Genomic DNA, 57,671 nt, shown 5'->3' with positions numbered 1-57,671 from the left:
GTTCACATTATCTGAAAACAAAATATAAGGCAAACCTTTTTGTTGGCGGCTTTCCAAAACGCGCGCCCAGATTTTCCGTTTGTCTATATCGCCGTTGATCATGTCGTTCATCCAATAATCTGGCACACAAATTCCAGTGAACAAATTCTGAATCGGGCTTCCAATATCTTTGATCGACAAAAATTCTTCAATATCGCCGTGGTCAATATCCAGATATGCCGCAAAAGCGCCTCTACGAACGCCACCTTGCGAAACCACGTCCATCGCCGTGTCGTATAATTTCATAAAAGAAACCGCGCCGGAAGATTTTCCGTTGTCCGTCACCGCCGTTCCTCTATTTCTTAATTCGCCAAAATAGCCCGAAGTGCCGCCACCAATTTTTGTCTGCATAATTACTTCGCCCAATTTGTGCGTAATTCCTTCAATATTATCGGGAATATGAACGTTAAAACACGAAATCGGCAAACCGCGCTCAGTTCCCATATTTGCCCAAACTGGCGAGGAAAAACTGATCCAGCCTTTTCTGATCATCTCTTCAAAAGCAGGTTGCAATTCAGGTTTGTAAAGTCTTTTTGCCGCTGCACCTGTAATTCTTAAAATCGCGCCGTCAACGGTTTCGCCTTTCAGCAAATAGCCGCGGTTCAGCATTTGCTCCGACTCTTCGTTCAGCCACCAAATTTCCTTTTTTTCTTCCATAATATATTTTTTGTCATTGCTATCATTGCGAGGAACGAAGCAATACGTTGTTCTTATAATTGTCTTTATTTGTAGCAGAAAGTTTCCGCTTCTTTTCACTTGTCTTCCCGCTTTCCACTATATCTTTTTGTTTTTTTAAAAAAACTAAAAAGGATGCCGTTCCAATCGGGGCTAGAAAGTCTAGTTTTTTTTTAGAAGATTTACTCTTTTGAAATCATAGACTAAGACTAAATTTCAGCAATCTTTATGAATATTTTTTATTTTGCACTATTTTTTATTCCTCTATTAATTTCATCAATAAGTTCCTTTTCACTTTTATTTTTAAATGTTTTTGGATCAAATTGTGAAATGTATTTTTCATCATATTTGTATTTTTGCCACATCAATCTATTTTTGATACTCATAAAATTTGATACTGAAAAAATTACTGAAAAAATCATTAGGAAATACCCAAGATATTTCAACCAATTGTCATGATTTTCCTTTAAATAAAAACCCAAATAAAATATTGCAATCCATACAATAAACCACAATGTAAAATTTAACCAATATTTTGCTGAAGACCAATCGTACATTGGAGAATAACGCATTTTCATTTTTTAATTATTTTCTATTTCTTTTCAAACTTCATGGTTTTTAAAAACATATGAGGTTTAATACTGCCATTTATTTCTTCTTTTTTAACCTTCTTTTATCATTCCGTAGGAATCTCAGCACTGAGATTCCTACGGAATGATAAAAGAAAATTTTAAAACTTTATTTTTATTTTCAAACTTGCTATTATCAAAAACTTGCGCCCCGACTTGAGTGGAAATCCTTTTTTTTGCATTTGAAAAAAAAGATTGAATCAATTCTTATTTATTTTTTAATTTGAATCATCGAAACTCATTCTTCGTTTTGGGAACGGAAGGCGGAAAAAGGCGCCCAAAATATTTTGAAAAATTTTATTTTCTTGATTCTTGGCTCTTTAATCTTACTTAAAACAAATCGTTCGCCGTAATACTTTTATCGTGTTTTGTATAATCTGTCGGTCTTTTAGCAAAGAAATCATCCATAGAATTGGCGAAAACTTCTTCTTCAAACCACATCATTGGACGGTATTGTGCAGGTGAAATATTGTAAAGTGGTTTCATTCCAATTTTTTTCAAACTGTCGTCTACGCGGTATTTCATGAAATTGTAAAGATCTTCTTTTGAGATATTATCAATTTCGCCCATTTCAAAAATCCAGTCCAATAATTTTGCTTCCAATTCTACCGACTGATCTACCAACGTATAAATATCTTCAATATCAGAATCCGTCAATAGATCTGGCTGTTCCTGGCGGATTTTATTAATTAAATAAATTCCTGCATTCGCATGGATTTGCTCATCAACTGACGTCCAACCAATTACGTTTGAGACGTTTTTCAGATAACCTTTGAATCGTGTAAATGATAAAATAATCGCAAACTGACTGAAAAGCGAGACGTTTTCAATTAAAATACTGAAAAGTAAAAGCGAAGACACATATTCTTTTGGCGTGGTAGAATTAGAATGTTTTAAAACATTTCCCAAGAAAGCGATGCGTTCTTTTACAGCGGGAACTTCTACTACAGATGTAAAATCTTCATTATAACCCAATACTTCCAAAAGTCTGGAATAGGCTTCACTGTGGCGAAATTCACATTCTGCAAAGGTAGAACCCAAACCATTAAATTCCGGTTTTGGCAAATGGCTGTAAAGATTTCCCCAAAAAGTTTTTACGGAAACTTCAATTTGAGCGATCGCCAAAAGTGAATTTTTGATCGCATTTCTTTCTTTTGGTTCCAGTTGAGAATGGAAATCCTGGATATCGGCTGTAAAATCTACTTCGGAATGTACCCAAAAAGATTTATTGATCGCGTCTGTAAATTGAGTAACTTCTGGATACTCGAATGGCTTGTAACTAACTCTTTTATCGAAAATGCCCATAGTAAAAGTTTTTTTTTAATAGAATAATATTTAAATATTTTCAAAAAAACCTAGGAATCTGAGCATCAATATATTAAATAAATAAAAATAGAGAATTTGCAAATTATTGTTTTTTTGAAGTCGTGCTTACAAAAGTAGAAATTGAAACCCGAAATTAAAAATGAAAAAGGCGCGAAAATGTTAAAATTTTGATTTTTAAGTCGAAAAGTTTTCCACAATCACACAGACTTCTTACTATCAGAAGGTTATAACCCAAAGTGCTGGTGAAAAGGACTTTGATGAATAAATAAACTAAACAATTTACGATATACCAAATATTTAAAGGCTTTTAAAACTAAACAAGATCATCTTAAATTGTGCTTTCAGAAAGTGTAACAATTTTCTAGAATCACCTACCAATTAAAAAACAAAAATTCCACTTAATGTTAGTAATTAAAGACCTCAACAAATCTTACGACACGGGCAAAAGTAAACTGCACGTTTTGAAGGGGATTAATCTCAGTATTGACGAAGGAGAATTTGTTTCAATTATGGGGTCGTCCGGAAGTGGAAAATCAACACTTCTTAATATTATTGGGATATTGGATGAGAAAGATTCCGGCACTTATGAGCTTGACGGTTTTCCCATCGAAGATTTAACAGAAATAAAAGCCGCAGAATATAGGAGTAAATTTTTAGGATTTATTTTTCAATCTTTTAATTTAATTGGTTACAAAAATGCTTTAGAAAATGTGGCACTTCCACTTTACTATCAAAATATTCCAAGAAAAGAGCGAAATATTCGTGCAATGGAATATCTGGAAAAAGTAGGTCTGGCGCAATGGGCAACGCATTTACCTAATGAACTTTCTGGTGGACAAAAGCAAAGAGTTGCGATTGCAAGAGCATTAATTTCAGATCCAAAGGTAATCCTTGCAGATGAGCCAACAGGTGCATTAGACTCGCAAACTACCTATGACATCATGAAACTTTTACAGGAAATTAACAATGGTGGAAAAACAATTATTGTGGTAACGCACGAACCAGATGTTGCAGCACAAACGAAAAGAAATGTGATTTTGAAAGATGGCGTTATAGAAAGTGATAAATTTATCAACCAAAAAGTTTTAGTTTAAATGTTTGATATTGACCGCTGGAGAGAAATTTTTGAATCTATTCGCAGCAATGTTTTGCGGACGATTCTTTCGGGCTTTACCGTGGCGCTAGGACTGTTTATTTTCATCGTACTTTTTGGTATTGGAAATGGTTTAAAAAATGCTTTTACAGAAGGTTTCGCACGTAACGCCACGAATCTTATTTCAATTTTTACCGGAAAAACAACGATCGCTTTTGATGGTCTGCAATCTAACAGACAGGTGCCACTTCAAAATAAGGATTATGAAAATATTATAAAATCCAATCCTGAAAATATAGAATATTCTTCACCAAATTATAACTCAAATATGGTTGTAAAATATGGAAAAGAAAGTGGATCCTATCAAATAATGGGCGCAGATCAGGAAGCGAAATTCATCTCACAGCAGCAAATAATAGATGGGCGCTACATCAATAACCGTGATCTGGATCTAAAACAAAATGTCGCGGTAATTGGCCGAATGGTCCAGCGTGATATGATAAAAAATGGAAGTCCTGTGGGGAAAGACCTGAGTTTAAATGGCACTGTGTTTAAGGTTATTGGTGTGTTTTCTGATGATGGTGGGGATTTTGATGAGAGAAAAATCGTTGTTCCGCTTTCCACTTTGCAGCAATTGAAAAAAGGTTCTGATACAATAAGCCAGATTTCCTTAACCTACAATCTAAAATTATCTCCCGACCAAGCGATTGCTTACAGTGATAAACTCGAAAAAGATTTGAAAAAAAGTCTGAAAGTTTCACCTGATGATCAAAATGCAGTACGGGTCAATAATAATGCAAAAAACCTCCAAAACACCTTTCAGTTTTTATTGATCATTACGATTATTGTTGGCTTTATTGGTCTTGGAACTTTATTAGCAGGGATTATCGGCATTAGTAATATTATGGTTTATATTGTGAAAGAACGCACGAAAGAAATAGGTGTAAGAAAAGCAATCGGTGCAAAACCAAGTGCAATTGTCGGCCTAATTATTCAGGAAAGTGTTGTTATTACTGTTATTTCCGGAATAATTGGCGTCGGTTTAGGAGTTTTGACTTTATTTTTGATCGGTGATAGTTTAGAAAAATATTTTATAAAAGATCCATCGGTTGGTTGGGGATTGATTATTGTAGCTTTCGTTTGCCTGGTGATTGCAGGACTGATCGCAGGGTTTGTACCAGCATTTAGAGCGAGCAGAATAAAACCGATTGAAGCATTGAGAAGCGAGTAAATTGAGATAAATAGAGTCAAGAACCAAGAATCAAGATTAAAAAACACGAATTAAATCTTGATTCTTGGCTCTCAAATCTTGACTCTAAAATTAAAAGAAATGAACATCATATTTAAAATAGACACGTGGCAAGAAATTTATCATTCTTTAAGGAATAATAAACTTCGAACTTTTCTCACCATGATTGGTGTTGGATGGGGTATGTTTCTATTTGTGGCACTTTTAGGCGCAGCAAAAGGTATGGAAAATGGTTTCGATAAGGCTTTTGCGGGAACTGCTACCAATTCTATATTTCTCTGGGCGCAAAACACAACAATTCCTTTTAACGGCTTTCCTAAAGGCAGAAAGATAGATCTGCACCTACCAGACATTCAGGTTTTAGAAAAAAAGATCCCTGAAATCGCGTTTATCTCTCCACAGACTTCACGTGGTAACTTTGGCAGCCCAGGCGTGCTATTTTCGAAAGATGGCAAAAATGAAACCTACACTTTAAATGGAGATTATCCCATCGGCAATAAAATTTCTCAAAAAACATTAATTTTTGGTCGCTATTTAAATAACGCAGATATCAACGGCAACAAAAATGTAATTGTCATAGGTGAAGAAATTTATAAAAACTTCTTCAATGCTAAAAAAAATGAAAATCCTCTAGGCAAATCTGTTACAGTAAAAGGAATTTTCTTTAATGTTATTGGCGTTTTTCGCGTGCAGAGACAAGGCGGGATCAGCAGTGACAATTCTGCTTACATTCCATTTACGACATTTACCAAAATGTATAATGACGGGGACAAAGTAGGCTATTTTGCTATTGTTGGTAAAGATAATGCTGATATTGGAGTTTTAGAAAACACAGTGAAAGACGAACTTAAGAAAAAATATAACATTTCGCCCGACGATACGAATGCGTTTGGAAGTTTTAATTTCGCAAAGTTATTCGGAAAATTAACGGGTTTTCTTACCGGCATGCAGTTATTAACGATTGTTGTAGGAACCCTAACGATTTTAGCAGGCGTTATCGCTATCTCCAATATTTTACTAATTACTGTAAAAGAAAGAACAAAGGAAATCGGAATTCGGCGCGCTTTGGGTGCAAAACCTGCGGAGGTTCGAAACCAGATTTTATTGGAAAGCGTCGTCATTACAATAACGTCGGGACTTTTGGGATTTATTTTCGGCATTTTACTTTTAATGCTGCTTAACACATTGACGGAAGGACAAGACAAATTTCCATTTTATAATCCAACAGTTAATTATGGAGAAGTTTTCGCCGCGATGGGCGTGATGGTTTTCCTAGGTCTTATCATAGGGATGATTCCTGCACAAAGAGCCGTTAAGATCCGACCAATTGAAGCTTTAAGAACAGAATAAAAAATTAAAAAACTATAGAATTAGAGATATGGAAAAGAAAAAATTCACCGCAAAAAAAATTATTTACATCATATTGGGTGTGTTCTTTTTACTGCTTTTAATATTGGGAATTCGTTATTTAATAAATTCTAACGCCTCAAAAAAGGACCAGTTTCTAACCAAGACCGCTTTCGTTCAAAATATGGATGATAAAGTTTTAGCAACAGGAACGATTGTCCCACGGGAAGAAATTGAAATCAAACCAAACGTTGCAGGGATTATTGATAAAATTCTGGTAAAAGAAGGTGACAAAGTAACTGAAGGTCAACTTATTGCTATTATTAAAATTATTCCAAATCTTTCTCAGGTAAATGATGCGCAGCAACAGATACAAAATTCCCAGTTGCAGATCAGCAATTCAAAAATGAATATAGAAAATCAGCAGAAACAGTTTGCAATGCAGCAAAAACTTTTTTCTCAAGGCGTGATTTCTAAACAGGAATATATTACATCACAACAGCAGTTGACTTCCACGCAACAGGCTTATAAAAACGCAGTTCAACAGCTTAATACGGCGCAAAAACAATTGCAGATCGTAAAAACTGGTGCAACGCCAGAGTTGAAAGGTTTGGCAAGCACGCAGGTTCGCTCAAAAGTAGCGGGAACAGTTTTAGAAGTTCCTGTAAAAGTCGGAAGCCAGGTAATTGAAGCGAATTCATTTAATGCAGGAACCACAATCTGTTCCATTGCAGATCTTAATTCTTTACAGTTTAAAGGTACAATCGATGAAGCACAAGCCGGAAAATTAAAAGAGGGAATGCCGATGAACATTGTTATTGGAGCATTACAAAGTAAAACTTTTCCCGGAAAAGTGACCATGATTGCACCAAAGGGAAATACAGATAACGGGACAATCAAATTCCCGATTGAAGGTGATGTTTACAATGAAACTGACGAATATATCCGTGCTGGATTTTCCGCAAACGGTGAAATTATTTTAAGTTCTCAAAAAAATGCACTGCTTTTAGATGAAGCGTTAATACAATATGAAAAGGTAAAAGGAAAGGATAAACCCTTTGTAGAAGCTAAGCAGGCAGATGGAAGTTTTAAAAAGGTCCACGTGAAATTGGGCGCTTCAGACGGAATCAATGTTCAGATTCTTTCGGGAATTACAAAAAAAAATCAGATAAAAGTCTGGAATCCTTCAGATAAAGATAAAGATGCTTTAAAAGAGCAGCAAAATAAATAATTAAAATCATTTATAAATACAAAAGACGAACTTAGGTTCGTCTTTTGTATTTATAGCATGCAGAATCATAAATTAAAATATAAATATGAAATTTAATATAAAAATAAATTCAGCCTCAACCATTGAAGAGATTGAAAATTATTGGAAAAATGAAGATTATGTAAATCTTTTGGAACTTTTCAGTTTCCCGGAAGCCAATAGTGTTATACCGGAAAATTTAAAAGAAATGCTTTTTATGGCAATCACGGATTTTGAACCAAATGAAGCTGCAAAAATAGTTCTTACTTACAAATTATCTGAGCAATTGAACGAAGGACAAATTCACCAGATATCAAATGATATGTTGCTCGATAAAATCTGTGAAGAATATCCTGAAATTGATTTACATTATGATTTATTTAATATCAACCAACTTTTATTTAAAGCATTTAACGGAAAATTCCCAAATGCTAAAGCCACAAAAGTTAATTTCTTTATGAGATCGATGGATGATTTTGCAGATGATATCACAAAAGAAATTATTTTAAAATCTTTAAATATGGGACTGTCTGACAGTAATCTTATCAAAAGACTATTTACAGAAAAAATGGTAAATGACGAAGAATTTCTGGAAGCAAAGGATATTTTGTGGAAATTAGAAAAAAAAGAAGATCATAACTTCATCTTAATAACTTCAGAATATTGGTTAAATAAAGATGAAATAATAATTTCAGAATTTGAAGGTGAGTGCCTATTGGCAGAAAACGACAATGAAAACTAAAATTTAAATTAGAAGATATCTCATCTTGTAAACGTTAAAATTTAAAATAAAAAAAACGGCTTCAATCAAGAAGCCGTTTTTTTTATTTTACAAGAAATCTATGTTGATTGTTTGGTTGCTAAAGCATAAACTACTAAACCGAAACCGATTTTGTTAACTGCATCAGCAAGGTTATAAGCGACATCTACGCTTCCTGAACCTAAGATACTTGTGTACCATCCCTGAGTTCCAAGCATATATCCTAATGGATAGATTGCCCAACCTACAAGCACGAACCAGCATAAAATTTTATGTGATGCTAAAACGTCTCCTCCCGCTGCTTTGGCTAATTTAGCTGCGCCCCCAAACCAAATCTCATACACAATGATGAAATAAAATGCTCCGGAAATTGCGCCCCAAAGTGCTGCCTGACCGCTGAAAATAGTTTCTCCTAAATAACCAGTTACTAACATTCCTAAAGAAAGTAAAACCAGCTTAACAAGCAAACCTGTTTTTGCACCGGCTACCTTTAAGATTAAATAGAATTCAACGCACATTAATGGAACAGTTAATACCCAATCCACATAACGGAAAAAAGTTGGCGACTCATGTACATCAACCCAATATTGCTTCATGTAGAAATAATGGACTGCGGCGATGAAAGTAATCAGACCAGAAATTAGAACTGACGTACGCCATTTCTTATCAAACTGGTTAAGAGATAAAAAGAAAAATGCAGATGCAGCCATCATAGCCATGCAGCCTACGAAAAATGTAAACCCAACGTAGTCGTCAGAGGCCATTTTCACCATTGTTGTTGATAATAAAGTTAAAGTTTGCATAAAATTTTATAGTTTTAATTAATTAATTGAATCAAATTTAGATAAATTTTTTATTAAAAGTAAGAATTAAGTAAAGTATTTTACTATTATTTTAAATGTTTTTTCATTTAATGTTTTTATCTTTACTAAATCATGGATAAAAACTTTAAAATAGTGATCAGTTTTTTTTGTATTTGGCTCACTCATTACTTTTCGAACGAAGTTCAGTTTATAAGTGCATTTATTTTAATTTTAAGTTTTGGAATTTTACATGGTGCCAACGATCTTTTATTACTAAATAAAATTAAAAACAAAGAAAAAAATTTGATAACGGTACCATCCTTATTTCGGTATGTTTTAGTTGTTTTACTAACTGTAACTGTTTTTTATTTCCTTCCCCAAATTGCACTATTTTTATTTATTATAATCAGTGCCTTTCACTTTGGTGAACAACACTGGATGAAAAAACTAAGTCTCGACAATAGTTTTGTTAAAAAAACTTTTGTATTTTTTTTCGGATTTTTTATTCTCTTTTTACTTTTCCTCTTTCATCAGATGGAAGTCTCAGATATCGTCTTTAGGATAACAAATTTTAAAATTTTGAAACAATTTATAGAAATTCCATTTTATGTTTCAAGTTTATTTTTACTCGCACTTGCGGTTTACTTATATTTCAATGACTTTAGATTCAAAGCAAAAGTGATCTTAGAGATCTTTTATATCATTGTTTTAGCTATAATCTTTAAAACTGCTACTCTACTTTGGGGATTTGCTATTTACTTCATATTCTGGCATAGTATTCCTTCTATCATTGATCAAGTGACTTATTTATATGGCAGTTGGAATCGTTTTAATTTTATAAAATACTGCAAATCGGCATTTTGGTTTTGGATGATCTCTATATTTGGCATTGCCATATTATATTTTATTTTTAAAGATGAAAAGCTTTTTGAAGCCATGTTCTTTGCCTTTTTAGCGGCTATTACTGTTCCCCACGTTTGGGTAATTATCTTAATGTTTGACAAGAAAAAGGAAAATAAAATTTTAAAAAGGTGATGTTATAATTTAAAAAATTCAATATTTAGATTAAGAGCTTGAGTCTTAAAGATGTAAAACGCAACTAGCTGCGGAAATAATCTCTATCATCAAAATTACTTTAAGTGGAGCAAGGCAAAGAAGTTAGCGTGAATATCATCTTAGATTTGGATGATTCTAAAAATGCAATCATAAAAAAAATAAGTTCACTCATTATAATTTTCTTTTATTAATTAAGTAAATTTAATAAAAATAATTAAACGAATAGATAAAATTATTAATTATTTATTAATGTTAGTGATTATCATTTCAAAAGTTAATTTTTTTTTAAAAAAATCAATAATCTGGAAAGCTACAAAACCGCAGTAGGTTCAATTGATAAGAGCGTTCTATTTTTTAAAATCTATTTCTAAAAATATTTTGCGCCCCGACTTCAGTGGAAATCCTTTTTGCGAGGAGGAACGACGAACAAAAAGATTGGGAACGGAAGACGGATAAAGGCGCCCAAAAAATTAAAATAAAATAATAATCCTAAAACTAAATTCTTATTTTTACCAAATGATCTCAAAAAGCACCATCGATAAAATATTTTCTACTATTAGAGTTGAAGAAATTATTGGTGAGTATGTGCAACTGAAACGTGCAGGTTCTAATTTTAAAGGTTTAAGTCCTTTTCATGATGAGAAAACTGCGAGTTTCGTCGTTTCGCCAAGCAAGCAAATTTGGAAAGATTTCTCTTCCGGAAAAGGCGGCACTGCCATTTCTTTTTTAATGGAAATTGAGCAATTTACTTATCCCGAAGCACTTCGGCACGCCGCAAAAAAATACGGAATCGAAGTAGAAGAAGATATAAAAGAATACACCGAAGAAGAAAAACAATCGCAAACTGACCGCGAACTGCTTTATAAAATTCATGAAGTTGCTAATAATTTCTACCAAGAGCAAATGCGGGAAACGGAAGAAGGGCAGATTATTGGTTTGGCTTACTTTAAAGAAAGGGAATTGCGGGATGATATTATTAAAAAATTTCAACTTGGTTATTCGCCGGAGCAACGTGATGCTTTTACAGAATATGCTTTAGATAAAGGCTATAACTCCGAAATTTTAGAAAAATCCGGCCTTTCGATTTTTCCGGAATATGCGGAAAAAGGCGTCGACAGATTTCGGGAACGTGTGATGTTTCCGATTCTTAGTTTTTCGGGACGGGTTTTGGGTTTCGGCGCCAGAATTTTAAAAAATAATGTGAAAGCAGCGAAATATCTCAATTCGCCGGAGACAGAAATTTACCATAAATCTAAAGTTCTCTACGGTTTAAGTCAAAGTAAACAGGCGATTTCCAAAGAAAATCTCTGCCTTTTGACGGAAGGTTATATGGACGTAATCGCGCTGCATCAAGTTGGAATTGAAAACGTGGTTGCAAGTTCTGGAACGGCGTTAACGACAGACCAAATTAAATTAATTAAAAGACTCACCGAAAATGTTACCATTTTATTTGATGGCGACGCAGCGGGAATAAAAGCGAGTTTCAGAAGCATCGATTTGCTTTTGGCGGAAGGAATGAACATTCGTGTTTTGCTTTTCCCAGATGGCGATGATCCGGATTCTTTTTCCAGAAAACACCCGAAGGAATTTGTTGAGAATTTCATTAAAACCGAGGCCAAAGATTTCATTAATTTTAAAGCAGAGGTTCTTTTAAAAGAAGCCGATAATGATCCTGTAAAAAAAGCGGAAGCAATTCGTGACATTGTAAAGTCGGTTGCTTTTGTCCAAAATACACTTAATCAGGAAATTTATATTAAAGAAGTTTCCACAAAATTTCATATTACAGAGCAAAGTTTATTTAATGAACTGAGTTTACAAAAGCAACTTAAAAGTAAAGAATTTTCGCCGCAAAGAGAACCTTCAAAACCTGAACTTCAGAAATTAGAAAAAGTTACCGATTATGTTGCAATTAATCCGCTCTTTATTTTAGAGGAAAAATTGATTGAGTTGATGCTAAAATACGGCGATCAAATTTTAGAAAAAGAAAGAGATTTAGAGGAAAATGAAGTCAAAGATAAAGCAGAAGTTACAGCGGAAATTAAAAAAGAAAAATATCAGGTAACGGTTATTGAAGAGATTATCAATCATTTAGAAGAAGATAATTATGAAATTCAAATTGCTTTAAACCAGAAAATTGTAGATGATATTAAACTTGGTTTGGCAAATGAGGAAATTAGAAATGGTAATTTTTTCCTAACTTTAATGGACGAAGAAATCACATCAAAAGTGGCTTCTTCTCTAATGACAGTGCATGAACTAAGCAACTGGGAAAAACATAATATTTATTTTAAAAGAGAGGATGAATTGGTGCAAAATATAGTTCAAGACGTTATTTTTCGGCATAAAAGAGAATTTGTTTTAACTTTAATTAATGACACAAGAAAAAAATTAGAAAATTCAGAAGAAAATCTTGATGTGGAAGATTATAAAAAAATAATGCTTTTAACAAAATTAAAAAATCAAATAGACAGCGAACTCAACCGAATCCTCTGACAAAATGGCTAAATTTATTCAATAAAAAATTCTAAATTTAATTTATGATAAAACGAACGCTATTTCTATTTTTTTTCATTTTCAGTTTATTCGTTTTTGCACAAAATCAATTAAAACCTATTGAAGAATTATTAAATTCAAAAGATAATTATTGGGAAACAATTGTTTCTTGGTCGAAAAATTCTAAAAATAAAGTTGCAATTCTTCCAGCAAAATTAGATTCTGCAAAAGTTGCTTTATTCAAAACTCAAGTTTCAAATAATTCGACAATGGGAAGTGTTATTTTTAATTCGGGTGGAATTTTAATTGAAAATGGTTTAATAAGAATCCTTGGTTCAGGAAGTGCGAAATTGAAAAGAAATCTTCCTGAATGGAATAAAAATAAAAGTTTTGTAAATTATGGTGAAAAGCCAGATTTTATTTTGATTGCAGATGATGCAATTGGTGGTTTTTTTCTAATTAATGGCGGGAAATTTGGCGATGATTTAGGTAAAGTTTACTATTTTTCGCCAGATAGTTTGGAATTTGAACCTTTAAATTTAACTTACACAGATTTTGTTCAATTTTGTTTTAATGGGAATTTAGAAAAATTTTATAAAGATTTACTTTGGAAAAATTGGGAAAAAGAGGTTTCAAATTTATCCACTGATTCGGTTTTTAATTTTTATCCTTTCCTTTGGACAAAAGAAGGAAAAAATGTTAATAAAGATTTAAGAAAAATAGTTCCTATCGAAGAACAATATATTTTTAATATTGATAAAAGAAAAGAACTTGGTTTATAGAGTTTGAATGACAAAATGGCTAAATTTACAATTGGAATAAACTTTGAGAATTAGAATATACTAAAAAATAAAAATGAATATTAATAAAGAATTTAGAGATTTTTCTGTGAAACATATGGGAAACAGCGGAACAGCAACGGATAAATATATGGGAATGTACGGCGGTTACGGACCGACGAATCTGACGCCTTACATCATGGAAGAACGTCGGTTAAATGTCACTCAAATGGACGTTTTTTCCCGTTTAATGATGGATAGAATTATCTTTCTTGGAACCGGGATTGATGACCAAGTGGCGAATATTGTAACGGCACAATTGCTATTTTTAGAAAGTTCTGACGCTTCAAAAGATATTCAAATTTACATTAATTCACCTGGTGGAAGCGTTTACGCAGGATTAGGAATTTATGACACAATGCAAATCATTAAACCAGATGTTGCTACAATTTGTACCGGAATGGCGGCATCAATGGGCGCGGTTCTTTTGGTAGCTGGTGAAAAAGGAAAAAGATCTGCTTTGAAACATTCGCGTGTGATGATTCACCAGCCAAGTGGCGGCTCACAAGGTGTTGCGACGGATATGGAAATTAATTTACGCGAAATGCTGAAATTGAAAAAAGAGTTATACGATATTATCGCGCATCATTCTGGACAATCTTATGAATGGGTTGAAAAAAATTCTGAAAGAGATTATTGGATGAATTCGCCTGAAGCAAAGGAATTCGGTATGATTGATGAGGTTTTGGAACGTAAAGTTGACAAAAAAGGTTCAAAAGATAAAAAGTAGATTACTGCTTTTGTTTAAAAATTAAAGACGCTTATTGAAGCGTCTTTTTTTTATTTCTCGTTTAAAAATTCTGAAATTAATTGACTGATTTCTATTTTCGCCACATCTAAATTATCATTCACCACAATTTTATCAAACTGATTTTGAAAACCTAATTCTTCTGTTGCTTTTGCTACGCGAATTTTTACCGTTTTTGCATCATCAATTCCGCGCTTTGTCAAACGATTTTCCAATTCCTGAACTGAAGGCGGCATGATGAAAATTGAAAGTGCTCTTTCACCGAAATATTTTTTTAAAGTGACGCCACCTTTCACATCGACATCAAAAATAACAATTTTGTTATTTTTCCAATTATTTTCAACTTCAGATTTTAAAGTACCATAAAATTTATCTTTGTAAACTTCCTCAAATTCTACAAATTCACGAGCAAAAATTCTAGTTTTAAACTCATCCGGCGAAATAAAATAATAATCTGTTTCGTGTACTTCTTCACCTCGTGGCGCTCTTGTCGTGCAAGATATAGAAAATGCCAAATTAGAAAACTGGCTGATCGCATATTTTACCAAAGTGGTTTTTCCACTTCCTGACGGCGCTGAAAATATGATAACTTTTTCCATTTATTAATTTAGATTTTAAATAAAAATTTAAAGCACATTTAACGTTTGTTCTTTAATCTTTTCTAAATCATCTTTCATTTCTACCACCAATCTTTGTATTTCACTATGGTTGGCTTTTGAACCTAAAGTATTAATTTCCCGGCCAATTTCTTGTCCGATAAAGCCAAGTTTTTTTCCGTTTGCATCTTCATTCATCACTTCAAGATAATATTTCAGATGTTGAGCCAGTCTCACTTTTTCCTCAGTAATATCCAATTTTTCCGAGTAATAGGCCATTTCCTGATAAAATCTTGTTTCGTCAATATTTTCAAATTCCGACAAAGTTTTTTTGTAACGTTCTTTCACCGCGTCTAAACGTTCTTCTTCGTAAGGAACCACTTTTATCAAATTTTCTTCAATACTGAGAATGTTTTTCGTTAATTCTTGCTCTAAAATTTTACCTTCAGTTGTTCGGAATTCCTGGAAATTAAATACCGCTTTCGAAATTAATTCAAACAAAAATTTTAGCTCAACTTCACTAAAGTCGTCTTGTTTTGCCGAGATTGCTTCGGGCATTCTTACTGCCATTTTTAAATATTCAAAATACGGTGCATTTGGTGACGCTTCTTCTAACTGAGACATATAATTTTTTACCAGATCCTGATTAATTTTTACAGCAGAATTTTCGGCTTGGGATTCACAATTAATGTAGCAATCTACTTTGCCACGTATTAATTTGTCATTTAGAATTTTTCGGATCTCAAATTCTTTTTCTTTGTAGCGTAATGGAACTCTGATATTTAAATCAAAGGTTTTACTGTTTAAAGATTTAATTTCAACGGTCAATTTCTTACCTTCAAAATTCTCTTCTGCTCTGCCAAAGCCCGTCATGGATAAAATCATACATATATTTAAGTGACAAATATAATTATTTTGAATGATACAAATCGGTTCACTATTCACTGAATAATTTTAAATTTACGAAATGGAAAATCAACTTTTAATAAATACCATTAATTTCGTAAAATTAAAACTAAAAGACGCAGAAGCCGGCCACGATTGGTTTCACATAGAACGCGTCTGGAAATTGAGTAAAAAAATTTGCGAAAATGAAGGCGGCGATTTAGAAATCATACAGTTAAGCGCACTTTTGCACGATATTGCAGATCCAAAATTTCACAACGGCGACGAAGAATTGGCTTTACATATTTCCAGAGAATTTCTTGAAAGTCAAAATTTAGAAGAAGATAAAATACAAAAAGTTTTGTTTATCATTAAAAATATTTCCTTTAAAAACAGAAATGAGAAAGCTGAAATCTCGGCAGAAAATCCTGTTAAAGAATTACAAATTGTGCAAGATGCCGATCGTTTAGATGCTATCGGTGCTATTGGGATTGCACGCACTTTTAACTTTGGTGGTTTTAAAAATAATTTAATGTACGACCCAGCGATTTTACCAAAATTAAACATGAGCAAAGAAGAATACAAAAAATCTAACGGCACCACTTTCAATCACTTTTATGAAAAATTATTACTTTTAAAAGATTTAATGAATACGGAAACAGCAAAAACAATAGCCCATAAAAGACACGATTTTATGCAAAATTTCTTAGACGAATTTCTTGAAGAATGGGAAGTGAAAATTTAAACTTCGATATATTTGTATTATAATTATTTAAAAAATGACATTTAACATAGATAAATTAGAAGACTGGGAAACAGTTGTTGCGGATATTTTACCACAATTAAATCATTCAGTTTTAACATTAAAAGGAAATCTCGGTGCCGGAAAAACAACTTTTACCCAATATTTATTGAAAAGTTTGGGAAGCACTGATGAAGTGAATTCACCAACCTATTCTATTGTAAATGAATACGATACACCAAAGGGAAAAGTTTTTCATTTTGATCTTTACCGATTAAAAAATTTAGAAGAAGTTTATGACATTGGTATTGAAGAATATCTGGAAAGCGCTTATCTATCAATTATTGAATGGCCAGAGATTTACGCCGAGGATTTGGCTGATTTTCCACACCACGAAATGAGAATAGAAACTAATGGTTTAACCCGAGAAATACTTTTTAAATAATCTATCTTTGCACTCTACTAAAAACACCAAAATAGTATGAGTAATCCTGTTAATATATTTACACCTTTCACAGAAGAAGATTTAATGCCGCAAGAAGAAAAACTTGAAGTGGTGAAAAAAAGTAAAAAATTCAGTATTGGAATTCCTAAAGAAACCTGTCTGAATGAACGTAGAACATGTATAACACCAGATGCCGTGCAAGTTTTAGTAAATAACGGCCATCACATTATTATAGAAGCCGGCGCGGGACAAGGTTCTTTTTTTACAGATTTGCAATATTCCGATTCTGGTGCAAAAATCACCGAGAGTTCTGAAGAAGCCTTTGCGCAAGATTTAGTTTTAAAAATAAATCCACCCACTACTGAGGAAATTGAGTTTTTAAAATGCGGAAGTTATCTAATTTCTGCACTTCAAATTAACCTTAGAGATCAGGACTATTTTAAAAAACTGGGTGAAAAAAAAATAAATGCAATTGCTTTTGAATTTATTTCTGATGAATATAAGCAACTTTCTTTAGTTCGTTTGATTGGAGAAATTGCCGGAAACATCGCTATACTCTATTCTTCAGAACTTTTAGCCCTGTCAAATGGTTTAATGTTGGGTGGGATCACGGGAGTTCGTCCCACAGAAGTTGTCATTATCGGTGCTGGAATTGTAGGGGAATTTGCGACAAAAGCCGCGGTTGGCCTGGGAGCAAGTGTTAAAATTTTTGATAATTCTCTATCTAAACTTCGCCGAATTCACTCATTAGTCGATAGCCGTGTTCCAACTTCAATCATTGATCCGAAAGAATTGGCAAAATGTCTTCGTCGTGCAGATGTCGTAATTGGTGCTTTTTCTAAATGGAGCAACGTTCCAATTGTGACGGAAGAAATGGTGCAAAACATGAAAAAAGGCAGCGTCATCATTGATGTGACGATTGATAATGGTAAAGTAATTGAAACGTCAGAATTGACTGATATGGAAGATCCATACATTATAAAACACGGCGTTATTCATTGTGGTTTACCAAATTTAACTTCAAAAATGCCGCGCACAACGAGTAAAGCAATCAGTAATTTTTTCTTAAGTTATCTTTTAAACTATGATGACGAGGGCGGTTTTGAAAACATGCTTGTCCGTAGAAATGAAATGAAAGACAGCCTTTATATGTACAAAGGGCGGCACACAAAAAAAATGATTTGTGAGCGATTTAATCTCACTTACCACGATATTAATCTTTTAATTTTCTAAATGAAGAAATTTAAATTTTATATGATCGGTTTTGTTCCGGGGATTTTATTTGTCATTTTTATTTTTGGTAAAAAAGACGCGAGTTGCTCTTACTTCCCTAGTGCGCGCGTAAAAGCGGAAACTTTAACTAAAACTTTTCAGTTCACGCCAGATTTTAAACAAGAATTGGGAGCACAAAAATTAAATGAAAAATTTTTACGTGACAGTATTTTTGAAAAAGGAAAAATAGATTTTGATCGTAGTAATGCACAAGAAAAACCTTGTCCGCACTATTTAATTTTATATCCTACAAAAAATCCGAAATACGAAATTGAGTTTGATAAATGTTTGGAAACATCTTCTTTTACAAGTTTGAAGACGCTTAGATAAAACTACAATTTACGAAGTCTTTAAGTTGTCAAACTCTCGATTTTCATTAATATTTAAAATGAATTTTATTATTCCTAAGGAATCTTAAAATAGTGAAAATTACAATAAAGATTTCTACGAAATAAAATGATTTTGGCTTAATTCTTTTACGTTTAAATGTTTACACATTTCAAAATTGGTAAACTGGTAAATTGATACTTAGGTAAAATAAAAAATTAAAATATGAATTTAACGGTAATTGGTGTCGGATTAATTGGTGGTTCAATGGCTTTGAAATTGAAGCAAAAACAATTTGTAACTAAAGTTTTTGGCGTAGACTTTAATGACTCCCATTTAGCAGAAGCGAAAGAATTAAATATCATTGATGAAATTTCTACTTTAGAAAACGCTGTAATAAATTCGGACATCATCATCCTTGCGATTCCTGTTGATGCGACAGGGAAAATTTTACCAAAAATATTAGATTTAATAACCGATAAACAAACTGTTTTAGATGTGGGTTCAACAAAATCTAGTATTGTAAAATCTATTGGAAACCATCCAAAAAGAAAGCGATTTGTACCTACACATCCAATGTGGGGAACTGAAAATTCCGGTCCACAAGCTGCGACCTCAGATGCTTTTGCTGAAAGAGCTGCCGTAATCTGCGATGAAGAAAATTGTGATGATGACGCTTTAGATTTAGTAAAAAAATTATATGAAAATCTGGGAATGAATTTATTGTTTATGAATTCCGAAGACCACGATGTTCATACCGCTTACATTTCTCATATTTCTCACATTACTTCTTATGCTTTGGCAAATACGGTTTTGGAAAAAGAACGGGAAGAAGACACTATTTTTCAATTGGCAAGTTCAGGTTTTAGTAGCACAGTTCGTTTGGCAAAATCTCATCCAGAAATGTGGGTACCGATTTTTAAACAAAATAAAGAAAATGTGTTGGATGTTCTAAACGAACACATCACACAACTTCGTAAGTTTAAATCCGCACTGGAAAAAGATAATTACGAGTATCTAGCCGAACTAATCGCGAACGCTAATAAAATTCGGGAGATTTTGAAATAGTTTTTTTAGTGTCGTGAAACTTTGTGATTCTTAACTTTTTCGATTAATAATTAGATATTACAATGTACAAACCGATTCTATTAATTGCAATACCACTATCGTGTTTATAACAAAATAATAACACTTTTGATTCTACATAAAATAATAGTTGGATGGCTCCATCTGACAATCCACAAAATCAGTCTAACAGAGATTTTAAACCTACAGTTTTTATTTCAACCAAAAAAGAAAATGATGAAATAATTATTTCAGTTTCGAATAATGGAAATGGAATTTCGCAGGAAATAAAGACAAAATCTTCCAGCCGTTTTTTACCATAAAACTCACGGGTGAAGGAACTGGTTTAGGATTATCTATGAGTTATGATATTATTACAAAAAGTCATAATGATGAGTTAGAAGTGATTCAAACGCATTTGTTTTTGCCAATACTATAAAATAAGCATCTGGGGGGATTATTAAAAGTCGCGTAAAGCATTAATTTATTTTGATTAAAATGTAATTGCGATTAAGCAAAAGTAGAGGTACAATTTTTATTTTAAATTTCAAAAAACAACGCATGGGAAATGGTTTTAATCTATTTTTCTTTGTTTGTAATTTTAGAAATAAATCATACTTTAAACTTCCCTTAGCATTCCGCCACATTTACCGCAATCGCCAAACCACCTTCAGAAGTTTCCTTGAAACGTTCATTCATTCCTTGTGCTGTTTCCCACATACTTTGTATCACTTGATCAAGAGAAACTTTGGCTTTTTCTGGATCACTTTCTAAAGCAATATTCGCGGCTGTAATGGCTTTTATGGCGCCCATAGAATTTCGTTCAATACAAGGAATTTGCACCAAACCGCCAATTGGGTCGCAGGTTAAACCAAGATGATGTTCCATCGCAATTTCAGCTGCCATCAAAACTTGACCGGGAGTTCCGCCCATAATTTCAGTTAAACCCGCTGCAGCCATCGCAGATGAAACCCCGATTTCTGCCTGACATCCGCCCATTGCGGCGGATATGGTTGCATTTTTTTTGAATAATGTTCCAATTTCACCGGCAACTAAAATAAATCTAACAATATCCTCCTCACTGGTAAATTCTGTAAAAGCCTGTGCAAACATTAAAACTGCAGGAATCACTCCGCTTGCTCCGTTAGTTGGAGCCGTAATTATGCGTCCAAAACTGGCATTTTCTTCATTAACAGCCAAGGCAAAACAAGAAACCCACTTATTAATAGTTGTGAAAGTCTCTTCAGCATCAACAACAAGCTGAAACCATTCATCGATATTTTTATAAATTTTATCGCCAAGAAGTTTTCGGTTTAAATTTGCAGCACGACGAGTTACATTCAGCCCGCCAGGTAAAATGCCCTCAGCATTAACGCCTTTATAAATACACTCTTTTATTTGTTTCCAAATATAAATGGCTTCAGCGCGAGTTTCCTCTCTTGAACGCCAAGATTCTTCATTAAGATATATAAGATCTGAAATTTTTTTAAGATCTAGTTTCTCACAATAAATGTTTAAATCTTCTGCTTTATGACAGGGATATAAGGTTCTGACACAAGTTTCCTCTAAAGAATTTTCCTCTTTTGTCGCCACAAAACCACCACCCACAGAATAATAATCCTGAGTTAAAACCTTTGCATCATTAAATTTTGCAGTGAATACCATTCCGTTTGGGTGAAAGTCTAAAGATTTTTCTTTATTTAAAATTAAATTTTCGTTGTAAACAAAAGGAATCAATTTTTCGCCACCAAGGTTTAAAGTATTGGTGGTCCTAATAATTGCAATTTTTTCATTGATTTTTTTGGTGTCAATCGTTTTAAAATTTTCACCGCTTAAACCAAGCATTCCAGCAATATCAGTTCCGTGTCCTACTCCGGTTTTTGCGAGCGAACCGAAAAATTCTACAGAAATTTCCTTCACATTTTGCAAATCATTTTCTCTTCGGATTTTATCTAAAAAAAACTCAGCCGCATTCCAAGGACCCATTGTATGGGAACTCGACGGACCGATGCCGACTTTTATGATTTCAAAAATACTGATTGACTGCATATCTCTTTTAGCAAAAATTTTGAAAACAAAGGTAAAAAATTGAAGTTAACTTTTGAGTAAAAGAAAAAGTTTAACTGGATTTTGTTTGAAAAATTTTAAACAAAGAGATCCCAAGATTTTTTTGCAAAGGACATGGAGATAAATACTGAAAGTAAAATTGGTATACTGGTGGCAGATTGCCGAGTCTTCGATTTCGCTCTGGCAACATTTCAAAAAAAGTGTCCTAATCATCCGGGACACTTTTTTGCTCACAATTTTTAGTCACGGATTAGAAATCCGCGTCATCGGGAATAATTAATTTTGATTTTAGCCACGCAAAACACAAATATGGAAACGCTAAAGATTATTTTGTAGAACTTCTTTTTTATAAATTTTATTTTGACTAAAAAAAATAGCCAAACCGATTAATATTTAGGGATTTCCTCCTACATATACATCCTTAACTATTAAATTTCCAAAAAATGCTTTTTCTTCATCAGTCCAAAGAAGTTTATTTCTTTTGAGCATATCATCAATTGTCTGCATATTTTTCTCTTCCGTAAAATAAACTATTAAAGTTATTGGTGATGTAGTTCGTTGCTTTAACTCAAAGTTTGTAATAAAATATAATGCTATATTATCCGTTTTTCCTGTGTATGAACTTCCCATGTAACTTTTTACCGGGTAGGATATGTTTGCCAATAGGTTGTTAATTGATTTACCATTATAATCATTTTTTTTAAATTCTATATTGTTTTTCAAATTATCTTTAAACGATTGGGTTTGTTGCGCTTTACACGAAATAGCGGTTATAAGCAAAAATGTAGTTATTAGTATATGTTTATTTTTCATTGTCAATCTTTTTTTAATTACAATTTGATGTAGTGTACGTTGTTTGTGAGCCTTCGGATGTTGGTAGATTAAAATTCGAAGTTTTAAAAGTAGTAAAACCTGATGGATTTGTTTGCTTAGAAAGCGACACACCTACATCTAATTTTTCTAAAAATGCTACCATCGCCACATCACCTGCATTATTGTTTCCGTTTACCGTCCAGTCTGCTGCTGACCGGAAATTATAATATTCAGCTAACAGTTCACCTTTAAATTCAGGACCATTAGCAAAGTTTTCCTTAGGATATTTTGCTAGAAATGCCATTGCTTTTTCTCTGTCATAAATGTTAAGGGCAAAAAGTTCACCGTTATTATTCATTGCAAAATTTGTTATGTAGTTTGCATTATCAGAATTTGTGGATAATAATTCATATAAATCGCCGGGCGAATTTGAATTATCAGAAGTATGATTATGAAATACAGCAATTTGCACAATACCGGACCTTGGTGAAAATCCATTATAACCCACTTTATATGGATCTGAATCTAATGCTGTTGAAATGGTAGATACATGGTACACACCATTTGAATCCATACCTATGGCAAAGGAATTTTCTTTAACCTTACCATTAGTTGCTTGTTGGTTTATTAAGGTTGCGATTTGTATTAAAGCTGATTTAATATCTGTACTATTAAGTATTTCGACCATTTTAGCGGATAGTTGTCGAGCTGCCGCACACGGATCTTTAGGCTCATTCGGGTTTTCGGTGCCGCCACCGCCGTCACCGCTGCCACCTTGGTCCTCGCACATTTCGTAGGGCGGGCATTGGCCACCTGTAGAATCACCACCCCGCGGTCCCGTATAACCGCCCGATCCTTTTGGAGGTGCAGTTATAACTACATTCTGGATATTGCAGTTGCCGTTGGCGTACGTCGTACCCTGTGCACAGTTGCCATCTTTAGAGGTGGTTTTATTATTATTAGTAAAAATTTTACTATAAGCCAACTGAAATGCCAAAATATTATCTAAGTAGAGGCTGCTGTCTTTATTAATAGGAGTAAAATAAAGTTCTGTCTCATCCGCTGTCAGAGAAGCAACAACCAAATCCATTACTTTGCCTTTGTCAACTTTTGGATACACAACTATCAAATCTTTATTGTCATAAGTTATAACCTGGGAATGTAGTCGAAATTCAATATAAGGTGCATTATTATCAGAAATAAAATACTGCTTCTTGTCTTTGTCAAACTCTACCTCATTTTCAGTATTTACAAGTCCAGTGATATTGGTTTTATTTATAGAGTCAAAGCGCTGCGCCATTTAGCCAAAGGTGCTTCTATAATCAAAATCTTCCCCTTTTTTGCTGAAAAGATTTGCGTTGTTTTTATTTTGAAAGATAGAGAATTTTCGGACAGCGTTTTCTTTGTTGGCATTATTTTCAAACAAATCACTTTCTGACCTACAAGCTGTAAAAAGAAGTGCCGTGAATAGAATGAAGCTAAAAATTTTATGTAGAGTTTTCTGCATATATTTTTTATTTGGTTGAAAGATACTAATATTCGCGAATAAAAAAATTTAAATTTTTCATATTAATTTATCTTGAACGCAATACTTAGCAGCCCGGCCTGAATGAAGCTCTTTTTATCTGTAGCAAAGCGGAAGAAAAAAAAGTGGGAATGGAGGACGGATAAAGCTGCCCAAAAAAATAAAAAAAGTTAAAATCCTTTAAAGTTTTCTGAAATTACATTTATGCTTATTGCGTTTTGTAGATTTGATAATCAAAAAATAAAAATGCAATTACATTACGATTATATTATCATTGGAACAGGCGCTGGTGGCGGAACAATCGCTTACACTTTGGCTGAAAGTGGGAAATCAATTTTAATTTTAGAACGTGGTGGATTTCTCCCTCAAGAAAAAGAGAATTGGGATACTGTAGAAGTTTTTGAAAAGGAAAGATACCATACAAAGGAAGTCTGGAAAGATAAAGATGGTGAAGATCTGCATCCTGGAACTGGATATTGGGTGGGTGGAAATACCAAAGTTTATGGCTCTGCATTATTTAGATTGCGGGCAGAAGATTTTGGTGAGATAAAGCATTTTGGCGGAATTAGCCCGAGTTGGCCCTTAAATTATGAAGATTTTGAACTTTTTTACAATAAAGCGGAAAAACTATATGACGTTCACGGAAAAGCAGGAATTGATCCCACGGAACCTTTCAGAAGTGAACCTTTACCTTTTGATGGAGTTGCAGATGAACCAAGAATTTCGGATGTGCGTGAAGGACTAGAAAAAATGGGACTTCATCCTTTTGATATTCCTTTGGGTTTAAAATTAGATGAAAAAAATCCATTAAAAAGTAAATGTATAAAATGTGACACCTGCGACGGCTTTCCTTGTTTACTACATGCAAAAGCAGACTCTGACATCAACTGTATTCGTCCGATAATGGATAAAGAGAATGTGACACTCATAATTAATGCAACTGCGGAGAAACTATTGACCAACAATGAAGGAAACAAAATTACCGGCGTTGAAACACTGGTGGAAGGGAAAAAAATAACTTTTAGTGCCGAAACGGTAATTGTTTCTTGTGGCGCGGTAAATTCTGCAGTTTTATTTCTAAAATCTGCCAGCGGAAAGCATCCAAATGGTTTAGCAAACAAAAGCGATCAGGTGGGAAGAAATTTTATGAAACATCAAAATGCAGCGATGTTGGCGATGAGTTTTAAAGAAAACCCGGTTCATTTTCAGAAGACAATTGCCATTAATGATTATTATCTGGCCAATGAAAACAATGAAGATTTTAAATTCCCAATGGGCGGCATTCAACTCATGGGGAAAAGTAACCGGTATATGTTATCCGGAGATGCTCCTGCTTTTACACCGGCAAAAGTACTTTCAGAAATGGCGCAGCACTCGGTGGATTGGTGGTTTATGGCAGAAGATCTTCCCATGCCTGAAAACCAGGTTTTGTGGCAAAATGATCAAATACATTTAAATTATACGACCCATAATGGTGAAGCTTTAGATGAATTATTAAAAACATTTTCAAAGGTGCTGACGGAAATGGAAGATCACATTAAATTTTTACCGGAGAATATTAACATTAGTAAAAAAATTCCTTTAGCTGGAGTTGCGCATCAAAATGGTACTTTACGATTTGGGACTGATCCTGAAACTTCGGTTTTAGACACCAATTGCAAAACCCATGAAATTGATAATCTGTATGTTGTAGACGCTTCATTTTTCCCTAGTTGTGGCGCGGTAAATCCATCTCTCACGATTATTGCGAATGCTATCAGAGTTGGAGAACATCTTATGCAATTATAAATTTTAGACTAGAAATTTAAATATGCTTAAAACTTTAAAAGAAAATTATATTTTATTTCTACAAGAAGGTTTAGGCTTGTTTATTTTCATGATTTCGGCATGTTTGTTTGATGGCTATTTGGAGCATAAAACCACTTTCATTCATTTACAAATTACAAATCCACATTTTCGATTGGCAATTATGGCAATTGCAATGGGATTTACGGCACTCTTTATTTTTCTTTCACCACTAACTGCACCTTCTGGCGCTTTTATAAATCCATCTGTCACTCTAATGCGATGGCGATTGGGACAATTAAGTTTAGAAAACACGATTTGGTATTCGTTTTTTCAAACGATTGGTGGACTTTTAGCCGTTTATTTAATGGGGTTTTTGATGGGAAATATTTTAACAAATCCGCCAGTCAATTATGCCGTTACAGTTCCAGGAAAAAACATTCAAATTTGGAAAGCAATTTTATCTGAAACTTTTAGCGCTTTTTTTATGTTGACAATGGTTCTGTTTTTTTCAGATAATGAAAAATTAAAAAAATCGGTTCCTTATTTGGCTGCACTTTTAGTCGGCGTTTACGTTTATATTACGGGACCGATTTCTGGTTTCGGAATGAATCCGGCTCGGACTTTAGCAAGTGCAATTCCTGCAGGCATTTATACCGAATTTTGGATTTATATGCTTTGCCCGACTTTAGGAATGTTACTCGCCGCGGAAGTTTATCTAAATATTAAAAAGAAAAAACCTGTAGTAGATTGGAGAATGGATGGAAAATAATTCTTATTCGAAATATAATTAAACAAATTACTTCTTTGCTTCTTATGAAATATAATCATCCGAAAACCTTAGACAAAATTTCAGAAACTTCTTTAAATTTAGTTAAGGGAAAAAGGTGTGTGCCATCTTTTACGACATAATCCGGTTTGCTATTTTGTAAAGGGAAAACCAAATCTCTTTCTGCTAAAATTTGAACAACTTCCGCCATTTTTTCCATTTTCCACTCAAGGATTTGTTGAATAGACCATTTCAAATAATAAGGATCTCGAACGCGAAAATAAGTGAGAATATTTGACTTGTTAGAATCAAACATTTTGCGAATAAAAGAATATGAATCTACCGAAATAGAACCATAAAATTTTTCAGGCAATATTTTGGTGAGCTTTGCAAACTGGCCCGCTTTCATAACCAAAGACTTTTCGCTATCAGACTTTATACTTCCCAAAATCACAATTTTTTTTGCTGGTTTAATTTTATGAATCTCCTGCACCACAATTCCTCCAAAAGAATAACCTAAAAGGTAAAAATCCTCATCCGCAGAAATAGGTTCCGCCATTCTGGAAACATAATTTTTAAAACTTTCATCTTGGTGTGGAATTAACCAATCAATAAAAATTATTTCTAAATCTGGATTAAATTTTAATTTTTCTAAAACTTTAAAATCAGCACCTAAACCGCTAATAACATAGATCTTCATAATGAGCAAAAATAAAAAAAGCAGTTCGAAAACTGCTTTTAAATTTAAATATTTTTATCTTATTTGGCTTGCAAATTAATCTGCAAATCTACATCATCTTTTACAAAAACATCTTTCATCGTAGATTGATAAGCAATCCCAAAATCCTGACGGTTGAATGAAAATTTATTAGATTTTAAAGTTAATAAACCTTTATTGACCCCAATAATAGCGGGAAAATTCACTGTTTTTTTAATTCCTTTCGCCGTTAAATTCCCTTTAATTAAATAAGGATACATTTTATCATTATTTTTTGTTACTGAAGTGATGGTGTAAGAAGCAGTTGGATATTTTGCAGTTTCAAAAAATTCTCCTGTCTTCAAATGATCATTTAATTTTGCTTGATATTCACCATTTAAATCTTGGTCATTGATACTTGTCATATCTAATAAGAAAGTACCCCCAACGATATTATTGCCTTTCATCACAACATTTCCCGAAGTCATTTTCAATATTCCGTCGTGTGATGAGGCTTCACTTTTTACTACTTTGTAACCCCACCAATGAACATCGGAATTGATCACTTTTTTTGTTTGTGCTGAAATTATGCTTCCAATTAAAAAGAAACCTAAGACTAATTTTTTCATTTTTAAAAATTTATTTTAACAAAGATATATTTATTGCAGATATCTTATGATTAACCTATGATAATTAAATTTAATTCACATGAAATGCTCCATAGTAAGCGGCGCCAGCAGCAATAGTCTTTTCATTAAGTAAGAAATATATATTGACATCTTTAAGCAAAGATTCCATTTTATCACTAATAATAAATTTTTTATAAAATTTATCTTTGTCAATGTAATTCTTGATTGTGAGTGTGATCTCTCCACCTATAATTAGTCCACCCGTCGCTTTTAATTTTAGTACAAGACTATTAGCTTCTCTCGCCAGAAAATCAATAAAAGTATCAATCGTTAAAACACAAATCATCTCTTTTTGATCGACTGCAGCCTCGCAAATTACTTTTGTGAAATCTTCTCCACTCTGAATTTTTGCAGTTAGCCACTCTGGTTCCTTGTGTCTTTTTACATCTCGTAAAAAACGATAAATATTGAATAATCCATCTTTTGACAAAACAGATTCCCAACTTACAATACCATAAATTGCTTTTAAATATTGGTAAAATTCTACTTCCACGTCTGTTCTAGGTGAAAATTCTGAGTGTCCACCTTCTGTTGCAAAAGGTCTTAAGCACTCACCATCCCAAAACATGCCGGCTTCGCCTAAACCATTTCCAGGGGATAAGATCGCAACATTACCGGCAGAAATGCCTCCATGTTCATAAATTGGTAAAAGACAGTGAGAAGTAAGATTCCCCATGAAATATGCCGTGGCTTCCATATCATTTATTAAAAAAACAGAATCAACTCCACTTTCATTTTTTATATCATCTGCTATTAAAGACCATGGAAGTCTCTGCGCAAAACATTTCTCATTAATTACAGGGCCGGGAACACCTAATGATAATCGGGAAGGCTTTTCTAATTTATGATCGTTTAAAAACTGAGTGACCATTTCAGAAAAAGAAGGAAAATCAAAAGTATTATAAACACCCTCTCCCTGTAACCTTAAATTTCCGTCTTTTAAATGGTAATAATTAAATGATGTTTTATCTGCACGAATATCGGCAGATACAATATTTAAGTTTTCATTTTGCGGATTTTTCAAACCCGGCAGATAGAGGTTAAAATTTGCAGTTTCGCTCATAATGTTACTTTTCTCAAAGATATAAATTAATTGATGTTTTCAAACAATTCAAAAAAATAAATAAAAAAACCTTTCTAAAATTTAAAAAGGTTTAAAATAGTTATGTTTTATTTTCCTAAAGGAATATTGTAGCCAAAGCCGGCGCCAATAGTTCCTGCATTGTATTTTTGCGCTCCAATTTCACCCTTATTACCAGTGAAAACTTTTGTATAGTGAACGAAGAAATTCCAATCTCGGTTGTGATATCCAAGCTCTGGTTTTAAATAAAAACCACCATCTGGTCTCTGAACTGCCGAAGTCGAATTTACGTAATCGCTACCTGTTATAAATCCGTAACCTAAATCTGCGCCAGCATAAAATCCACTTTGCATTGGATAATATCTTAAAAGTACAGCTGCGGGAATTACCGCAAAATCATTATTATTGTCTTTACCAAAAAATTGGTTGTAACCGGTTGCAAGACCTAGTCCGAAACCCGGAGTTACGAGATATTGGTAAGAAAGATCTGCGCCTACACTTGCTGATGCATTTCCCTTTGGTACGGCTATGCCTCCATTAATTCCGATTTTAAGGATATTGGTCATGTCAGCACTTTGCGCGCTCACTAAACTTGCGGTAAATAATCCTAAACCTAAAACTGTCTGTTTAATCATTTTCATAATATCTATTTTTAATTTTAAAATGTAAGTTGAGAAATAATTATGCCAAATAAATAGCTCGCGTTTAATTTTTCACTTAGAAAGATAATTAAATAATTGATTTACAATTACTTAAAAATTTAATAAAATAGGAAAAAATTAAATTGTTGTTTAATTTTTTCATTTAAGATCTCGTTAATTTTTATTTTATCTAAATTTTTATTTGTTGTTTTAACTTTATTCTAAATCTTCAATCAAAAAGCGAAAGTTAACAATGGCAATTTCAAACTTCGAAAAAAATAAACATCTGCTTTCCCGTGCAGGTTTTGGAATTCAGTTTCATCAGATCGATGATTTAAATGAGAAAAGTACTGAAGAATTCTGGTCGGAGATAAAGTCTAAAAGTAATCTAAAGCCGTTCGATTTAGTTTTACCCGGGGATGATTTAGATTATTCTATGATTGCGAAATTAGACGCCGATGCAAAAAAAGAAAAATTAAAAAAAAATCAGGAACAAAATGTTGATTTGAATTTAAAGTTTTTTAATGAAATGGTTAATTCTGAAAATCAACTGCAGGAAAAAATGGCTTTTTTCTGGAATGGGCATTTTGCTACACGCGTAAACAGTGCGCTGTTTAATCAGGATTTACTAAATATTGTTCGCAACAAAGCATTAGGGAATTTTGGTGACTTACTAAAAGCCGTTTCAAAATCGCCTGCGATGCTTCAATTTTTAAATAACCAACAAAACAAAAAAGACCATCCAAATGAAAATTTCGCACGGGAAGTAATGGAATTATTCACTATGGGTCGGGGTAACTATACTGAAAAAGATGTAAAAGAAGGCGCGCGCGCATTTACTGGCTGGGGTTACCAAAAAGAGGGAGGTTTCTACGAAAGACCTCGCTTACACGATGATAGTACTAAAACTTTTTTGGGGGAAACGGGAAATTTTAATGGTGATGAAGTTTTAGATATTATATTAGCACAAAAAGCAACAGCAAAATTTATTACCAAAAAAATCTATAAATTCTTTGTCAATGAAACAATTAATGAAGCGATAGTTACAGATTTAAGCGAGAAATTTTATAAGTCCAACTATGATATAAAAAAATTAATGACGGAAATTTTTAGCTCCACTTGGTTTTATGACCAAAAAAATATCGGAGCAAAAATAAAATCTCCCATAGAATTGATGGCAGGCATCATGAGAATTTTACCTACAAAGATCGACAACACAAAAACTTTAATTACATATCAAAAATTACTCGGTCAAATGTTACTTTATCCGCCAAATGTTGCAGGTTGGCCTTCGGGCGAATCCTGGATTGACAGCTCTACTCTACTTTTACGGATGCAGTTACCACAAATCTGGAGTGGACTGCGGCCTTTAGAATTAAAACCGAAAATTGATGATGATGTGGAAATGGGCATGAGTAAAGATTATACTGTAAATAAAAAATTCAACAGCACTGCTTTTACGATCAATTGGCCACAAATAGAAGCTGTATTTAAAGATAAAAACGTTGCCAATATACTCTTGCAAAAAAAATTAAACGGTGATGGAAGCTATATTAATCAATTTTCTGACGGAAGTATTAAGATGAACATTATCAATGTAATGAGCGTCCCGGAATATCAGCTTTGTTAATGTTTATTAGTTGTAAATCGTTCGGTAATAAATTTTAGTGAAATTAACATCTAAAATCTCTAATCTAATTTAAAATCCTTTCCCATGATACTTAAAAGAAGAGAATTTTTAAAAGTAAGTTCCTTAGCCGCAGCTTCATTTATGATGCCTAATTTTCTAAAAGCAATGACATATGAAAATGCCATTCAGGAACAAAAAAATAGAATTTTAGTAGTTCTGCAATTTAGTGGCGGAAACGATGGTTTAAATACTATTATTCCGATGCGAAATGATATTTATTTTAAAGAAAGACAAACGATCGCCATAAAAAATGCACTTAACTTAACGGATGAGGTGGGGATAAATCCTGCTCTAAGTTTCTTTAAAGAACTTTACGACAATGGTGAGATGGCAGTTTTAAATAACGTTGGCTATCCAAACCCTGACAAATCCCACTTCCGAAGTATGGATATTTGGCAATCTGCAAGCGACAGCAAAGAATATTTACAAACTGGTTGGGTTGGTCGTTATTTAGATGAAGCCTGCTATAATTGTGATCACCCCACACAAGCTTTGGAGGTTGATGATATGCTGAGTTTGGCAATGAAAGGGAAATCTAAAAAAGCTTTTGCATTTAAAGATCCAAAAAAAATGTACGAAACAAGTCGCGAAAAATATTTCAAAACCTTATACGATCACCATGATCATTCTTCTGAAACAGTAGATTATTTGTACCAGACTTTAGGCTCAACTGTTAATAACGCAGGTTATATTTTTGATAAAAGTAAAGCAAAAAGTTCAACCGAAGATTATCCAAATTCTTCATTAGGTAAAGATTTTAAAACGGTGGCATCTCTCATAAAATCTGACATTAATACCAAAGTTTATTACTTACAGGTAGGTAGTTTTGACACACACGTTAACCAAAACCAAAGACAGGAGAAATTATTTGGTGATATCAATGATGCAGTAAAAGCATTTGTCGCAGATTTAAAGAAAAACGGCCTGTTTGATCACGTTTTGTTAATGACGTTTTCAGAATTCGGGCGTCGCGTTTCTCAAAATGCAAGCAACGGAACAGACCATGGAACGGCCAACCAGATGTTTTTTCTTTCCGGCGGATTAAAGAAAAAAGGAGTCCTCAACGCGCTTCCAGATTTGCAAAACCTCAACGATGGTGATTTAATTTACACCGAAGATTTCCGGAAAGTTTATGCAACTGTTTTAAAAAATTGGCTCAATGCAGATTCTACTAAAATTTTGGGCTGGAAGAACGGTGTTTATGATTTTGTTTAAATTTTAAATTTATAATAAAGTATTTTTTATTTTTAAAACTTCATTCTCGAAAGAAATTCCATCCCAACCAAATTTCAGAAAATTTCTGATATTTTGATGGTCATTTCCGTCTGGGTTATCTAGAACATCTTCTCTATAAAAAGCCCCAAAAAGTGCGAGCGTTTCCTCTTTAGATAAGTCATTTAGTTTCGCAAAACCAAATACTTTGCAAGAACCATTATTTTCATTGGCTTCGTTCACAGTATCTCCATTCGTAAATTTAGTCGGCGTGAAATCATATTGTTCATCAATAAACGCAATGACTTCTTTAAAATCTATTTCTTTGTGTGCGGTTTTTAGTTTATTTAATATCATTTTTTAAGTTATTTGAATGCGGTTTAATTTATTCAACGTCAATATTATCTTTAGCAAAAATCTTAATTTATGAATGATCAATCACCCACAGAATTTGAAACAATCTTTCCTCTTAATTCTACGGGTCTTAAAGTTATTAACGCGATGGTTTTCATTTCTTTGGTCTCAAGTTCCAACTGGTATTTTTTATAAAATAATCTTAAAAAAAGTATCATTTCCATGTAGGCAAAATGTTCGCCGATACAGTATCTCGCCCCACTTCCAAAAGGGAAATAAGGTTTACTTTTTAGGTCTTCATCTTCAAATCTTTTGGGAAGAAAAGAATTGGGCCGCTCCCAGTAAACAGGATTTCTATGCATATCGTAAAGCAAAAATTCTACGATCGTGCCTTTTTCCCAGGACCAGTCTTTAAAAGAATCATCTTCCAGAGCCACTCTGTCTATGATCCACGCGGGCGGATACAGGCGCAATGATTCTTTAAGAATAGTCATTGTTTTAGAATTTCCAAAAAGTGATTTTAGAGATAAAAAATCTTCGCCCAGATCGTTTATTTCCTTTAATAATAATTGCTTTTCACTGTCATTATTTTCAATCAAAAATAAGGTGTAAGCCAGCGCATTTGCAGACGTTTCTTGTCCTGCTACAAACAATATTATAATTTCGTCTATCAGCTGTTCCATCACCATGGGTTCGCCGCTGTCTTCGTATCTGCTATTCAAAAGATTTTGCAGGATGTCATTAAATTCTCCCCTTTCACTTTGTCTTTTCAGAATAATTTCCCGGAAAACTTCACGCATATTATCCGACAGTTGAAGGTGTTTTTTCAGTTGTCCCGAGATTCTATACCAGGACATGAAAAATGGTTTTCGCACTTCTTTGATGAACATTTTTTGAATTTCAGTAATAGAACCTGAAACTCTCAGGATCTGGGTAGAGTCGATCGAATTTCCAAATAAAGTTTTCGCGATGATATTAAAAGTGAGACTGTTGGTCATTTTATAAAGATCGATCGTTTCATTTTTGATCTCACTTTCAATGGTCGCGTTGATTTGATCGACCATCGTTTGGTGCAGCAGTTCTATATTTTTATTGCTAAAATTAGGCTGAATGAGGCGGCGTTGTTTCAGCCAGTTTTTGCCGGTATTCGTCAATAAACCTTTGCCCAGATATTTCCCTAAAACATGGGTTTGAATGGCAGATTTCTCATAATTTTTTTGATTCTTCCGCAACACATAATCAAACAGTTCGGGATCACGGCTAAAGACAAAACGCTTTTTCACCAAAAAAGAAAGTAAAGTATAGGTATTTCCCAGTTCCCGAAAATTTTGAGAAATAATAGCGATCGGATCACTGTTCAACTTCAACAAGGTTTTCCATATATTTTTCTCGCTGACTTTTGGTGGATAATTATACACAGTTCTTTTCTATATTTCGAGCTAAATTACGGCTAAATTTTTTGGGAAAATTTTGCGATTATGGGAAACCGTAATTTCTCTTTAATTATTATTCTTAAATTTAGAAAAATTAATAAAAATATGGATCCAATCACAATTTCATCAGTAGCAGTATTATACCCTTTCTTAATAGAAATGGTTAAAAAAGGTGCAGAGAAAATAGTAGAAAAAAGTAGCGAAAATTTAACCGACGGAAGTATTAGTTGGCTAAAATCTTTATTTTTTAAAGATGGCGAACCAAAAAATACTTTAAAAAATTTAGTAAATAAACCTGAAAGTATCGAAAATCAATTTGCTGTCAAAACAATTATTGAGAATTCTATCGAGGATAATCCTGAAAATGAAAAATATTTAAAAGAAATTTTGCAAAATTTGCCCAAAACAAGCAATGAGATAACAAATAGCAAAAATGTAATTACGGGGAATGTAAATACCGGAGGTGGAAATTTTATGAATGGTGACAATAACAAAGTATCGTAAAAGTGAAAGAAGATAAAAATACAATTGATAATTCTACGATTAATACTGATGGTGGCGATTTTATTAATGGGGATAATAATTTTATTCAGAAAATTATTATTAATCTTGAAAATAATGAAGTTAAATTAAAAAGTATCATTGAACAAACAAAAAATGTATTAAATAAAATTCAATCAGATATATCTGGAGTTAAGATAGAGAGAAATCTAACTGAATTATCCATTTCAGAAATGTTGAATGAAAATCAATTTATTTTCATTGACGGAGAAGCAGGTTCAGGAAAATCTGCATATGCGAAACAAATTCTGGGATCACTTGAAAACACTTGCATAGTTTCTTTTGCAGCAGATCAGTTCTTAAGAAGTTCTCTTTTGAATACTTTGCACGAAATAAATGTTTCTATCAGTATTACTGAAATATTTAATGAGTTTGAAGAGTTTCCTAATAAGTTAATTTACATAGACAGTTTTGAAAAATTGTTGGAAGGAGATGCTGAAGCGTTTAAAGAATTAATTACAATTTTAGGAGAAAATAAGAGTATCAAATTGATTACCTCTTGTCGAAGTTATGCGTTAGATAAATTACTATTTAATTATATCGATAAAAAATTATTGCAAAATAATTCAACAATTATAAACGTACCGCCACTTACCGTCGAAGAATTGGAACACTTTGTTAAATATATACCTGCACTTGATTCCATTGTTCAAAATGAACATCTTTCTGAAATTGTTAAAATACCGAAATATCTTTCTTTGGCTGAAAAACTGATTTCAATTACAGATGAAGATTTATCAATCATTGATATCACTGAATTTAAAAAGCAACTTTGGAATAATGTAGTTGGTGGAAGTAATATACTTTTTGAACAAAACAGACAAAATACTTTTATTGATGTTGTTGTGAAAAGGGCAAAAAATCTTACCCTACTAACAACCGTAAAAGAATTTGATTCAGATATTATACATAGATTGAAATCCGATGGAATTTTGTTTGAAGAAAACCAATTATATGCTCCATCACACGATATATTTGAAGATTGGGGATTGATTAAATATATAAATAATTTAAAAATTAACAATCCTAAAATTAATGTCTTTTATGATTTGTTGTCTAATGAACCTGCTATTAGAAGAGGATATAGATTATGGATTGAATCTAAAGTAGAAGAATCTGAAAATTGGATTTATAACTTTGTGATTGAAACAATTAACAATCCATCAATTGAAAATCATTGGAAAGATGAGATTTTAATCGCAATTATCAAGTCTGATTTATGCAAGAAATTTTTTATTGAGAATAAAGATGAACTTTTAGAAGATGATTTAAATCTACTTAAAAAAGTAATCCACTTACTTAAAATTAGTGGGAAAGATTTTAATCAATCTCCCAATAATAAAGGGTGGGATTTTGTCATAACATTTTTGTTTGAAAATATTGACAAAGTTTCAGAAATAGACGTTCAAATATTAAGGTTTTTATATGATTGGGAAAATATTCTATATTTTGGAACAATTACCAATTTAGATACACCAAAGTATGTCGGTAAAATTATTGATAAGATTTTAAATAATTTTGAGGAAGGTGCAGATTGGATGAATGCGGGAGAAAGCAATTCACTAACAGAAAAAGGAATAAAATTACTTTATAAATTGGCGAAATACATTCCAGATGAAATAAAAATATTGCTTGCTAATTTATTTATTAAAGAGGAAGAGGAAAATTACAAAATAAGAGATAAAAAAGAGAAGCAAATCAAATATGCTTTGTCTCATTTCCACTCTGGAACCTTGCCAGAATTCTTCCCAAATGAACTTACAGAATTAGCAAATCTTAAGTGGAAACACAAAAAAAAAGTAAAATTTAATAATCAGTTCGGCTTCGAACATCATGAAACGGGAATTGAACATCATTTTGGTTTGACGACTAAACATGATTTTAGTTATTTTCCTCAAAGTGCATATCAAACATTCATTTACAAATTGCTGAAATCTAATCCTTGGAAAGCATTAGATTTTATTATAGAATTTACTAATTACTCTGTTGACAATTACGTTAAATCAGATTTTTTAAAAGAAGATGGTTTTGCAAGAAATGCAGATGACATAACACCGATTGAAATCACTTATAATGAAAAAAGTTATACAATTTACGGATCCATGTATTTGTGGTCAGTTAATCGCGGTGGTCAAATCACAGTTCCTTATTTATTGCAATCAATTGTTGTTGCTTTGGAAAGATATTTATATGAAATAGGAAAACTTAATTTAGAAGAAGTTGACCAATTTATTCAGTCTTTTTTTGATCAAATCTACACTAAAGCTAATTCTGTAGTTCTTATATCTGTTGTTTCAAGTATAACAATGGCTTATCCTGAAAAAGTAGGAGATAAATTTTTACCACTTCTATCTGACAAGCATATTTTCGATTGGGATAGGAACAGATGGTCTAATGATTATTTGGGCAGTTCATTACTTGGTCTACCTCAATATTCAGCGGAAGATAAATTATGTGACGAAGAGAGAAAAAAAGCTTTAGATTGGGAACATAGACAGAAATATCATAAAGGTTTAACTGGCTTCTTACTACAATATCAATTATTCTACGGAAATTTAGACGGACGAATATTTGAGATGATTGATAATTTGGAAAATAAGCACGACAAAGGAGATGTTTATTTTTTAAAATTACTATCAGAAATTGACCGTAGAAAACAAAAAATTGAAGAGATTGAACAAGAAGGTAAAAAAGTTATACAAATATCCCCAAATTATTCAGTCGATGAATCTTTAGAAAAAGAAATGCAACGTAACGAAAAACAAAGTGATATTCAAAATGAATATTCAAAATATACTTTATGGATTGCTCAAACTTTTCAAAAAAAATCAGAAGAAAATATTTCATATGAATATTGGCAAGAAAGTTTTGAATATTTCAAAAAAAATGGAACCCCTGATTTTTATAATTTGAGTCCATTTCCAATCGGCACTCTTGCAACTTTAGGTCTGGATTTATTCAGCACTAATTTAACTGAAGATGAATTTCAATTTTGCATTGACAAAATTTTAGAAATTGGCTCGAAACTCTATGATGAGAAGAAAAAAGAACATGAATTTAAAAATTTATATTTTTCCATAAGTATTTATGATTATCAATCAGTTTATCATTCTCTACCGAATCTACTTTCTTTTAAAAATAAATTATCTGATAAACAAATTGACGAAATCAAAAATCTTATCTTTTCATTTATCAGAGATTTTCATCCTAAAGAGGATATGCATCTAAAGCATTTGTATAATTCATTCATTAAAGTTGTCTGGGATATAGATTACCAATTTGCTTACAATTCCTTCATTGGATTAATTTTATATTCTGAATTTAACAAAAAATATAAAAAACACATTCAATATTCAAAAAGAGAAATAAAAAAAATTCAAAGTGAAGAAAAAGAAATTTTAGATTTTATTGAGCAGAATGATAAAGATTGTGAGTTTACAGATCTAACTTACCTTAAATATTCTCACTGGGATTTAGATAAAGCAATAAATATTTTCCCTATTTTTAATGAATATAATTTTTCGTATAATTTTCTTGAGAAAATATTTATTGCCCAACTCGAATCATATTTATTCGGAAAAGAAAGATATAATTATCATAAAATAGGTTCTTCTATAAAAGGAATTATTGTCGACTTTCTTTTTGAAATTCCTTCAAATGAAAACACAAATCTATTTGTTGAGTTTTTAATAGATAAGGGGATTAATTTTAAACCTGAAAACCGTGAACAATATGATGTTATAAAATTTATCAAAGAAACAATTCAATTGTTTTATTACAAAGTTGATAGCAATAGCGACTCTGAAAAAATATTAAATAATTTATGGGTTTATTGGGAAATACTTTATTTAAAAGTTAAAGATGGTACGAAGTTATTCAATCAAGAATTTCTATTTTCTGGTAATTGGAGATCCGAAGCAGATAATTGGATAATATTGCAGGACGAAACAAGATCAAATATTTATTTAAAAAAAATAGAGAAACTGAATTATGTGGATATAAATTCTTTAATGCAACTTTTATCTGGTATTGGTTTTCAAAGTTTGATGCCAAGCGGAATAAAAGTTTTAACCAAACATCTGAAATCCGATATTAAGCAGTTAATTGAGGTAAATTATTATTACAGTGAAAAACTTGCTATTAAGTGTTTTAAAGACAAATTGAAGATTATAAAAGAAGATGCATTATTGTTAGATGAATTCCTATGGTTTTTAAATTTAATGATAGATTTGGGTTCTTCTAAAGCGTACTACATTAGGGAAAATCTAATTCTTTATAAAAAAAAGAACAATTGATTTTCAGAAAAAACAAGTTATTTGCCAATTATCCATTCTAAACAAACGCACTAAAACCCGTAATACTTCTACCCACAATCAAAGAATTAATTTCCTTCGTGCCTTCGTAGGAATAAATGGCTTCCGCATCGGCGACAAATCTGGCGACGTCGTATTCCAGTAAAATGCCGTTTCCACCGAGAACTTCGCGGGCGCGGGAAACAATATCGCGGGTTCTCATTGTACAGAAAACTTTGGCGAGCGAGGCGTGTTCGTCTTTTAAAATACCTTCATCCTGCATTTCAGACAAACGGAAAACCATGGTTTGCATCGCCGTAAGATTAGAAAGCATTTCTACCAGATGCCCCTGTATCATCTGGAAAGACGCAATCGGTTTTCCAAACTGTTCACGGGTTTTTGTGTAAGCCAAAGCACTTTCGTACGCGCCTCTTGCGCAACCTGTCGCCATCCACGCGACTCCAGCGCGCGTCATTCGCAAGACATTTCCAGTATCTTTGAAAGAATTGGCGTGTTCTAATTTGTTGTCGACGGTAATTAAACAATCCGTCAAAGTGATCAAGCCATTTTGAATAATTCGAAGTGCCATTTTTCCTTTAATTTTTTCTACTGCAAATCCGGGATTGTCTTTTTCCAGAATAAAACCTTTTACTTCGCCATCGTCTAAACTTCTGGCCCAAATGATAATGACATCAGCAAAAGTAGCATTGCCTATCCATTTTTTCTGACCGTTCAAAATATAACCTTCCGGTGTTTTTTTACAGGTAGTGGTCATTCCGCCTGCTACACCTGAACCTACTTCAGGTTCCGTTAAACCAAAAGCGCCTATTTTTTCAAATTTCTGCATTGGTGGCAACCATTTTTGTTTCTGCGCTTCTGATCCACAGAGGTAAATTGAACCCATCGAAAGTCCCGACTGAACGCCAAAAAATGTCGCGATCGAAGCATCAACTCTTGCCATTTCCATGGCTAAAACACCCTCCATTAGAAAAGGCATATTCGGACAACCGTAACCTTTGTAAGTTACGCCGCAAACATTTAATTCTTTAAACTTTTCGATGATCTGAAAAGGAAATTCGTCATGTAACCAATAATTATTCACCAAAGGTTTCACTTCAGTTTCCATAAAAGTGCGGACTTTCATTTGGATTTCTTTTTGCTCCTGCGTCAAAGTATTGAAGACATCGTAGAAATCGCCGTCAACTGGTGGTAATTCTTTTTTCTTTTTATCGGGATCAATGGCTTTCATAAAACTTTTTATCTGTTTATCATCCATTTTAGAAAAACCATCCATTAATTTGGGAAGATCTACTTTTTCTGATATTTTTGAAAGTTCCTCCAAGTCTATCGATTTGAATAACTGGATTGCGTTTCTGATATTTGAAAATAGGTTTGACATCTTTTTAAATTTAAAAAAAAGATACAAAAAAAGTTTTGAAGACAATTCTTCAGAACTTAACAAAAAAACTCCCGAAAAAATCGGGAGTTTCTATTGTATAAAGAATTAAATCTTATCCTTGGTTATTATTCTCAGGACGGTCTTCTCTAGGTCTGTCGTTACTTGGACGCTCTTCTCTCGGAGGTCTTTCCAACAAAACTTTTCGGGAAAGTTTCATTTTTTTACGGTCATCAAAGCCCATAAATTTCACTTCTACCATATCGCCTTCGTTGTAAGGAACTTTGTCCAAACGGGCCCATTCGATCTCTGAGATGTGAAGCAAACCTTCAACACCTTTTGCAATCGCTACGAAAGCACCAAAATCCATTACTTTAACCACTTTACCATTGTAAACTTCACCCACAGTTGGTACGAAACAGATTTGTTTAATAGTGGCAATAGTCGCATCAATATTTGCTCGGTTGATACCTGAAATTTCAATTCTACCGATGTTGCCAATTTCTTCAATCGCAATAACAGTTTCGAAATCCTTCTGCATTTGCTGGATGATTTTTCCTCCAGGTCCGATGATCGCGCCAATGAAGTCTTTGGAAATTTCCATTACTTCCATTTTTGGAGCATGAGGTTTTACATCATTTCTTGGTGCATCTAACGTCTTCAACATTTCACCTAAAATGTGTAAACGTCCTTCTTTAGATTGATTTAAAGCTGATTCCATGATATCCATAGACAAACCATCTACTTTAATATCCATTTGACAAGCCGTAATTCCACGTTCTGTTCCGGTAACTTTGAAATCCATGTCACCTAAATGATCTTCATCACCTAAGATATCAGAAAGAACCGTGAATTTACCAGATTTTGGATCGGTAATTAATCCCATTGCAATCCCAGAAACTGGTCTTGTAATTTGAACACCTGCATCCATCAATGCTAAAGTTCCGGCGCAAACCGTTGCCATAGAAGATGAACCGTTTGATTCTAAAATATCAGAAACAATACGGATTGTGTAAGGATTTTCTGTTGGGATCATATTTGCCAACGCTCTTTGCGCTAAATTTCCGTGACCAACTTCACGACGTGAAGTTCCTCTTAAAGGTCTTGCTTCGCCCGTAGAAAATGGTGGGAAATTGTAATGTAAAAAGAATTTTTGATCATAATTAATAGCCACTGTATCTACCATATTCGCATCTTTCACAGAACCTAAAGTTACTGCGGTTAAAGATTGTGTTTCACCTCTGGTGAAAACTGCAGATCCGTGCGCTCCGGGAAGGTAATCAACTTCCGACCAAATTGGACGGATCGTTTTAGAATCTCTTCCGTCTAATCTAATACCTTCGTTAAGAACCATTTGGCGCATCGCTTCTTTTTCCACATCGTGGTAATAAACTTTTGCGAACGGTTTTACCGTTGCTAATTCTTCCTCAGAATATTGTGCTAAGAAATCAACTAAAACTGCTTTGAAATTTTCACTTCTTTCTTCTTTTGCAGAAGGTGAAGTGGCAACAGCATACACTTTATCATAAGTTTCTGCCCAAACTTTCTTACGAATATCTTCGTCGTGATTTTCGTGGGAATATTCTCTTTTTATTTTTGAACTTTCAATTCTTGATGCTAAATTTTCTTGCGCCTGAACTTGAACTTTAATCTCTTCGTGCGCATATTTGATTGCTTCAATCATTTCCGCCTCAGAAATCTCTTTCATCTCGCCTTCTACCATTACGATAGAATCTTTTGTTCCGCCAACCATAATGTCTAAATCAGCTTTTGCTGCATTTTCCATGCTAGGGTTTGTGGATAATTGTCCATCAATTCTTACTACTCTTACTTCAGACATTGGTCCGTTAAAAGGAATATCAGATACTGCAATTGCTGCAGATGCTGCTAAACCTGCTAAAGTTTCTGGCATTACTTCTTTATCATAAGAAATAAGTGAAATCATCACTTGAACCTCTGCATGAAAATCTGACGGGAAAAGTGGACGCAAAACGCGGTCAACTAATCTCATAGTCAAGATTTCTTCATCTGAAGGTCTTGCTTCTCTTCTAAAAAAGTTACCAGGAATTTTTCCACCTGCGTAGAATTTTTCTCTGTAATCTACCGTTAAAGGTAAGAAATCTACACCTTCTTTGGCATCTTTACTGGCGACAACGGTTGCTAAAAGCATTGTTCCGCCACATCTTACTACTACAGAACCATCGGCTTGTTTCGCCAATTTTCCTGTTTCCAGCGTGATCTCACGCCCATCTTTTAATTGAAATTTTTCAATAATTGCTTGTGGAGCATTCATAAATTGTAATTGTTTCTTCTGTGCAATCCGTATTGATTGCGGTTAATATATAAACTTATTTTTACGGGTGCAAAGATACGGAATTTTTCATGAGTCAATTTTTTGGCAACATATAATATCATATTATTAAATCATATTAAAAGGTCATCAAAAACTTTTTTTATCAAACTTTTTTAGCAGCTGCAATTATAATATTTTTTCAAATTTTCTTCTAATTATTTCTAAATAAAATATTTTCCACAATTGAAATATTTTTTAAGTTTAAGATAAATTTCGGCACAAATTTGGATATTTCGAAAATCATAACAACATTTAACATTTTAAAAATTTAACATTATGGGAATTTTATGGACATTAATTATAGGTGGAGTTGCAGGTTGGTTAGGCTCACTCATTTTTAAAGGTGGTAGCCTTGGTTTAATAGGAAATATTATCGTTGGAATTATCGGTGGCTTTATTGGCTATTGGCTTTTAGGAACTTTTTTCGGTACGGCTATAATTGGCCAGATTTTAACTGGAGCCGTTGGCGCAATTGTCTTGCTGGCAATTATTAATTTATTAAATGGCAGAAGGATTTAGAAAAATCCTCATCATTAAGAAATAAAAAAAAGCAACTCTTTTGGAGTTGCTTTTATATTTTCTATCACGAAAAGATTATTTTCTTAATCCTAATTCTGCAATAATTGCACGATAACGTAAAACGTCTTTCTTTTTTAGATAATCTAAAAGTGCTTTTCTTTTACCTACCAAAAGTACAAGAGATCTCTCTGTTGCGTAATCTTTGTGGTTTTTTTTCAGGTGACCTGAAAGGTGGTTGATACGGAAAGTAAAAAGAGCAATTTGTCCTTCAGCTTTTCCTGTGTCTTTTGCAGACTCGCCATGTTTTGCGAATATCTCTGCTTTAGTTTCTGGTGTTAAGTACATTCCAATATTGTTTTAAATGATTATTATGTAACGGTGGCAAAAGTACGATAAAATATCTAAGATTTAAAATTTATTTCTATTTCATACCAAAATATTAAATTAAATTAATGATATTATATAATTAAATAAGAATTATGGTCGTATTTTTGTTGCAGCAAAAGGCGGATGAAAAAAGTTTTATTTTTTGGCGTTGTTATTACAGTAAGCGCGTGCATAATAATTAGTTGTGCAACCGCAGGAAACCGCGTGGAATATATTAACAGACAGGTGAAAGTTCCAAAAATTCAGACCATAATTATCTATGACCCAGAAGTCTTCCCAGATATTGAAGAAATAAAAGAACCGACAAATACCGCTTATTTCAGTGCATTAAGTGATGAATTAAAAATTCTTGGCAATTACAAATTATTAAGAATTAATGCTGCCGCAAACTACGGTTTTACAAAAATAGATGCTCTTAAAGAACTTTGCGCGAACAATCAGGCTGATGCTGTTCTCATCCCAAAAGTAAAATATTTTAAAGTTGGAATTGGGAAATATGTCTTCTCAAACCAAGTTATTGTGAGCCTGAAATTGTATGATTCCGCGGGAAATTTTATTATTGAGACTTCTTATGACACTTTCAAAACGAAGGGAAGAATGCTAGGCTCTGCAGAAAATTCTATTAAAATAGGAACTGTAGGCGCTTTGATAAAAATGTCTCAAGAAGTACGCAGCAATAAATTGATGGAACGGAAATTATAATCCCACATTAATTAAAATTAACCCTATTTTTTAAAAATTTTCTTTTAATTTTGCGCCACCTAAAAATGAGGACGCTTTATGATTGCGAAACAAATTTTAAACCCTGCCGATATCGCCGAAAATCTGAGTGCACTGCATCCAGAAGAGAGGCTGATTGCATTTTTAAAAGTTCCGAAAGAATATAAAACAGACGTTTTTTCTCATTTAGATCCAGATTTTCAGGAAGAAACCATTCGAAGTATGGCTTCTCATGAGGTTTCGGATATTTTAAATGACATGTCGCCGGATGACAGAACACAACTTTTCGAAGATTTTCCTGATGAACTTATTAAGTCTTCGATCAATTTACTAAACCCACAAGAGAGACGCGTAGCGCTAAAGCTTTTAGGTTACGATTCTAATTCCATCGCACGTTTAATGACACCTTACTATATCCAGATTCGGAAAGAATGGACGGTAAAACGATGTTTTGAGCAAATAAAAAAGGTTGGGAAAAGAGTTGAAACTATGAATTTCCTCTACGTTGTAGATGAAAAAAACATATTAATTGACGATATCACTATTGGAACTTTACTTTTAGCAGAAGAAGATCAATTAATTTCCGAACTGACGGATAATGAATTTGTCGCTATTAATACAACCACGACTAAAGAAGATGCAGTTCCTTATTTTGAAAAATACGATCGAAGTGCTTTGCCAATCATTACAGATTCTGGTGTTTTAGTTGGGATTGTGACAATTGATGACATCTTAGATCAAATTGAATCTCAGAATACTGAAGATATTCAAAAATTTGGTGGTCTGGAAGCCTTAGATTTACCATACACGCAAACTTCGTGGATAGAGATGATCAAAAAACGTGGTACCTGGCTAATCATTTTATTCGTTTCCGAAATGCTGACAGCTTCTGCAATGGGTTATTTTGAACTTGAAATTCAGAAAGCAGTGGTTTTAGCGCTGTTTGTTCCACTAATTATTTCCAGCGGTGGAAATTCTGGGTCGCAAGCCGCTACTTTAATTATCCGTGCCATGGCTTTACAAGAAATTAATCTGAAAGACTGGTGGTATGTGATGAAAAAGGAAATTATTTCGGGTATTTTTCTCGGTGCACTTTTAGGGCTAATCGGTTTTTTAAGAATTATGACTTGGCAAAAAACTGGTCTGTATAATTACGGTGAGCATTGGGTTGCCATCGGTTTAAGCGTTTCAGTTTCTCTTATTTTAGTAGTTTTATGGGGCACACTTTCCGGCTCAATGATTCCTTTTGTTTTAAAGAAATTTAAACTGGATCCTGCTACTTCGTCGGCGCCATTTGTGGCCACTCTTGTAGATGTTACTGGTCTAATTATTTACTTTACGATCGCGGGCCTTTTTCTTTCAGGGAAATTGTTATAACTTTCTTTTATGAAAATTATTTCGCTCGTTCCTTCAATTACAAAAACTTTATTTGATCTGGGTTTAGAAAATCATGAATTAGTTGGAAGAACAAAATTCTGCATTCATCCTGAAAATTTGGTCAAAAACACTCCCATTGTCGGTGGCACAAAAAATCTTAATATTGATAAAATTAAAGATTTAAAACCAGATTTAATTTTAGCAAATAAAGAAGAAAATACAAAAGAACAGATTGAAGAATTAGCGCAGTACTTTCGGGTATGGGTTTCAGATATTGCTGATTTGAAGGATAATGAAAAATTCTTGTGGGAATTGGGAATGGTCTTGAAGAAAAACAAGGAAGCGGAAAAAATTAATAAAAAAATTACCGCTATTTTTGACGCTTTTAAAGAAAATAATAAACCAAAAAAAGTCGCCTATTTAATTTGGCAAAACCCATATATGACAATTGGCGGCGATACTTTTATTAATGAAATTTTAGAAAAGATCGGCTTTGAAAATATTTTTAAAGAACAAAAAAGATATCCCGAAATTAATCTAAGCGACATAAAAGAGGCAGATTATCTTTTCCTTTCAACGGAACCATTTCCCTTTAATGAAAATCACGTCAAAGAATTACTAAAAAACTTTCCAGAAAAGAAAATAATTCTCGTCGATGGCGAAGCATTTTCCTGGTTTGGAAGTCATATTGGTGAATATGAAAATTACTACAAAACATTAGTTGATCGTATTTAATTTTCTTTAAAACCGACTTAAAAGACACCTAAATAATCTTCCCAACTTCCTCACAAAGCCAGTTCAGCATTTCTTTGTCTTCGGTTGTAAATGGATTTATTTTATGAGAATCAATATCAATCTGACCAATATTCTCCCCGTTTTTAAAGATCGGAACGACTATTTCAGCCTTTGTATCAATGGAACAGGACAAATAATTATCTTGCTCGTGAACATCTGGAACTTCAAAAGTTTCATTTGAAACCGCGACTTGTCCGCAAATTCCTTTTCCGTAAGGTATAATAATATGATCTGTGGGCGCACCAACGTAAGGTCCTAATTTTAACTCATTTTTATCGCCATTTTTGAAATAAAAGCCTGTCCAATTAAAATAAGATACTTCTTGATCTAATAATTGACAAACCTTCTGTAATTTACTTTCGGTATTATGCTTTGGACTTTCTAAAATAATTGAAAGTCTTTTTTTTAATTCAGACATTGTTTTAATTTTTATTTGTATTCTTCAAAAGTAAGTTCTTCTTTATACCCAAACATATTGCGGTCTTTGATCATTTCTGCCACACCTTTTGGTAATTGTTCTTCCCAACCGGCTTCATTATTAGCTATTTTACGAAGAATTTCCCTAGAATAAATTTCAGAAAAATTTGGATTTATATTGACAATATCTACGATCCGGTCATTTATTTTAAAATATTTGTACAACTCTTTCAAGTTGGTATTTACCTTCAAATTGTTAGAATCTAACAGTTCGTGCGTGATTGGATCTTTATAAGGATAAAGATAAACCTTCATGTCTTTTCGGAAAAATTTACCAAACGCTTCCAAGATTCCACCTGAAAGATTTTTATAATATTCTTCATCAAAAACGTCTAAAAGATTATTTACGCCCATTGCAACGCCAATATATTTATTAGTAAATGTGGCAAAATATTCCACCATTCTGTAATATTCTGAGAAGTTAGAGATTAAAATATTGTATCCTAATTTAGCTAAAATATCTACTCTGTCCAGAAAATCACGCTCGTCGATATCACCAAAAGCACGCAGATTTGCGATTGTAATTTCAAACAAAACTTCAGTTTGCTTTTTTTCACAACTCGCATCTTGGGCAAACATTTCGAGTCCATTTTCAAACATGTCAATATTGACCAATGTTACAGGACGAAAACTTCCACGAACGGCGAAAATATTTTTTTTATAAAGCACATCTGCGGGCAACATATTATTGCCATCCGAATTAAAAATAACGGCTTCTGTCATTCCTAGTTTTACAAGTTGCAAACTCATCAAACGGTTTTCAACATAAAGGAAAGCGGGACCACTAAAATCGATCATGTCAATTTCTAGTTTATCCAAAGCAATATCATCGTACAAAGACTCAATTAATTGGCGTGGATTATCTTCATAATGATAAGCGCCATAAATTAAATTTACACCAAGACTCCCTAAAGTTTCCTGCTGCAAAGTCGCATCATTTTCGATAAATTTTACGTGAATGATGATCTCATTGTAATCTTCATTTTCACGCGTTTGAAAGCGAATTCCAACCCAACCATGGCCTTTCATGGTTTTATCAAAATTGATTGTTGTTACGGTATTTGCATAAGAAAAATAGCGTTTTCCGGGATTAGATTCCCGTTCTAAACGCTCTTCAATTAAGGAAACTTCATAGCGCAGCATTTTTCGCAAACGTTGTTGCGTAACATACCTATTTTTAATTTCTTTACCATAAATAGCATCGCTAAAATCTCTATCGTACGCCGACATAGCTTTTGCAATAGTTTGTGAAGCTCCACCTGCGCGAAAAAAATGGCGTACTGTTTCCTGTCCAGCGCCAATTTCAGCAAAAGTTCCGTAAATAGAGGAATCTAAATTTACCGCTAAAGCCTTCTGTTTTGGCGTCAATTTCTGCGTCATCTCTTACGTTTAAATTTTTGTAAATTTACCAAAATAAAACCAACCTCGAAAACAATGAAGTTGAAATTTTTAGGAACCGGGACTTCCCAAGGTGTTCCAGTCATTGGCTGTAAGGATGAGGTTTGCACTTCCACAGATTCAAAAGATAAGCGTTTCCGTGCTTCCGCTTTAATCACCTCAGATTTAGGAAAAAAAATTCTTATTGATTGCGGTCCAGATTTTCGGATGCAAATGCTGGATAATGACGAGTCACATATTGACGCCGTTCTCATTACTCATGAACACACAGATCACGTTATTGGTCTAGACGACTTGCGCCCTATTATTTTCCGCAATAAAAAAGATATGTCGATTTATACTCTCTCAAGAGTTGCAGAACAGATCAAAAATAAATTTCCTTACGCTTTCGCAGAAGTAAAATATCCTGGTGCGCCGTCGTTTGAAATTCATGAAATTACGGACAAAAATTTTTCAGTGGAAGGTGTTGAAATCACGCCAATTCCCTTTTTACATTATAAACTTCCCATCTTAGGATTTAAATTTAAAAATCTCTGCTACATTACAGATGCTAGTTTTTTCCCTGAAACGACTTTGCCTTTGTTGCAAAATTTAGATGTTTTAATAATCAATTGTTTACGTAAAACGCCGGAGCATATTTCTCATTTTGTGTTGCCAGAAATTATCGAACTCAACAAAATTTTAAAACCAAAGAAAATATATTTAACGCACATCAGTCACGAATTCGGTTTGCATGAAGTGGTTCAGAAAGAATTGCCCGAAAATATCTATTTGGCTTACGATGGTTTGGAACTTGAATTTTAATAAAGTTCTTTCTAAAAAATAATTGAAAATTTACTTTTAAAACTTTTAAAAATAAATAATATTGCTATATTTGCACACCAATTTAAAAAGCCCGGTTGGCGGAATTGGTAGACGCGCTAGACTCAAACTCTAGTATCTCACGATGTGCCGGTTCGATTCCGGCACCGGGTACTTTAAACGCTGTTAATCTATTGATTAGCAGCGTTTTGTTTTTTAATGGGTGGCTAAAAGGGTGGCTATTATTTCTTCCGTTATAATAAAAATATTTCTGAGCAAATTATATATGAGTTTAAAAACATGGCATTCCCAATAAAGTTGAAATTATTCTTAAAAAGTTTTGTTAGCTATACTACTAATTATTAATTAAAAGAACCATCCAACTATGATACTGACGAAGGCATACACTACAGGCTTTGCAGTGAGTTGTATGACAACTATAAATTATTGCGCTCACAGGAAGAACCAATTTCCAATGAGGGAATGGGATTGATGTTGAGCGGATTCTTCTACAGGGCCTGCGTGATATTCCTCTATGCAGCCCTTCGATACCGTCCAAACCAGATCAACATCCGCATCCTCTGGAAACTTTGCCAGCACGCTGACCCCAAGGTAAAAAACCTTGACTACCTTATCCAAAAACTGCCGTTCGATTTCTTCGAGTTCCTTAATCCCTCCAAAAATCTTTATAAAAATGCATTCTACCTTGACGAAGAACTTCTTGCCGTCCTCGATGAAGTGGCACAGGGTTTTCTTGACATCGTGGATAAACAGTTTGAAAATTAATAAAAAGCCAACTCCTAAAAGTTGGTTTTCTTATTTACTGCTCACGGACTGCAAATCCGCGAGATCTATATCAGCGACAACGGGTAGATCGATCCGCGTCATCGGGTTTTGTTATTTACTTCTACGCTAGCGCGACGCTCGCGCCAGTTTGTGAAAATCGAATTTTTAATACTTGGGATGGTTCCAATCATCGAAATTTTTCAGAACTTTAGTATTACTCTCATCATATTTTTTAGCAGAATTGAACATATCAAAAATAACTTTTTCGTGAGATAAAATGTGTTGATGCCTTACTTCAAAATCTTCCACCTTTCCGTTATCATAAACAATCTGGATATTATAAGCGAAACCATCTCGCATTGTAGATTTTGTCAAAAAATCTTTTCTTTCTTCTTCGGGTATAGCATTTATAAGTGTCATTAATTTTTTTGCTTCATCATTAGTTATTTTATATACAGCCGTTGTAGGTTGGAAATAATCTGAATAATATTTTATTTCTTCTTTTTTGATGCTATCTTTCTGTTCTGGTGAATATTTAATATTTGGCGGTGGCGGTGGAAAGGGTGATGTATATTTAGAACCAACTCTTTTGAGTATTAATAGATTTTTAGCATTGTCAAAGTCTAAAGTTATTTCTCCGTGTAACGCGTTGCCAAACGTTGTGGAAACAAAAGCAATATTATTGTCTTTTTGCTTACATCCACAAAGTAATAGAACAATTGAAGAATACAAAAATAATTTTTTCATTTAAGTGATTTTAAATTTATTTTAGAACCAATTATTGCACTAGTTTGATTAAACCAAGAATATTTCCATAAAACACTTTTACCCGATGGCGCGGATTTGCAAACCCGATGGCGCGGATTTGCAATCCGTGACCAACATTATTTCATTAAATATGATCGTTTTCCCATCCCATAAAAACAACTTCCACATTGAGCGCGCTTTCTAAATCTGCATAATTTCTTGCGCTACTAAAATAGTAATTTACCCGATGGCGCGGATTTGCAATCCGTGACCAACATTATTCCATTAAATATATTAGTTTTCCCATCCCATAAAAACAACTTCCACATTGAGCGCGCTTTCTAAATCTGCATAATTTCTTGCGCTACTAAAATAGTAATTTTCCGGCTCGGTTCAACGACTCCCCACCTCCCGATGTCGGGCATATACATTCTTGCGCCGTAGTCGTACATTCCTGTTTCCTGTAATTCCTTGCCGTTGTAATATCCCCGCTCAACTTTTTCAGATCTGCCTACTCAAGGTTTTTCTCGTGCGAGGCTTTTCACTGTGAACTTCTGCGCTTGCCCGCTTGTCAAAGATAAAAATTTTTTCAATTGAAAAATAAAATCTAAAGATTTCTTTAATAAAAATGTAGCGGCATTATAAACACAGAAAACCAACTCCTAAAAGTTGGTTTTTTTATTTACTGCTCACGGATTGCAAATCCGCGAGATCGATATCCGCGTCATCGGATTTTTTTAGGGCATCAATTTGTGTCGCGTTATCTTGAAGTTGGGTAGAAACCCGGGCGTAACCTATGAGCATAAATGATAAAAATAAAATTCAAAAGTAAATCTACAAATTATTGCAGAAACCTGTCGCATTTTGAATTTATTTTGCGATATATTTTTGCGACTGAAAAAATGGGATTTTATTTAAAGTTTTGAAAGTGTTGCACAAACGTTGGTTTGTGCGATTTTAATTAAAGATATTATTTGCTCTAAGAACTGCATATTTGTAAAAAAATAAATTTGGGCATCTATACTATTTATCACAGTAACGTGAAACTCTGCTATTCTCTTGGCATCGAGAAGCAAATCTTCCCCGAAAAATTTTTAGAAAAAATTCCTAAAACGACTTCCCATTATTGGAAGACTAAAAATACAGAAGATTTTTGTGGTTCAGAATATGAAGAAATATCTAATTGTAGTTTACAAGAACTCAAAATTATCGCAGATATGAGGGCAAAACAGCTGCGGGAAGTCTTCGTCTCTTTTTGCAGGCTTTACTTTTTGGTTTTAAATATTTTGGGAACTAAATATTTTCAGAAACTGATAAAGAATAATAAAAAAATACTCCTACCATATATTGAGAATCTGATTTCAGTTTCGGGGAATAAAAAAATGGTTTTAAAACTTCTAAAAATAACTTCACCGCAATTTGGCGGATGGCGGAAAATGAAAAAATATGAATGCAGGGAATCCCTTATTTGGTTGTGCTACAAAAGAGTGACCAGACAAATAAGTATGAAGGAGATTCTAATAATGAAAAATTTACTGAAGGAAAAGAAGTATCTGCACTGGAGCAGCGTATCGGTTTGGGGAAAAGCGGTAAGGGATGGCAAAATTTCAATGTCAGTGCAGAGTTGGTATCATTATGGGAAACTTTTGGGATTAGGAAATACACGTAAAAAGTATAAAAAATCACGAAAGCGTATTTCAGTTCGAGCCGAAAAACCGAACGAAATTTGGCATATGGATGTTACGAGGTATAAAACTTCAGATCATAAAATGATGTACATCTACACTGTGATGGATAATTTTTCAAGGAAAATATTATCTTGTGATGTAAGTGAGAATTTGTCTGGAAAAATAAGATTGAACAGTTTGGAAAATGCAATAAAAGAACAGTTTTTAGAAAAGCAGGTTTTGCCAGTTGAAAGTCTAAAACTGGATTTAATTGTAGATGGCGGAAGTGAAAATAATAATGTGGTGATACACGAATTTATTAAAAATTGCAGGGTTGGGATCGATAAAAAAATTGCGCTGAAAGATGTGCTTTTTCTAATAGTTTGATAGAAGGCAACAACAAAATTTTAAAACAAACCTATCTTAAAAATATGGAATTAACACAAGAAGAATTACCGGGTTACATTGTGAAATCTGTAAAAGAATACAATTCTGAAAAGCCACATTATGTGCATAAAATTTATACGCCAGATGAAGTTTACGACAATCCTAAATTAAAAGACAGCAAACTTTTCTTCGATAAATTAAACCAACGAAGAATAAAAAATAATAAGAATTATTCTTGTGGAAAGGCGTGTGTTTAAAAGTACAAACACCATTTATTGAGTTAAAATTTTTTAAAAATCGCAATATTTTTTAAAAATTAAGAGAACGGTTAGTGTAAAAATATTTTTTAAGGAATAAAAATTTTAAATTTTAATAAAAATAAGCGGTTCGAATTTTCGAACCGCTTATTTAAGAAATTATAGTTATTTGTAATGCCTATTGATACTGGGTTTTATAAAAAATAAGAAAATAATTTTAAAGTTATTGGCTATTAGATGGAGCCGTTGATAAACAGTTTGAAAATTAATAAGAAAACCAACTCCTAAAAGTTGGTTTTATTTATTTACTGCTCACGGATTGCAAATCCGCGAGATCGGGGTTTTATTTAAAATCTAATGTTATATTAAGCATTTTTTTTTCTTTCTTAAACACAGTTATATTCATTGGACCCATTACATGGCTCTGTAAAATGCTATCACAATTTGCCTTTGCACAGTCCAAGCCAGTAATATCAAAGTCTTTGTTGATAATGTAATATTTTTCCATCTTCTCTTTTACACATATAGTTTTTGCAATCACCCATTTTTTATTAGAATTAGCCTCTTCGACATATTCGGCAAAGTGCTGTTTATCTTTATCATAATGCCTTTCATAAGTTGGAACTACATATATGCCTCCATGACAATCTCCTTCGCAATAAACAATAATCCTCTCTTCCTTTTTATCATTATCCCATAGCGAAAGATGATTCCCCAAAGAATACTCACCTGATATACCATTACAAGACCCTAATAAAAATAAAATCAAATATAAAATTAAATAACAAGTTGTTTTTTTCATATAAATATATACTTGTAATTACTATGGTTTCAATTGTCCTTCACCATAATAGAATGTTTTAAATCCGTCACCATCATCCAAATTTTCCGACCATCTTTCATAATTGATAAGACTTTTGCGCCAAATGCTTCCCCCTTTATTCCAATCATAATCCGTTGCAGGGTCATTCATGATTTTTACACTACCGCTATTGTTTAATAATGTAATATTTACTCGACCGAGAGCGTAAACTGTACATGCGAGAACGTAGTTGATTTGAGCAGCAGCAAAATTACCTTTTGTGTTTAAATTTATAGGCGAAGATTTACCGACTCCGTTAATAAAATCAGAAATTTTTATATTTCCAAAGTCAAGTTTTGAAGCATCCAAATAAAGAGTATTATCTGGTGTAGGGTTTTTTAAAGCCCCGACATGTGATTTCGCCCAAGCAATTCCATCTTTAATAGTAATAAATCCATTATAATCAGGACGGTTAGGTAAGTTGTTGTAATGATTATAAAAATTAAAATACTCTGCCCATCCTGGTATTGCTTTATAATATTCTGAACCTCCATTTGGGGCTAAATCTTTCTTCATTGCATCTTTATGCTTCATCCCCTGTGTAAAATCTTTCTTCTGCATAATAATTGGTTTACCTTGTAAGCCTTGATCATCTGTTCCTAAAAATTCACCGGTCGTACTATAAATAGGTGATGTAAATTTCTGTGTTTCCCTTCCATCAGGATCTACAAAACTTATAGGATTATCAAAGGCATAATTATAAGGACTATAACGAGTCATTTTCTCCGCGAGCGGATCCACAACACCCCACCTTCCGATGTCGGGCATGTACATCCTGGCGCCGTAGTCGTACATCCCGGTCTCCTGCAGTTCCTTGCCGTTGTACTTGTTCCAATCTCGCTTTTAATTTTATTTAGCATCGAAATCGATGAGATCCTGCTTCAATATGGGAACAATTACTGCTCACGGATTGCAAATCCGCGAGATCGGAAACCTCAAAGTGGTAAACCTTCATTTTTAAGTTTTTCTATTGCTTCTAACCAATATTCCCAATATGCAGTATCTGTTGGTTTATCTGGTTCGCCCCAATATCCACCCCCACTCAATATATCTGTTAAATCAGTTGATCCAGTTGCTTCCCAATAGCTTTTAAGCATATATAACATTGCTTCATAACCTTCTTTTTCAGTAATAAGTACATTACTGGAAATTATACCATCTTCATTTATTTTGCCGTCACTTGCTAATCTCATAATTTTTTATTTTACACTATATTTTAAAACCATTTCATCAGCAGATAAATTGGTATAACCTGCACCCTTCACTATACCATCTTGAGTATAAGAGTAGATTGCTTCACCAGAAGAATTTAGTCCTCTTTACCAACTTTTCCCATATTGATCTACTACTAGGGCTTCACTATTTGAAATATTTTGTATTAATTCTCTGTTAAGCGGGGTGTCTGTAAGTTTCCCTGAACCTTTAAATAGGTGATTTGCAAGATTTCCTTCAGGTACTATATTACTTGCTGCGGTAGCACCCCTTAATGAATTTGCTATACCGTCCGTCAGCAACCCGCCTACTGCACCCTGTACCAAAGGATTTTCTGCAACCATTTTCTGGATTTCGGTTTTTCCACGAGATTCAGAAGGGGAACTTATGGTAGGACCCCACGGATTGCCAGATGAAGGCGCAGTACCTAAACCACCACCTTCTGCATACCCAGTAGAAACCGAAATTGAACTAACACGTCCTTTTGAATTAAAAGTTTCTGTATGACTAGAATAAAGTTCGTGACTATTTACTTGCCAAGTACCATTTTTACCTTTATCAACACTTGTATTGTAAAAACCAGATCCTAATTGACCCGCCCATTGTTCCGCATGTATTCGTGCATCTGATTTTGTAATATTATTTAAGAAACCCGCACCTTTTACCCATCTTCCATCAGGATCGACAAACATGATAGGGTTACCAAGAGCATAGGTATAAGTGGAAAATCTTCTTCCTTTCTCACTCAAAGGGTCCACAACTCCCCATCTCCCGATGTCGGGCATGTACATCCTTGCCCCATAATCATACATCCCGGTCTCCTGCAACTCCTTTCCGTTGTACTTGTAGTTCTGGTGCAGCATTAGTGGGACAGCCGAGAAATACCATCAATAATTAATTATATTAAAATCAAAAAGTTGCCATTTATTATTCTCATATATTAATTTTATTTCTACATCTTTATTGTCGCTTTCAATATGGTATTTTAAGCAAAACTCCTTTTCACGGGTTTTTTTTAAATAGTATACGGATATTAAAAATTCATTATTTTTTCTACTGAAATTTTTTTGCAGATTATTAGCGATAATACCAAAATATAATATGTCTCTACTTAAAGGATTTTTCATGTTTTTAAAGTTTATATAGACTTTAACTTTATTTTTTACAAAATAATTATGCTGATTCTTGTAAATTTCGCATGAGTTTAGCGCTAATTCAATTAATGTGTTTATATCTTCTTTTGGCGGTTGATATATTAATTTTTTTTCACAGAATACGCAAATCAATAGTAGAGGTATAAGTATTATTTTATTCATTTCTATTCTTTTATCATTGATCTTCTTTCATTCTTGATCTGCAGAGCATCTCTTATTCGTTCATATTTTTCTTTAGCTTTATTCATTTCCCTATTCAAAGTAGATTGCTTTTTAAAGAATGATTTTGCCCCGATGGCGCGGATTTGCAATCCGTGACCAACATTATTCTATTAAATATATTAGTTTTCCCATCCCATAAAAACAACTTCCACATTGAGCGCGCTTTCTAAATCTGCATAATTTCTTGCGCTACTAAAATAGTAATTTTCCGGCTCGATTACTATTTTTTCTTTAACTGGGTTTTGATGGATGTAATTTATTTTTTCCTTGATCCATCCGTTAGAAAATACTTCTTCTGCGTGATAACCATCCTGCCAAACCTTGAAATTTTGCTCCCGAACCAAATGATCGCAAGATTTTTTAAAATAATCCAACATCCACTCGCGTCTGCTTTCGGGCTCTGATTGTGCTGTTTCAATAATTTTTTTTGAAGTAAATTTTTTAAAATCCCTCATTATTTCTGAAATGGTGAGTTTCCCATCTGCCATACAAAATAAATGCAAATGACTGGACATTAAACAATAGGCAAAAATAGTTAAGCCTTTTTGTGATTGGCAATATTTTAAAGCGTCTACAATAACCATTTTTTGCGATAATCTTGTAAAAATATCAAGCCACCCAACTGCTGTAATGGTTATGAAATAGGCTTTGTCAATTTCTACCGCCTTATATTTTGTTGACATTTATTTTTTAAAATAAAAGTAAGAAAAAATAGTTTATGTGCGGCAAGTTTTGCGAGCACGGATTGCAAATCCGCGCTATCGATATCCGCGACATCGGGCATGTAATTTCGCCAGTCCATCGCGTACATCCCGGTTTCCTGCAACTCCTTGCCGTTGTACTTGTAGTTGTAATGGTAGTGGATTACAAATCCGCGCCATCGGGATTTGCAACCCTCGCTTGCACA

General features: G+C 33.3%; 54 protein-coding genes, 1 tRNA gene and 2 pseudogenes (1 of these 57 only partly in view). 30 read left to right on the top strand and 27 right to left on the bottom strand.

The window, feature by feature from the left end; all coding sequences use genetic code 11:
• The 3 genes from ACVBED_RS02625 to ACVBED_RS02615 all read right to left on the bottom strand — a co-directional run.
• On the bottom strand, positions 1-753 hold the 5' end (the start) of the coding sequence (locus ACVBED_RS02625; RefSeq protein WP_473094477.1) for a ribonucleoside-diphosphate reductase subunit alpha. It extends 960 nt beyond the left edge of the window; 753 of the gene's 1,713 nt are visible here — the first part of the coding sequence; the start codon lies at positions 751-753; its stop codon lies beyond the left edge, outside the window.
• 200 nt (positions 754-953) lie between these two features.
• On the bottom strand, positions 954-1,292 hold the full coding sequence (locus ACVBED_RS02620; RefSeq protein WP_473094438.1) for a hypothetical protein: 339 nt from the start codon (positions 1,290-1,292) through the stop codon (positions 954-956).
• Positions 1,293-1,673: 381 nt separating this feature from the next.
• The gene (locus ACVBED_RS02615; protein ID WP_473094437.1) at positions 1,674-2,648 is read right to left on the bottom strand and encodes a ribonucleotide-diphosphate reductase subunit beta; all 975 of its coding nucleotides are present in this window, start codon (positions 2,646-2,648) and stop codon (positions 1,674-1,676) included.
• 422 nt (positions 2,649-3,070) lie between these two features.
• Between ACVBED_RS02615 and ACVBED_RS02610 the strand changes: the two genes are divergently transcribed.
• The 5 genes from ACVBED_RS02610 to ACVBED_RS02590 all read left to right on the top strand — a co-directional run bounded on the left by ACVBED_RS02610 (position 3,071) and on the right by ACVBED_RS02590 (position 8,349).
• On the top strand, positions 3,071-3,763 hold the full coding sequence (locus ACVBED_RS02610) for an ABC transporter ATP-binding protein (protein ID WP_473094436.1): 693 nt from the start codon (positions 3,071-3,073) through the stop codon (positions 3,761-3,763).
• Entirely contained in the window at positions 3,764-4,993 is a 1,230-nt protein-coding gene (locus tag ACVBED_RS02605; RefSeq protein ID WP_447121016.1) for an ABC transporter permease, read from the top strand.
• A 99-nt stretch (positions 4,994-5,092) separates the two neighbouring features.
• Entirely contained in the window at positions 5,093-6,361 is a 1,269-nt protein-coding gene (locus tag ACVBED_RS02600) for an ABC transporter permease (protein WP_447121015.1), read from the top strand.
• Between the two features lie 28 nt (positions 6,362-6,389).
• Entirely contained in the window at positions 6,390-7,589 is a 1,200-nt protein-coding gene (locus ACVBED_RS02595; RefSeq protein WP_473094435.1) for an efflux RND transporter periplasmic adaptor subunit, read from the top strand.
• 85 nt (positions 7,590-7,674) lie between these two features.
• Positions 7,675-8,349, top strand: coding sequence for a hypothetical protein (locus ACVBED_RS02590; protein WP_447121013.1), 675 nt, complete (start codon positions 7,675-7,677; stop codon positions 8,347-8,349).
• A 98-nt stretch (positions 8,350-8,447) separates the two neighbouring features.
• On the opposite strand, the gene ACVBED_RS02585 is transcribed toward ACVBED_RS02590, so the two are convergent.
• A complete protein-coding gene (locus ACVBED_RS02585) occupies positions 8,448-9,170 on the bottom strand; it encodes a bacteriorhodopsin (protein ID WP_447121012.1) in 723 nt (240 codons plus the stop codon).
• 132 nt (positions 9,171-9,302) lie between these two features.
• Here ACVBED_RS02585 and ACVBED_RS02580 point away from each other — a divergent pair, with 132 nt between their 5' ends.
• The 4 genes from ACVBED_RS02580 to clpP all read left to right on the top strand — a co-directional run bounded on the left by ACVBED_RS02580 (position 9,303) and on the right by clpP (position 14,288).
• Positions 9,303-10,205 carry a Brp/Blh family beta-carotene 15,15'-dioxygenase gene (locus ACVBED_RS02580; RefSeq protein ID WP_447121011.1) on the top strand — a complete coding sequence of 301 codons (903 nt, stop codon included), beginning with the start codon at positions 9,303-9,305 and terminating at the stop codon, positions 10,203-10,205.
• A 537-nt stretch (positions 10,206-10,742) separates the two neighbouring features.
• On the top strand, positions 10,743-12,719 hold the full coding sequence (gene dnaG, locus ACVBED_RS02575; RefSeq protein WP_447121010.1) for a DNA primase: 1,977 nt from the start codon (positions 10,743-10,745) through the stop codon (positions 12,717-12,719).
• A gap of 44 nt (positions 12,720-12,763) precedes the next feature.
• The gene (locus ACVBED_RS02570) at positions 12,764-13,501 is read left to right on the top strand and encodes a DUF2625 domain-containing protein (protein WP_447121009.1); all 738 of its coding nucleotides are present in this window, start codon (positions 12,764-12,766) and stop codon (positions 13,499-13,501) included.
• A gap of 73 nt (positions 13,502-13,574) precedes the next feature.
• Positions 13,575-14,288 (top strand): ATP-dependent Clp endopeptidase proteolytic subunit ClpP, encoded by a 714-nt coding sequence (gene clpP / locus ACVBED_RS02565; RefSeq protein WP_447121008.1) that lies wholly within the window; start codon positions 13,575-13,577, stop codon positions 14,286-14,288.
• A gap of 50 nt (positions 14,289-14,338) precedes the next feature.
• Here the strand turns inward: clpP and gmk are convergent, their stop codons facing one another.
• Together gmk and ACVBED_RS02555 are read right to left on the bottom strand one after the other, a co-directional pair.
• Complete coding sequence (gene gmk, locus ACVBED_RS02560; protein WP_447121007.1) at positions 14,339-14,905, bottom strand: guanylate kinase; 567 nt, start codon at positions 14,903-14,905, stop codon at positions 14,339-14,341.
• 27 nt (positions 14,906-14,932) lie between these two features.
• A complete protein-coding gene (locus tag ACVBED_RS02555) occupies positions 14,933-15,787 on the bottom strand; it encodes a YicC/YloC family endoribonuclease (RefSeq protein WP_447121153.1) in 855 nt (284 codons plus the stop codon).
• 82 nt (positions 15,788-15,869) lie between these two features.
• Between ACVBED_RS02555 and ACVBED_RS02550 the strand changes: the two genes are divergently transcribed.
• The 6 genes from ACVBED_RS02550 (at position 15,870) to ACVBED_RS02525 (ending at position 19,961) form a co-directional block, all read left to right on the top strand.
• A complete protein-coding gene (locus tag ACVBED_RS02550) occupies positions 15,870-16,532 on the top strand; it encodes an HD domain-containing protein (protein ID WP_447121006.1) in 663 nt (220 codons plus the stop codon).
• 34 nt (positions 16,533-16,566) lie between these two features.
• Positions 16,567-16,974 carry a tRNA (adenosine(37)-N6)-threonylcarbamoyltransferase complex ATPase subunit type 1 TsaE gene (gene tsaE, locus ACVBED_RS02545; protein ID WP_473094434.1) on the top strand — a complete coding sequence of 136 codons (408 nt, stop codon included), beginning with the start codon at positions 16,567-16,569 and terminating at the stop codon, positions 16,972-16,974.
• A gap of 36 nt (positions 16,975-17,010) precedes the next feature.
• Entirely contained in the window at positions 17,011-18,207 is a 1,197-nt protein-coding gene (locus ACVBED_RS02540) for an alanine dehydrogenase (RefSeq protein WP_447121005.1), read from the top strand.
• Positions 18,208-18,576: a hypothetical protein gene (locus ACVBED_RS02535; RefSeq protein WP_447121004.1), complete on the top strand. Its 369-nt coding sequence runs from the start codon at positions 18,208-18,210 to the stop codon at positions 18,574-18,576. It abuts the gene before it with no gap.
• Positions 18,577-18,798: 222 nt separating this feature from the next.
• Entirely contained in the window at positions 18,799-19,641 is an 843-nt protein-coding gene (locus ACVBED_RS02530) for a prephenate dehydrogenase (RefSeq protein ID WP_447121003.1), read from the top strand.
• A gap of 152 nt (positions 19,642-19,793) precedes the next feature.
• Entirely contained in the window at positions 19,794-19,961 is a 168-nt protein-coding gene (locus ACVBED_RS02525; RefSeq protein ID WP_447121002.1) for a hypothetical protein, read from the top strand.
• A gap of 307 nt (positions 19,962-20,268) precedes the next feature.
• On the opposite strand, the gene ACVBED_RS02520 is transcribed toward ACVBED_RS02525, so the two are convergent.
• The 3 genes from ACVBED_RS02520 to ACVBED_RS02510 form a co-directional block, all read right to left on the bottom strand.
• Positions 20,269-21,687, bottom strand: coding sequence for an L-serine ammonia-lyase (locus tag ACVBED_RS02520; protein WP_473094433.1), 1,419 nt, complete (start codon positions 21,685-21,687; stop codon positions 20,269-20,271).
• A gap of 411 nt (positions 21,688-22,098) precedes the next feature.
• Positions 22,099-22,518, bottom strand: a complete 420-nt coding sequence (locus tag ACVBED_RS02515) for a hypothetical protein (RefSeq protein WP_473094432.1) — start codon at positions 22,516-22,518, stop codon at positions 22,099-22,101.
• Between the two features lie 13 nt (positions 22,519-22,531).
• Positions 22,532-23,818 carry a hypothetical protein gene (locus ACVBED_RS02510; RefSeq protein WP_447121000.1) on the bottom strand — a complete coding sequence of 429 codons (1,287 nt, stop codon included), beginning with the start codon at positions 23,816-23,818 and terminating at the stop codon, positions 22,532-22,534.
• A 471-nt stretch (positions 23,819-24,289) separates the two neighbouring features.
• Here ACVBED_RS02510 and ACVBED_RS02505 point away from each other — a divergent pair, with 471 nt between their 5' ends.
• Together ACVBED_RS02505 and ACVBED_RS02500 are read left to right on the top strand one after the other, a co-directional pair.
• On the top strand, positions 24,290-25,831 hold the full coding sequence (locus ACVBED_RS02505; RefSeq protein ID WP_447120999.1) for a GMC oxidoreductase: 1,542 nt from the start codon (positions 24,290-24,292) through the stop codon (positions 25,829-25,831).
• Positions 25,832-25,853: 22 nt separating this feature from the next.
• A complete protein-coding gene (locus ACVBED_RS02500) occupies positions 25,854-26,600 on the top strand; it encodes an aquaporin (RefSeq protein WP_447120998.1) in 747 nt (248 codons plus the stop codon).
• Between the two features lie 55 nt (positions 26,601-26,655).
• On the opposite strand, the gene ACVBED_RS02495 is transcribed toward ACVBED_RS02500, so the two are convergent.
• From ACVBED_RS02495 to ACVBED_RS02480, 4 genes are all read right to left on the bottom strand, one after another.
• Positions 26,656-27,297, bottom strand: a complete 642-nt coding sequence (locus tag ACVBED_RS02495; RefSeq protein WP_447120997.1) for an alpha/beta hydrolase — start codon at positions 27,295-27,297, stop codon at positions 26,656-26,658.
• A gap of 59 nt (positions 27,298-27,356) precedes the next feature.
• The gene (locus ACVBED_RS02490; protein ID WP_447120996.1) at positions 27,357-27,923 is read right to left on the bottom strand and encodes a YceI family protein; all 567 of its coding nucleotides are present in this window, start codon (positions 27,921-27,923) and stop codon (positions 27,357-27,359) included.
• Positions 27,924-27,993: 70 nt separating this feature from the next.
• A complete protein-coding gene (locus ACVBED_RS02485) occupies positions 27,994-29,046 on the bottom strand; it encodes a glucokinase (RefSeq protein ID WP_447120995.1) in 1,053 nt (350 codons plus the stop codon).
• A 107-nt stretch (positions 29,047-29,153) separates the two neighbouring features.
• Positions 29,154-29,705 carry a hypothetical protein gene (locus ACVBED_RS02480; RefSeq protein WP_447120994.1) on the bottom strand — a complete coding sequence of 184 codons (552 nt, stop codon included), beginning with the start codon at positions 29,703-29,705 and terminating at the stop codon, positions 29,154-29,156.
• 253 nt (positions 29,706-29,958) lie between these two features.
• Between ACVBED_RS02480 and ACVBED_RS02475 the strand changes: the two genes are divergently transcribed.
• Both ACVBED_RS02475 and ACVBED_RS02470 read left to right on the top strand, forming a co-directional pair.
• On the top strand, positions 29,959-31,335 hold the full coding sequence (locus tag ACVBED_RS02475) for a DUF1800 domain-containing protein (RefSeq protein WP_473094431.1): 1,377 nt from the start codon (positions 29,959-29,961) through the stop codon (positions 31,333-31,335).
• Between the two features lie 84 nt (positions 31,336-31,419).
• The gene (locus ACVBED_RS02470) at positions 31,420-32,610 is read left to right on the top strand and encodes a DUF1501 domain-containing protein (RefSeq protein ID WP_447120992.1); all 1,191 of its coding nucleotides are present in this window, start codon (positions 31,420-31,422) and stop codon (positions 32,608-32,610) included.
• Between the two features lie 9 nt (positions 32,611-32,619).
• Here ACVBED_RS02470 and ACVBED_RS02465 read toward each other — a convergent pair whose 3' ends face one another.
• Positions 32,620-32,964: a HopJ type III effector protein gene (locus ACVBED_RS02465; RefSeq protein WP_447120991.1), complete on the bottom strand. Its 345-nt coding sequence runs from the start codon at positions 32,962-32,964 to the stop codon at positions 32,620-32,622.
• A 77-nt stretch (positions 32,965-33,041) separates the two neighbouring features.
• On the bottom strand, positions 33,042-34,379 hold the full coding sequence (locus tag ACVBED_RS02460; RefSeq protein ID WP_473094430.1) for a cytochrome P450: 1,338 nt from the start codon (positions 34,377-34,379) through the stop codon (positions 33,042-33,044).
• Between the two features lie 120 nt (positions 34,380-34,499).
• Between ACVBED_RS02460 and ACVBED_RS02455 the strand changes: the two genes are divergently transcribed.
• Both ACVBED_RS02455 and ACVBED_RS02450 read left to right on the top strand, forming a co-directional pair.
• Positions 34,500-34,898 carry a hypothetical protein gene (locus ACVBED_RS02455; RefSeq protein WP_447120989.1) on the top strand — a complete coding sequence of 133 codons (399 nt, stop codon included), beginning with the start codon at positions 34,500-34,502 and terminating at the stop codon, positions 34,896-34,898.
• A gap of 2 nt (positions 34,899-34,900) precedes the next feature.
• Positions 34,901-39,250, top strand: a complete 4,350-nt coding sequence (locus ACVBED_RS02450) for a hypothetical protein (protein ID WP_473094429.1) — start codon at positions 34,901-34,903, stop codon at positions 39,248-39,250.
• Between the two features lie 37 nt (positions 39,251-39,287).
• Here ACVBED_RS02450 and ACVBED_RS02445 read toward each other — a convergent pair whose 3' ends face one another.
• Together ACVBED_RS02445 and ACVBED_RS02440 are read right to left on the bottom strand one after the other, a co-directional pair.
• A complete protein-coding gene (locus tag ACVBED_RS02445; protein ID WP_447120986.1) occupies positions 39,288-40,646 on the bottom strand; it encodes an acyl-CoA dehydrogenase family protein in 1,359 nt (452 codons plus the stop codon).
• Between the two features lie 112 nt (positions 40,647-40,758).
• Positions 40,759-42,936: a polyribonucleotide nucleotidyltransferase gene (locus ACVBED_RS02440; protein WP_447120985.1), complete on the bottom strand. Its 2,178-nt coding sequence runs from the start codon at positions 42,934-42,936 to the stop codon at positions 40,759-40,761.
• A gap of 336 nt (positions 42,937-43,272) precedes the next feature.
• Between ACVBED_RS02440 and ACVBED_RS02435 the strand changes: the two genes are divergently transcribed.
• On the top strand, positions 43,273-43,515 hold the full coding sequence (locus tag ACVBED_RS02435; protein WP_447120984.1) for a GlsB/YeaQ/YmgE family stress response membrane protein: 243 nt from the start codon (positions 43,273-43,275) through the stop codon (positions 43,513-43,515).
• Between the two features lie 75 nt (positions 43,516-43,590).
• Here ACVBED_RS02435 and rpsO read toward each other — a convergent pair whose 3' ends face one another.
• Positions 43,591-43,860: a 30S ribosomal protein S15 gene (gene rpsO, locus ACVBED_RS02430; RefSeq protein ID WP_447120983.1), complete on the bottom strand. Its 270-nt coding sequence runs from the start codon at positions 43,858-43,860 to the stop codon at positions 43,591-43,593.
• 165 nt (positions 43,861-44,025) lie between these two features.
• On the opposite strand from rpsO, the gene ACVBED_RS02425 reads away from it, so the two are divergent.
• From ACVBED_RS02425 to ACVBED_RS02415, 3 genes are all read left to right on the top strand, one after another.
• Positions 44,026-44,604: a pyruvate decarboxylase gene (locus ACVBED_RS02425; RefSeq protein ID WP_447120982.1), complete on the top strand. Its 579-nt coding sequence runs from the start codon at positions 44,026-44,028 to the stop codon at positions 44,602-44,604.
• Between the two features lie 78 nt (positions 44,605-44,682).
• On the top strand, positions 44,683-45,999 hold the full coding sequence (gene mgtE, locus ACVBED_RS02420) for a magnesium transporter (protein ID WP_473094428.1): 1,317 nt from the start codon (positions 44,683-44,685) through the stop codon (positions 45,997-45,999).
• 9 nt (positions 46,000-46,008) lie between these two features.
• Positions 46,009-46,734, top strand: coding sequence for an ABC transporter substrate-binding protein (locus tag ACVBED_RS02415; protein ID WP_473094427.1), 726 nt, complete (start codon positions 46,009-46,011; stop codon positions 46,732-46,734).
• Positions 46,735-46,762: 28 nt separating this feature from the next.
• Here ACVBED_RS02415 and ACVBED_RS02410 read toward each other — a convergent pair whose 3' ends face one another.
• Positions 46,763-47,212 carry a GAF domain-containing protein gene (locus ACVBED_RS02410; protein ID WP_473094426.1) on the bottom strand — a complete coding sequence of 150 codons (450 nt, stop codon included), beginning with the start codon at positions 47,210-47,212 and terminating at the stop codon, positions 46,763-46,765.
• 11 nt (positions 47,213-47,223) lie between these two features.
• Positions 47,224-48,651, bottom strand: a complete 1,428-nt coding sequence (locus ACVBED_RS02405) for a TonB-dependent receptor (protein WP_473094425.1) — start codon at positions 48,649-48,651, stop codon at positions 47,224-47,226.
• Between the two features lie 54 nt (positions 48,652-48,705).
• On the opposite strand from ACVBED_RS02405, the gene ACVBED_RS02400 reads away from it, so the two are divergent.
• The 3 genes from ACVBED_RS02400 (at position 48,706) to ACVBED_RS02390 (ending at position 50,256) form a co-directional block, all read left to right on the top strand.
• The gene (locus ACVBED_RS02400) at positions 48,706-49,473 is read left to right on the top strand and encodes an MBL fold metallo-hydrolase (RefSeq protein WP_473094424.1); all 768 of its coding nucleotides are present in this window, start codon (positions 48,706-48,708) and stop codon (positions 49,471-49,473) included.
• An 89-nt stretch (positions 49,474-49,562) separates the two neighbouring features.
• Positions 49,563-49,644: transfer RNA gene (locus tag ACVBED_RS02395), tRNA-Leu, on the top strand.
• A gap of 273 nt (positions 49,645-49,917) precedes the next feature.
• The gene (locus ACVBED_RS02390) at positions 49,918-50,256 is read left to right on the top strand and encodes a hypothetical protein (RefSeq protein WP_473094423.1); all 339 of its coding nucleotides are present in this window, start codon (positions 49,918-49,920) and stop codon (positions 50,254-50,256) included.
• A 165-nt stretch (positions 50,257-50,421) separates the two neighbouring features.
• On the opposite strand, the gene ACVBED_RS02385 is transcribed toward ACVBED_RS02390, so the two are convergent.
• Positions 50,422-51,003 carry a hypothetical protein gene (locus ACVBED_RS02385; RefSeq protein WP_473094422.1) on the bottom strand — a complete coding sequence of 194 codons (582 nt, stop codon included), beginning with the start codon at positions 51,001-51,003 and terminating at the stop codon, positions 50,422-50,424.
• Between the two features lie 1,010 nt (positions 51,004-52,013).
• On the opposite strand from ACVBED_RS02385, the gene ACVBED_RS02380 reads away from it, so the two are divergent.
• Together ACVBED_RS02380 and ACVBED_RS02375 are read left to right on the top strand one after the other, a co-directional pair.
• Positions 52,014-53,057, top strand: coding sequence for a DDE-type integrase/transposase/recombinase (locus ACVBED_RS02380; protein WP_447120978.1), 1,044 nt, complete (start codon positions 52,014-52,016; stop codon positions 53,055-53,057).
• Between the two features lie 44 nt (positions 53,058-53,101).
• A complete protein-coding gene (locus ACVBED_RS02375) occupies positions 53,102-53,314 on the top strand; it encodes a hypothetical protein (protein WP_447120977.1) in 213 nt (70 codons plus the stop codon).
• Positions 53,315-53,657: 343 nt separating this feature from the next.
• Here the strand turns inward: ACVBED_RS02375 and ACVBED_RS02370 are convergent, their stop codons facing one another.
• From ACVBED_RS02370 to ACVBED_RS02345, 6 genes and pseudogenes are all read right to left on the bottom strand, one after another.
• Positions 53,658-54,116 (bottom strand): hypothetical protein, encoded by a 459-nt coding sequence (locus ACVBED_RS02370; protein WP_447120976.1) that lies wholly within the window; start codon positions 54,114-54,116, stop codon positions 53,658-53,660.
• A 708-nt stretch (positions 54,117-54,824) separates the two neighbouring features.
• A pseudogene (locus tag ACVBED_RS02365) lies at positions 54,825-55,004 on the bottom strand (RHS repeat-associated core domain-containing protein); the annotation flags it as partial.
• Positions 55,005-55,111: 107 nt separating this feature from the next.
• Positions 55,112-55,369: a hypothetical protein gene (locus ACVBED_RS02360; protein WP_447120975.1), complete on the bottom strand. Its 258-nt coding sequence runs from the start codon at positions 55,367-55,369 to the stop codon at positions 55,112-55,114.
• Positions 55,370-56,059: 690 nt separating this feature from the next.
• A pseudogene (locus tag ACVBED_RS02355) lies at positions 56,060-56,236 on the bottom strand (RHS repeat-associated core domain-containing protein); the annotation flags it as partial.
• Between the two features lie 39 nt (positions 56,237-56,275).
• A complete protein-coding gene (locus tag ACVBED_RS02350; RefSeq protein WP_447120974.1) occupies positions 56,276-56,704 on the bottom strand; it encodes a hypothetical protein in 429 nt (142 codons plus the stop codon).
• A 179-nt stretch (positions 56,705-56,883) separates the two neighbouring features.
• Positions 56,884-57,447 carry an REP-associated tyrosine transposase gene (locus ACVBED_RS02345; protein ID WP_473094421.1) on the bottom strand — a complete coding sequence of 188 codons (564 nt, stop codon included), beginning with the start codon at positions 57,445-57,447 and terminating at the stop codon, positions 56,884-56,886.
• Positions 57,448-57,671: the final 224 nt, after the last annotated feature.

This window comes from Halpernia sp. GG3 (genome assembly GCF_052976925.2).
The sequence above is the reverse complement of the archived record's forward strand: the minus strand, read 5'-3'. Positions and strand labels throughout refer to the sequence as shown.

Coding starts and splice junctions, on each gene's coding strand:
- ACVBED_RS02620 (WP_473094438.1), bottom strand. CDS start 1,292: ATGAAAATGCGTTATTCTCCAATGTACGATTGGTCTTCAGCAAAATAT.
- ACVBED_RS02615 (WP_473094437.1), bottom strand. CDS start 2,648: ATGGGCATTTTCGATAAAAGAGTTAGTTACAAGCCATTCGAGTATCCA.
- ACVBED_RS02610 (WP_473094436.1), top strand. CDS start 3,071: ATGTTAGTAATTAAAGACCTCAACAAATCTTACGACACGGGCAAAAGT.
- ACVBED_RS02605 (WP_447121016.1), top strand. CDS start 3,764: ATGTTTGATATTGACCGCTGGAGAGAAATTTTTGAATCTATTCGCAGC.
- ACVBED_RS02600 (WP_447121015.1), top strand. CDS start 5,093: ATGAACATCATATTTAAAATAGACACGTGGCAAGAAATTTATCATTCT.
- ACVBED_RS02595 (WP_473094435.1), top strand. CDS start 6,390: ATGGAAAAGAAAAAATTCACCGCAAAAAAAATTATTTACATCATATTG.
- ACVBED_RS02590 (WP_447121013.1), top strand. CDS start 7,675: ATGAAATTTAATATAAAAATAAATTCAGCCTCAACCATTGAAGAGATT.
- ACVBED_RS02585 (WP_447121012.1), bottom strand. CDS start 9,170: ATGCAAACTTTAACTTTATTATCAACAACAATGGTGAAAATGGCCTCT.
- ACVBED_RS02580 (WP_447121011.1), top strand. CDS start 9,303: ATGGATAAAAACTTTAAAATAGTGATCAGTTTTTTTTGTATTTGGCTC.
- dnaG (WP_447121010.1), top strand. CDS start 10,743: ATGATCTCAAAAAGCACCATCGATAAAATATTTTCTACTATTAGAGTT.
- ACVBED_RS02570 (WP_447121009.1), top strand. CDS start 12,764: ATGATAAAACGAACGCTATTTCTATTTTTTTTCATTTTCAGTTTATTC.
- clpP (WP_447121008.1), top strand. CDS start 13,575: ATGAATATTAATAAAGAATTTAGAGATTTTTCTGTGAAACATATGGGA.
- gmk (WP_447121007.1), bottom strand. CDS start 14,905: ATGGAAAAAGTTATCATATTTTCAGCGCCGTCAGGAAGTGGAAAAACC.
- ACVBED_RS02555 (WP_447121153.1), bottom strand. CDS start 15,787: ATGATTTTATCCATGACGGGCTTTGGCAGAGCAGAAGAGAATTTTGAA.
- ACVBED_RS02550 (WP_447121006.1), top strand. CDS start 15,870: ATGGAAAATCAACTTTTAATAAATACCATTAATTTCGTAAAATTAAAA.
- tsaE (WP_473094434.1), top strand. CDS start 16,567: ATGACATTTAACATAGATAAATTAGAAGACTGGGAAACAGTTGTTGCG.
- ACVBED_RS02540 (WP_447121005.1), top strand. CDS start 17,011: ATGAGTAATCCTGTTAATATATTTACACCTTTCACAGAAGAAGATTTA.
- ACVBED_RS02535 (WP_447121004.1), top strand. CDS start 18,208: ATGAAGAAATTTAAATTTTATATGATCGGTTTTGTTCCGGGGATTTTA.
- ACVBED_RS02530 (WP_447121003.1), top strand. CDS start 18,799: ATGAATTTAACGGTAATTGGTGTCGGATTAATTGGTGGTTCAATGGCT.
- ACVBED_RS02525 (WP_447121002.1), top strand. CDS start 19,794: ATGGCTCCATCTGACAATCCACAAAATCAGTCTAACAGAGATTTTAAA.
- ACVBED_RS02520 (WP_473094433.1), bottom strand. CDS start 21,687: ATGCAGTCAATCAGTATTTTTGAAATCATAAAAGTCGGCATCGGTCCG.
- ACVBED_RS02515 (WP_473094432.1), bottom strand. CDS start 22,518: ATGAAAAATAAACATATACTAATAACTACATTTTTGCTTATAACCGCT.
- ACVBED_RS02510 (WP_447121000.1), bottom strand. CDS start 23,818: ATGGCGCAGCGCTTTGACTCTATAAATAAAACCAATATCACTGGACTT.
- ACVBED_RS02505 (WP_447120999.1), top strand. CDS start 24,290: ATGCAATTACATTACGATTATATTATCATTGGAACAGGCGCTGGTGGC.
- ACVBED_RS02500 (WP_447120998.1), top strand. CDS start 25,854: ATGCTTAAAACTTTAAAAGAAAATTATATTTTATTTCTACAAGAAGGT.
- ACVBED_RS02495 (WP_447120997.1), bottom strand. CDS start 27,297: ATGAAGATCTATGTTATTAGCGGTTTAGGTGCTGATTTTAAAGTTTTA.
- ACVBED_RS02490 (WP_447120996.1), bottom strand. CDS start 27,923: ATGAAAAAATTAGTCTTAGGTTTCTTTTTAATTGGAAGCATAATTTCA.
- ACVBED_RS02485 (WP_447120995.1), bottom strand. CDS start 29,046: ATGAGCGAAACTGCAAATTTTAACCTCTATCTGCCGGGTTTGAAAAAT.
- ACVBED_RS02480 (WP_447120994.1), bottom strand. CDS start 29,705: ATGAAAATGATTAAACAGACAGTTTTAGGTTTAGGATTATTTACCGCA.
- ACVBED_RS02475 (WP_473094431.1), top strand. CDS start 29,959: ATGGCAATTTCAAACTTCGAAAAAAATAAACATCTGCTTTCCCGTGCA.
- ACVBED_RS02470 (WP_447120992.1), top strand. CDS start 31,420: ATGATACTTAAAAGAAGAGAATTTTTAAAAGTAAGTTCCTTAGCCGCA.
- ACVBED_RS02465 (WP_447120991.1), bottom strand. CDS start 32,964: ATGATATTAAATAAACTAAAAACCGCACACAAAGAAATAGATTTTAAA.
- ACVBED_RS02455 (WP_447120989.1), top strand. CDS start 34,500: ATGGATCCAATCACAATTTCATCAGTAGCAGTATTATACCCTTTCTTA.
- ACVBED_RS02445 (WP_447120986.1), bottom strand. CDS start 40,646: ATGTCAAACCTATTTTCAAATATCAGAAACGCAATCCAGTTATTCAAA.
- ACVBED_RS02440 (WP_447120985.1), bottom strand. CDS start 42,936: ATGAATGCTCCACAAGCAATTATTGAAAAATTTCAATTAAAAGATGGG.
- ACVBED_RS02435 (WP_447120984.1), top strand. CDS start 43,273: ATGGGAATTTTATGGACATTAATTATAGGTGGAGTTGCAGGTTGGTTA.
- rpsO (WP_447120983.1), bottom strand. CDS start 43,860: ATGTACTTAACACCAGAAACTAAAGCAGAGATATTCGCAAAACATGGC.
- ACVBED_RS02425 (WP_447120982.1), top strand. CDS start 44,026: ATGAAAAAAGTTTTATTTTTTGGCGTTGTTATTACAGTAAGCGCGTGC.
- mgtE (WP_473094428.1), top strand. CDS start 44,683: ATGATTGCGAAACAAATTTTAAACCCTGCCGATATCGCCGAAAATCTG.
- ACVBED_RS02415 (WP_473094427.1), top strand. CDS start 46,009: ATGAAAATTATTTCGCTCGTTCCTTCAATTACAAAAACTTTATTTGAT.
- ACVBED_RS02410 (WP_473094426.1), bottom strand. CDS start 47,212: ATGTCTGAATTAAAAAAAAGACTTTCAATTATTTTAGAAAGTCCAAAG.
- ACVBED_RS02405 (WP_473094425.1), bottom strand. CDS start 48,651: ATGACGCAGAAATTGACGCCAAAACAGAAGGCTTTAGCGGTAAATTTA.
- ACVBED_RS02400 (WP_473094424.1), top strand. CDS start 48,706: ATGAAGTTGAAATTTTTAGGAACCGGGACTTCCCAAGGTGTTCCAGTC.
- ACVBED_RS02385 (WP_473094422.1), bottom strand. CDS start 51,003: ATGAAAAAATTATTTTTGTATTCTTCAATTGTTCTATTACTTTGTGGA.
- ACVBED_RS02375 (WP_447120977.1), top strand. CDS start 53,102: ATGGAATTAACACAAGAAGAATTACCGGGTTACATTGTGAAATCTGTA.
- ACVBED_RS02370 (WP_447120976.1), bottom strand. CDS start 54,116: ATGAAAAAAACAACTTGTTATTTAATTTTATATTTGATTTTATTTTTA.
- ACVBED_RS02360 (WP_447120975.1), bottom strand. CDS start 55,369: ATGAGATTAGCAAGTGACGGCAAAATAAATGAAGATGGTATAATTTCC.
- ACVBED_RS02350 (WP_447120974.1), bottom strand. CDS start 56,704: ATGAATAAAATAATACTTATACCTCTACTATTGATTTGCGTATTCTGT.
- ACVBED_RS02345 (WP_473094421.1), bottom strand. CDS start 57,447: ATGTCAACAAAATATAAGGCGGTAGAAATTGACAAAGCCTATTTCATA.